A 55,198-nucleotide genomic window follows, 5' to 3' on the forward strand; every position below is an offset into this window, starting at 1 on the left:
GAAACACCCGTCCCATTAGCCATGGAATTCTCCCGGAAAATTCGGGTATTCGTCGGTGAAACGATCCTCGGTGATCGGTTCCATCGCGGTCGTCTCCCTTTCAGACGATTGACCGGTTTCACCGGGGCGAACTCGACGAGAATCGAGTTTTAGGCCGTACGAAAAGTGTTTGGATGTTGATAAGATATAAGTAGGTACGGGTCGTACGATGAGCCGTCATGAGCACGCAGAAGGAGACCCGCCAGCGCGCGGGCACCGTCGAGGAGAACGCCCTCAGACTCGAGACCGAGAAGGCCGAACAGATCATCGACGCGCTGAACGCCGACCTCGCGGACGCGTACGTCCTGTACCACCAGCTACACAAACACCACTGGAACGTGGAGGGTGCGGAGTTCCTCGACGTCCACGTCTTCCTTCAGGAAGTGTACGAAGACGTCGAGGACGCGGCCGACGAGCTGGCCGAACGGCTCCAGGCGCTCGGCGGCGTTCCGCACGCCAGCATGACCACGCTCGCGGAGAACGCCACCGTCGAGCCGGAGGACGAGGACGTCTACGACGTCCGGACCTCGCTCGCGAACGACCTCGAGATGATGGGCGACGTCATCGAGAGCTACCGCCAGCACATCGAGCTCGCGGACGGCCTCGGCGACTACGCCACGAGCGAGATGCTCCGCGAGCAGCTCGAGACCATCGAGGAACACGCCCACCACATCGAACACTACCTCGAGGACGACACCCTCGTCACCGACTCCGCGACGCACTGAGGCGACCGCCGGAGCCGACCCGCTCGCCGAACGCCCGAGCCGACCCGCTCGAACCGGCCGGGTGCCGTCACCGGACGTCCGGGGCGGTGTCGTCGGTCCGTCCGGGCAGCTCCACCTCTATCTCCAGGGCCGGCTCGCCGGTCCCCTCGAAGTCGACCTCGAGCTCGACCGGCTCGCCGAACGCGAAGGGGAGTTCCCACTCGTCGGTCGCGAGCCGGAGCTCGTCGCCGTCCCTGAGCTTCTCGCCCAGCTCGATCAGGAACGCTCCCGCCTCGCTCGCGTCGAGACGGTACTCGCGCTCGAAGTTCCGACCCGATCGGATGAGCGTCGGCTCCTCCGCCGTCTCCGAGGAGTCGTCCCCGTCGGCGGATCCCGACCCGACCGCGTCGTCCGGCGCGTCCGCCGGCGGGTCGTCGATCGCGGGCGATCCGTCGGTCTCGGGGGAGTCGTCGGTCCCGGACGGGTCGTCGGCTCCGGAGGTGTCGGCGGGATCGGTCATCGCACCACGTCGACCGGGTCGTCGACCGCGATCCATCCGTCCGTGTTGCCGGACTCGATGAACACGGACCGGCCCGGACGCCCCTCACAGACGTTCAGATCGGGCGTTCCGTCCGGTTCGGGTTCGTGATCGGCTCCGGAGCGGGGCTCGCTGCGGGGGTGAGCTCCTGTTGGCATCGACTCTGTTTAGGGAGACCTAAAACAAAAAGGGTCCGGTCGACGGCGCTCCCTGCGGCGCGACCGGAGTCACTCCCGCGACGGCGGGATGGTCGGCACGTCGGCGGGGCCCTCCACGTCGCCGGCGTCGTCGACGAGGAGCGTGACCAGCCGGTCGGCGACGTCGGGGCTCAACAGGCCGGCCATCTCCATCGCCTCGCGCTCGTGTGCGTCGAGATCGAGGACGTCCCGGAAGAACCACGAGAGCGCGACGTACGTCTCGTGGAGGTCGCTCGCGCGCTCGCGGCCCGATTCGGTCAGCGTCGCGCCACGGTACGGCTCCAGCTCGACGAGGCCGTCGTCCTCGAGCCGCTGGAGCATCTCCGTCGCCGCGGCCGGCGAGCGGTCGACCAGCTCCGCGACTCGGCCGGAGGACACCGGCGGCGCCGACCGGTGTTCGGCGATGTACAGCGCGAGGAGGTACCGCGCGGCCCGCCTCACGGCCGCTCGCCTCCGCTGTGGCACCGGATCGGACGACGGGCGTCGGTCCCGAGCGGCGTCGGATCCCTCGACACACGCTTTAGGCTACCCTAAACATACAAAACGATTGCGGTCTTTAGGCCGGCCAAAAGATCGGTCGCGGAACCGACCCGGTTCCGACGTCGCTCGCACCGCGGTACCGACTCTCAACGGGGATTTTTGCCGACTCGGGCCGTGTCGTTCGTCATGAACGACGCCGAGTCCCGCTCGGATCCGGACGCCGACGAGTCGGCGGCCCCCGACGCCTTCGGTCGGGCGATCCGGGACCACCACCGCGGCGAACGGACCGAACCCCTCCTCCACTCGGACGGCGCGGAGACGACGGAACACCCCATCGAGTCGTTCTACTTCACCCCGTTCGACCCCGAGGTGGGAACGAACGGCTGGCTCGGGTCCCACCTCCAGGGACCGCTGCTCGACGTGGGCGCCGGGACCGGCCGACACGCCCTGTACTTCCAGGAACGGTTCGAGACCGTCGCCATCGAGCCGAGTCCCGCGCTCGTGGAGACGATGCGCGAACGCGGCGTCGCCGACGCCCGCCGGGGGAGCATGTTCGACCTCGCCGAGGACTTCGACCGCGACCGGTTCGGCTCCGCGCTGTTGAACGGGACCCACCTCGGACTCGTCGGCTCGATGCGGGGTCTCTCCGCGTTCCTCGACGACCTCGCGTTCGTGATCCGGCCGGACGGAACCGCCGTCGTGGACTGTTACGACCCGGACCACCCCGCCACGAGCGAGGTGATCGGGTACCGCGAGGACCCGACGCCCGGACTCGCCCACCGCGTGATGTTCTTCGAGTACGAGGGCGAGCGGGACCCGATCCTCCAGCTCCGCCTGTTCAGTCCCGATCGGCTCCGGGAGGCCGCCGTCGGAACCGGCTGGGAGGTCGTCGACGTCGCCCGCGGCGAGGACGGGTACCACTACCGGGCGGCGCTCTCGAGGCGGTAGCCGCCCCTCCCGTCCGTACCGGCGCCTCAGTAGTCGACGTACACGAGCGCGAACGCCACGACGACGGCGCTCACCGCCGCGATCCCGAGGAACCCCTCGTCGAAGTAGCCGCGGTCGGCGACCGCCCCGAAGGCGACGGGGCTCACCGCTCCGACCATGATGTACACCGTGCGCAGCGCGCCGAGCTTGCTTCCGCGCGAGCCGTCCGGGAGCCGGTCGGTCAGGTTGGAGATGACGACGGTCTCGTAGCCGAGGATGGCGCTCGCGAGCACGGTGAGCCCGACGAACGACGGGAGCCCGGTCGCGAACGGGAGCGCGGCGAGCGTCAGGGCGGTTATCCCCATCATGACCGCCAGGGGATAGCGGACGCCGACGCGGTCGTACGCCCGTCCCGCGACCGGCTTGATCAGGCTCCCGAGCGCGAAGAAGAAGCCGAACAGGACGGTCGCGGTCGTCGAGGAGAACCCCTTCGCGTCGATCAGGTACGTCGGGTAGAAGCCGATGAACGCCTGGACGACCGTCGCCCACAGCATGAGCAGGACCATCGAGTGGCGGACGACCGGCCGCCGGAACAGCGGCGCGAGGTCGTCGACCGAGAACGCCTCGCGGATCGGGACGGTCTCGGAGGCGTCGGTCGGGACCGTGAGCCAGAGCGCGCCCGCCGCGACGACGAAGAGCGGGATCACGACGCCGAAGCCGTACTGCCAGGCGATCGCGCCCGCGAGCACGCCCGCCGCCGGCGGCATCACCGCGTTGCCCACGTCGCCCGCGGCCATCGTCACCCCGGTCGCCGTGCCGAGCCGGTCCGGGTAGATGTCCTTGAGGACGGTGAAACGCGAGACGCCGTACGTCGCCGTGCCGAGCCCGAAGAGCGCGGTCCCGGCGAACAGCACCGGCGGCGAGTCGGCGAGCACGACGAGCGCGAGCATCGCGGCCGCCAGCAGCGAACTGGCGACGAGCAGGGTCCGCTCGCCCGCCCAGTCGGCGAGCATCCCGCCGGGGAGCTGTCCGACCCCGTAGGCGACCCACAGCACGGTCAACAGCAGGCCCGCGGTGGTGAGCGTGAGCCCGTACGTCGACCGGATCGAGGGGAGCAACGCCGGGTAGATCATCCGCGTGCTGATCGAGAGGAACCAGCCGAACGCGACGGCGGAGAGCGCCTTTCCCCGACCGCCGCCCTGGAGGTCCGCGATCACCCGCCGCGGCACGGAAACGTACCGTTCGAGGGAGCTCACTACCCGACACACCGGCGTTCGGGGCTTCAATCTTCCACTCCCTGAAAGGATCGCCGGAGAACGTGGCCGACCGTCCATCGCCGGCTTCGCGCCGCGTCGGGCGTGACCTCGCCACGTGGCCGGCGTGGGCTCGCCGCTCGTCCCTGACGGGCTCGTCGTCGGCGCGGGCTCACCACGTCGTCAGCGCGGCCCGGCCGTGGTCGCGGACCAACAGCGCGAGGAACGCGAGGACGCCCGTGATCGCGAACGCGCCGCCGACGTGGAACACCGAGGCCATGCTCACCTCGACCATCAGCCACCCGGCGAGGAGCGGCCCCGCGACCGATCCGGGCCGCCAGACGAGCTCGCGGATGCCGAAGCTGGAGGCGACGCCGCCCTCGTCGGTCCCCTCGTCCGCGAACAGCGCCATGCTCGCGGGCTCGCGGAAGGAGTCGGCGACGCCGAGCAGCCCGGAGAACGCGACGAGCGGGAGGTACGCCGGCGGGAGCGCGCCGAGGAACGGGAGCGTCACGTCGGCTCCGAGGGCGGTCCCGATCGCGGGGGCGAAGGGGATACAGACCGCGACGAGTCCGTAGGCACCGCCGCCCGCGAAGACGAACAGCGACCGGCCGTAGCCGTCCGAGAGCCGGCCGGTGAACAGCTGGCCGACCATGTTGGTCGCCTTCTCCATCGTGACGGTGACCGCGACCGCGGTCGCGCCGACGGCGAGCCCGCCGGAGGCCATCGCGGTCCCGGCGTAGATCGGCACCCACGTCCGGACCATCGTCACGGCGAAGGCGTACTGCGCGCGGAACGCCGTGATCGAGACGATCTTGCGGTTGACCGCGAGATCGGTGAACGGGAACCCCTCGGTGCGGGTGGGATCGGGGTCGAGAACGCCCCAGATCACCGCCCACGCGAGGACCATGAGCGCGGTGATCACGGTGAAGATGGGGCCGAAGCCGACGGCGTCGTAGATCACGCCCGCCGACAGCGCCCCGACGATCGAGGCCGCAAAGGAGGCCGCGTTCGCCTTCCCGATCTTGTCGGCGCGGGTGCCCGTCTCGGCGACCTGGCCGACGAGCGAGAGCGTCATCAGCGACGCGCCGGTGACGGCGACCCCCTGGAGTCCGCGGATCAGGACGAACGACGCGGAGGAGTCGACGACCGGGAACAGCGCGTAGACGGCCGCCCCGACCGCGAGGACGGCGAGGAGAACGCGCCGCTTGTCGAACCGGTCGCCCGCCCACGCGAGCGGCACCACCGCGACCGTCTGCGCCAGCGTGAACCCGGTGGTGTACATCCCGATGATGAACCCCGCCGAGACGGTCACGCCGAGCACGGTCGTCGCCTGCGGGTCCAGCGTGTTGATGTACGTCGGGAGCAGCGTCAAGAGCGTGATGAACCCGAACCCTTCGGCGAACCGCGTGAGGTAGAGCGCCCGGAACTGTGACCGGCTGTCGGCGTTGCTCACACCGACACGGAGATCACGGCTTCAAAAGGGGTTACGGTTCGCGGCCGGACGCGCCGGGATTTTTGTCGCTCGGCGGTCTCGGACCGGACATGGGTGATCCAGCCTGCGACCGCCGGTTCTGTCCGGCGTGCGACCTCGCGGTCGCACGCGAGGACGACGTCTGTCCCGACTGTGGCGCGGCGATCGGTCCAACCGACCGGTGAACTCCACCGACCGGTGACCCCCGTCGGCCCGACTCGACGGGGCCGGGAGCGGATCGCGGCGGCCGCGGCGAGTCCCGCGCTCGCGGGGACGCTTGCGTGCGCCGCCATATTCAAACCGCCACCCGCCGACGTGTCCGTATGGAAGCCGAGCGCGAGGTACTCGACGTGTTGGCGCGGAACGCTCGCGAGGACATCGCGGACATCGCGGCCCAGACGGGCCTCGACGCGGAACGGGTCGAGGAGGCCGTCGCGTCGCTGGAGGCGGACGGCGTGGTCCACGGCTACCAGGCCGTCGTCGACTGGGACCGCACGGAGGAGGGGAAGATCCGCGCGATAGTCGAGATCAACGTGGAGCTCGACCGCGAGACCGGCTACGAGCAGGTCGCGGACCGGATCGCGAGGTTCCCCGCGGTCGACGCGCTACACCTCGTCTCCGGCGACTACGACTTCGCGGTCGAGGTCCTCGGCGGCTCGATGCAGGACGTCTCCCGGTTCATCTCCGAACAGGTCGCGCCGATGCCGGAGGTCACCCAGACGGTCACCCACTACATCATGGAGACGTACAAGGACGGCGGGGTCCGCTTCGCCGACGGCGACGACGACGACCGGCTCTCCGTCTCGCCATGAGGACGGCCGACCGCGCCCGCGAGCTCCCCGAGTCGGGGATCCGGAAGTTCTTCGAGCTGGCGGAGGCCCGCGACGACGTCATCTCGCTCGGCGTCGGCGAGCCCGACTTCTCCGCGCCGTGGGCCGCGCGCAACGCCGCGATCGGCGGACTCGAGCGGGGCCGGACCTCCTACACCGCCAACCGCGGCACCGCCGAGCTCCGCGAGGCGATCGCCGCCCACCACGAGCGATACGACCAGCCGTACGACCCCGGCGAGGAGGTCCTCGTCACCACGGGCGCGAGCGAGGCGGTCGACTTAGCCTTCCGGACGCTCGTCGACTCCGGCGACGTCGTGGCGATCCACGAGCCCTCCTACATCTCGTACGCGCCGGGCGTCGAGCTCGCCGGCGGCGAGCCGCTGTCGGTGCCGACGCGCGCCGCGGACGACTTCGCGCTCACGCCCGAGCGGCTCGAGGCGGCCGGCGCGGGCGAGGCCGACCTCCTCGTCCTCTGTTACCCGAACAACCCGACCGGCGCGACGATGACCGACGCCCAGTTGGCCGAGGTGGCGGCGTTCTGTCGCGAGAACGACCTCCGCGTCGTCGCCGACGAGATCTATTCGGCGCTCACGTATCGCGGGGACCACGCGTCGATCGCCACCCAGCCCGGAATGCGCGAGCGTACCGTCGTCGTCAACGGCTTCTCGAAGGCGTACGCGATGACCGGGCTCAGGCTCGGCTACGCGCTCGGCCCGGCCGACGCCATCGACGCGATGAACCGGATCCACCAGTACACCATGCTCTCCGCGCCGACGACCGCCCAGATCGCCGCCCTGGAGGCGCTCCGGAGCTGCGACGACGAGGTGACGGAGATGGTCGAGGAGTACAACCGCCGCCGCCGGCTCGTCGTCTCCCGGTTCAACGAGATGGGCCTCGACACGTTCGAGCCCGGCGGGGCGTTCTACGCCTTCCCGGAGTGCGGCGGCGACGACGAGGCGTTCGCCGAGGCGCTCCTTGAGGCGGAGGGCGTCGCGGTCGTCCCCGGCTCCGTCTTCGGCGCGGGCGGCGAGGGGCACCTCCGCGTCTCGTATGCCACCTCGATGCGCGAGTTGAAGGAGGCGACGGACCGGATCGCGCGGTTCCTCGCGGAGCGGGACTGAGGGCGATCCCGCGGGAAAGAACCCGGAGACCCCGGCGTCTCAGACCCGCTTCCGTCGGAGCGCGACCGCGGCGACGACGCCGGCGACCGCGACCCATGCGAGCAGGGACGCGAGGAGGAGCCCGGTCGAGAGGCCGCTGCCGTCGAGCGCGGCCGCGAGGCCGGCGCTCGCGGCGTCGGTGGGCGCGAGCGCGAGCAGGCGGTACGTCGCGACCGGGTTCGAGACGATCATGGCGGCGACGAACTCGCCCGCTCCCTCGAACGCCGAGAGCACGCCGAGCGCGAGCAGGTCGTGGACGAGCGAGGTCCACACCCAGACGAGCAGCGCCCCCGCCAGCGCGAACGTCGACGTCGGCGCGAGCGCGGAGATCGCCACGCCCACGCCGAGGAGCGCGACCGCGACCGCGACGGTCGCGAGCAGGAACCCCGCGAACGTCGGCCACCCCGCCAGCCCGAACTCGCGCAACAGCAACAGGCCGGGGCCGCCGAAGCCGAGGACGACGGCGCTCGCGAGGACGGCCGCCCGCCCGGCGAGGATCCCGATCGCCGTCTCCGCCCGCGAGACCGGCAGCGTCAGGAGCACGCCGAGCCGCCCACGCTCGGCCGCGCCGACGACCGCGCCGTGGCCGAACGCCAGGGCGGCGAGCGGCACGAGGTACGTCGCCAGCTCGACGTAGCTCGCGACCACGGGGTCGTACCCGCTCGGCGCGACGCTCGACCCGCTGAACGTCGCCAGGAGGAGCGCGAACGCCGCGAACAGGAGCGTCAGCTCGAGCGCCCACCCGCGCCGGACCGTCAGGCGGGCCTCCCGCCGCGCGAGGCGGGCGACGATCCCCGGACGCGGGAGCCCGGCGGCGAGGCGCGCGGGGAGCGACGCGGCCGCGGACGTCTCGGCCGGGGCGGTCCGCGCGTCGTCGACGGCGACGCCGCCGTCGGGGATCCCCTCGTCGCCGCCCGCGCTCCCCTCGCGGCGCTCAGGCATCGCGACCACCCCCGGTGAGCGAGACGAACGCCCCCTCGAGCCCGTCCTCGTGGCCGTCGGCGAGGTCGGCGGGCGTCCCCTCCGCCACGAGCCGCCCGCCGTCGACGACGCCGACGCGGTCGCAGACGCGCTCGACCTCCCGGAGGGCGTGCGACGCGAGCAGAACCGTCGCGTTCGTCCCGTCGCGGACGCGGGTCAGGACCTCCCGCAGGGCGGCCACGCCGTTCGGGTCGAGCCCCGCGGTCGGCTCGTCGAGGAGCAGCACCGACGGGTTCGCCAACAGGGCGGCCGCGAGCCCGAGCCGCCGGCGCATCCCCTTCGAGTAGCCGCCGATCGGGCGGTCGATCGCGCCCGCCAGCCCGACCGTCTCGGCCGCGCCCTCGATCCGGGCCGCCGCGTCGTCGGGGCCGGAGCCGATCCCGCGGACGTCCGCGTGGAAGGCGAGCGTCTCCCGGCCCGTCTCGCCGGGCGGGAAGCCGGGGTCCTCCGGGAGGAAGCCGATCTCCTCGCGGACCCGCCAGCCCGCCGCCGCGGCGTCGCGGCCGCCGACCTCGACGCGGCCCGCGTCGGGCCGCTCGTGGCCGGCGACGAGCCGGAACAGGGTGGACTTGCCCGCGCCGTTGGTGCCGACGAGGCCGTACGCGTCGCCGGGCTCGACCGTGAAGTCGACCCCGGCGAGGGCCTCGAGGTCGCCGTACCGTCTGTGGACGTCGGTGATGTCGATGCGCATTGTCAGTGGTGTCGGTCTCCGGGGTCGTCGTCGTACTCCACGGCCGGGTCGACCGCCGCGGCGTACGGGCGATACGGCTCCAGGTCGTGGGAGGGGCTCGCGAGCGGGCGGTGGTCGACCACGCCCGCGGTCTCGACCACCGGGAACCGGCTCTCGACGAGCCGGATCGCGTCGAAGGCGGGGCCGTTCGCGAAGACCGCGGCGCTCGGGTGTTCCTGGACGAGCCGCTCGGCCGCGCCCGCCGGCCGGTGTCTGGCCTCGCCGATCCCGTCGCCGTCGCTGTCGGCCACGCGGGCGTCCGACCAGTAGTTGCCGCGGGCGCTCCCGTTCCACGCCAGCAGCTCGCGGGTCGTCGTCAACACCTGTTCCCCGTTGCCGACGAAGTCGTTGCCGACGACGACGGTTCCCTGGGTGTCGGCGCTGTGGTGGACGCCGACCCCGTTCGCGTACACGAGGTTCCCGCGGACCTCGTTGTGCTGGGCGTTGTAGAGGAAGAGCCCCCGGTCGTTGGCGACGAGGTCGTTGCCGCGGACGACGCTGTCCTCGATCTCCTTGAGCAGGATCCCGTGGCCGCTCCGCCCGCGGTTCGCGACCGCGGTGTTGTTGGTGGCCTCGACGCCCTCGCTCACCATCAGCGCGTAGCCCACGTCGTTGCCGACGGCGACGTTGTCCGCGAGGCGGTTGTCGTCGGAGTACATGTAGTGGACGCCGTACCGCAGGTCCCACAGCGCGTTCCCCGTCGTCTCGACGTCCGAGGCCCACGAGAAGTAGATCCCGTCGCGGACCCCGGTGATCTCGTTGTTCCGGATCGCGGAGCCCGTCGTCTCCCAGAGGTTGATCCCGTTGCCGCGGTCGACGAACCGCGGGTTCTCGGTCCCCTCGATCCGCGAGTCGCGGACGACGATCCGGTCCGCGCCGTTCACCCAGACGCCGAAGGCGACGTCGGAGAGGTACAGGTCCGCGAGCACCGCCCCGTCCGCGTTCTCGGCGAGGAAGACGCCCGCGTCCTCGGACTCGAGGTCCTCGCCGGAGTCGTGGATCCGGATCCCCTCGACCGTGACGTTCGCCGCGCGGACCGCGAGGACGGTGTCCTCGCCGCCGCCGTCGATCAGCGCGGCCTCGGCCCCCGCGCCGCGGACCGTCACGTTCGGCTCGTCGAGGACGACGGTCTCGGCCGGCTCGAAGACGCCGGACACCTCGACGACCGCGCCCGGCCCCGCGGCGTCGACGGCGGCGGCGAGGTCGTCGTACGTCTCGCTCTCGCCCGCGGCGGAATCCGCCGACGCGTCGGTGGAACCGGGGACCACCCTGGCGGCGCCCGGTTCGGTCGGCCGGTCCGGCTCGTCCGCGTCGACGTCGACGAGCGCGTCCGTGACGTTCGTCGCGTCGGCCGGGTCGCTCCCGATCGCCTCGCCTTCGACGGCCTCGCCGCCGACGGCCTCGCTCCCGCCCTCGAGCCCGGCGCTCGCTCCCCCACCCGTCCCGACGGCGGCGGCGGTGCCGCCGAGCACGACCACGAGGACGAGGAGGGTCGCGAGCGCCACCGCGCGCGTCGAAACGACCCCGCCGAGCGACCGGAGGCGGCTCATCGGGTCACACCCCCGTCCCCGCGTCGCCGCGGTCGTCGTCCTCCGGAGAGTCCCTCGAGACGCGCCGGCGGAGCGCGGCGGCCGCCTCGCCGGCCGTGAGTCGCGAGCCGCGCAACAGGTACGCGACCACGAGCAGGAGGAAGCCCGCCCCGGCGAGGTAGCCGCCGGGCCCGAACCACGCCACCCCGCTGATGTTGGCGATCCGATAGCCGCCCAAAAGCGGCGGGGTGAACTCCGCGACGCCGACGACGGGGGCGTCCTCCCCGAGCGCGTGCCCGGCCTGGTGGAGCCGGTACTGGACGATCGCGAACGTGCCGACGAACGCGACCGTGGCCCCGACCAGCTGGCCGAGGAGGCCGAGCCGGAGCTTCCGCTCCGTCGGCGCGAGCGCGACGAACACGCCCGCGGCCGCCACCGCGAGGAACACCACCGGCCCCAGGATCCACTCCGGGGCGGCGATCGCGTCCGGGTGGACCGTGTAGTTCGGGTCGACGAACACCGGGTCGGGATAGTAGAACCCGACGTAGTGGTTGAGTGCCTGTACCTCCGCGAAGTCGCCGCCGAGCCGCGGGTACGCGTACAGCGTGACGAGCAACCCGTCGGGGTACTGGGGCGCTTCGAAGGCGATCCGCCAGACGGGAACCGTCAGCGCGACGACGAACATCGCCGCCGCCGTCACTGGCAGGGCCCGTCTGAGTTCCGTCAGTCGCCGGAGTGGGGTGGTCATGGTGTGTGGGGTGGTGTCGGGGTGGCGGTCGGAGCGGGCGACGGCCGCGTCCGGCGCCTCGGCGGTTCGTCGTTCGATGCCTCAGCCGTCCCGCGGCTCCACGAGGATCCGCGAGCGCATCTCGAGGTGGAGTGCGCTACAGAAGTACGCGCAGTACGCCCAGAACACGCCGGGGTGGTCGGCGGTGAACGTCACCTCGCGCGTGTCCTGGGGCGCCAACGCGAGGTTGACGTCGTACTCCGGGATCGCCAGCGAGTGGATCACGTCGCTCGTGGTCTCGACGTTGGAGATCCGGATCGTCACCTCGTCGCCCTCCCGGACCGTCACCTCGGGGAACGCGTACTCGTTGCGGCGCGCCCACATCTCGATCTCGACGGTGCTCTCGTCGACCCGCTCGAAGGACTCCTCGCCCTCGGGGACGAACTCGAGGTCGTAGTCGTCGCGGTCCCACGTCTTCGCCGGCTCGATCTTGTCCCTGTGGACGACGCTCGCGTCGTGCGGTTCCGGGTACGACGGCTTGTCCTTCACCAGCTCCATTCCGGCCTGGTCGTCGCCGATGTAGAACAGCTGGTCGTTCTCGGGGTGGATCGGACCCACCGGGAGGAACCGGTCCTTCGAGAGCTTGTTCAGCGACACGAGGTAGTCGCCCTGCGGCGACGCCGTGTACGACTCCGAGGCGATGAGGTGGCCGGGGTTGTAGTGGACGTCGTGTTTCTCGAGTATCGGCTCCTCGGAGCCGGCCTCCGCCTCCACCGCCGCCTCGTAGTCCCACTTGGCGACCTGCGAGTCGATGAACAGCGTCGTGTACGCGTGGCCGCGGTCGTCGTAGGCGGTGTGGAGCGGCCCCATTCCGACCCGCGGCTGCCCGAGGATCGCGTCCTGCGGGTCGTCGACCTCCGCGATCTCCTCGATCCCGATGACCGTACAGGTCGGGTCGAGCTTGCCGGAGGCGATCGCGTACTTCCCGTCGGGGGTGACGCTGACCCCGTGGGGACTCTTCGGCGTCGGGACGTAGCGGACGACGGGGCGGTCGCCCTCGTTGAGCGGGCTGTCCATCGTCCCGTCGACGACCGGCACGCCGCTTATCTCCTCGTACTCGCCCGCCTCGACGGCGTCCCAGATCGCGGGGATGTCGAACGCCTTCACGTAGTCGCGGTCCGACCGGGCCATCTCGCCCTGGGTGACGCCCTCCTCGCTGTTGTAGCCGGTCGCGAAGAACCAGCGACCCTCCTTGCCGCCGTCCCCGTTGTCCATGTTGCCGTCGACCTCGACCTGCCACTCCACGTCCATCGTTTCGGGGTCGATGGCGGTGAGGACGGAGCCGTACGCGTCGAGGTCGTCCACGTCGCGGCCGTCGTTGGGCATCGGCACGCGGAACTCGCCGACGCCGAAGACGAGCTGGGTGTCCGGCAGCTGCATACACGCGCCGTGAACGGCCTGGCTGTTGGGGACGTTCGTGATCGCGTCCGTCTCGAAGTACTCGAGGTCGACGCGGGCCATCCGCCCGTTCGCCTTGTCGTTGACGAACAGCCAGCGGCCGTCGTAGTCGTTGTCGGTCTGGGAGACCCGCGGGTGGTGGGTGTCACCCCACGTGTAGCCGCCGCCCTCCTCCAGAACCTCGCTCGACTTCGCGTCGTGGCCGAAGCCGCGCGCGCTCTCGGTCTGGAACACCGGGATCCGCATGAGCTCGCGCATCGACGGGATCCCGACGACCCGGATCTCGCCGGTGTGACCCCCGCTGAGGAAGCCGTAGTACTCGTCGTGTTCGCCCGGCGCGACGGCGTGCTCGCCGCTTCCCCCGGAGGAACCGCCTCCGCCGTTCCCCTCGTCTGAGAGGACGCTCGTACAGCCCGCGAGGCCGGTCATCGCGCCCACCGCGGCCCCGGCCTTCATGAAGTCGCGTCGGCCGACCTCCAGCCGTGGGAGGTCGAGGTTCGGCCGCCGGGCGGCGGTCGCGTCGGTCCCCTCGGCCGTCTCGGCGATGTCCCGCTCGTGGTCGGTGATCAGGTGCTCGACGGTGCGCCCGTCAACGATCTCGGGACCGTCGTCGGCCGGTTCGTCGTCGGTCGCGCCCCCGTCGATCGCGGACGCGGCTCCCGCCGCGTCGTCGCGCTGGTCGTCGCTCCGTTCCTCCCGGTCGTCGGTCGGATTCGGGTCAGTAGTCATCGTGTCGTGGTCGGGCGTCGACGACGGCGGCGTCTCCGCCGTCGTCGCCGTCTCGTTCCGTTCGGACCGCTCGCGCGAGCCGCTCCGCCGCCGCCTCGCCGAGTACCTCCCGTAGCTCGTCGGCGAACGCCGGGAGGAGCCGGTCTCGAGCCGCCTCGGCGTCGAACCGGTATCGGTGCCGGGTCGTCCCGCAGTGCGTCTCCGCGTCGCGGTCGACGAGCCCCTTCTCGACCAGCCGGTCCGCCGTTCGCTTGACGGTCGCGTACGCGACCTCGTCGCCGCGGCGGCGAACCGCGTCGAGCAGATCGCGGGCCGTGAGCGGCGCGTCGGCGCGCCGCAGGACGGCGAGGATCTCGCGTTCACGTGGTCCGAGCTGTGTCCACCGGGTCATGGTTCCCGGAGCCGAACGCGCCCGTTCGACCCCGCTGGTGATCACTACCGTCTACCCGTCCGCATGCCTGCCGGCGAACTGTTCGGGGGTTTAAGTATCCCGTCCCTCGGCGAAGACCTGCGAGAAGAGCGACGCCGTCACGAGCCGGAGGTGTTCGGAGACGGTGGACTTCGCGATGCCGAGCTCGTCGGCGAGGTCGGCCGCGGACGCGCCGTCGGACTCGAAGTAACCGCGTTCGGCGGCGACGGCCGCGACCTCGGCCTGTCGGTCGGTCACGCCGGTGAGATCGACGGGGACGACGTCACACCGACCGTCGTCCGGACACCGGTCGACGAGGAGTCGGCGAAGCTCGACGTCGAGCCCCGCGTCCTCGAACCCGTCGACGACCGCCTCGAGCTCCTCGTGGCCGCTCAGAACGAACGAGACGAGCAGCTCGCCGTCGTCCATCCGCGTCTCGCGCGGCGACACGGGGAAGTCCGCGAACGCCGCCGAGAGCCCGCCACACGAGCAGCCGGCACAGACGCCGTCGCCGGACGACCCGTCGTCGATCCCGTCGTTTTCGGCGCCGTCGGCGGCGGGCGGAACGGCCGCGTCGCCGGCGCGGAGGCCCGTGCTTCCGGTCGATCCGCCGACGGCGAGCCCCCCGTCGGTCGCGGGACGCGTGCGGCCGTCCCCGTTCCGACCGACGTCGTCCCGATCGGCCTCGTCGTGGGCGGCCTCGTCGCGGGCGGCATCGTCCCGGTCGCTTTCTCCGCGTGCGATCTCGTAGCGGCCGTGGGCGCGGCCGCCGAACTCGACGAACTCCAGCGCGGACGGCGGGTCGTCCGGCGGCTCGGGGGCGACGAACTCGACCGTGTCGTCGACGGGGTCGACGCGCACGTCCTCGACCGTCGTCGCCGCGGAGAGCGTCGCCACGGGACAGGCGTCGCAGGCCGACACCGCGAGTTGAACGTGGATCCCGTCGGTCATGACGGTCGGGAGTACGCCACCCCCACTCAAATAACGAGGACGGGGTTCCTACCGCGTGAAAACACGATGGAACCGTCGTCCCGTCGACGGAGCCCCCTCGTTTCCGGCTGCCGTGGGCTTTTCACCCGGCGGGGAAACGTGTGGGTATGCCGCCGATCGACCTCGGACTCGGGCTCGGCACGTCCGGACTCGACGACCCCGCGGAGTGTACGGAGAGCGTGGTGACCGCCCTCGAGGCCGGCTACCGCCACGTCGACACCGCACAGATGTACGACAACGAGGCCGCGGTCGGCGAGGGGATCGCGGCCGCCGACGTCGACCGCGAGGAGATCGTCGTCGCCACCAAGGTCCACCCGACGAACCTCGCGCCCGCGGACGCCCGCGAGACGGCCTACGAGAGCCTCGACCGGCTCGGCCTCGACCGCGTCGACCTCCTGTACGTCCACTGGCCCACGAAGGCGTACGACCCCGAGACGACGCTTCCGGTCTTCGACGAACTCCGGGAGGAGGAAGTCACCGACCACGTCGCCGTCTCCAACTTCACGCCCGACCTGCTCCGGGAAGCTCGCGAGATCCTCGAGTCGCCGATCGCGGCCCACCAGGTCGAGTGTCACCCGCGCTTCCAGCAGCCCGAGATCCGGGAACTGGCCGCCGAGTTCGACCACCACCTGGTGGGATACTCCCCGCTCGCGAGGGGCGACCTGCTCGACGACCCGACGCTCGCGGCCGTCGCCGAGCGCAACGGGACCTCCACGGCGGTCGTCGCGCTCGCGTGGGCGCTCGCCCGCGACGTGGTCCCCATCCCGAAGGCGACCGGCGACCACGTGACGGAGAACCTCGCGGCGCTGGAGGTCGACCTCCCCGCGGACGACCTCGCCGAGATCGACGGGCTGGCCGACGGCGATCGGACGATCGACCCGGACGACGCGGCCTGGAACCGAGGGTAGCGCCGGGGAGCGGTCGCGAGGGGTTCGCGAGAAGTCAGACCGCCGCGAGCCGCGCGTCGAGTTCCGCGTCGATCCGGTCGACGAGGCCGTCCATCGGCTCGTCGAGGTAACTCACCCACTGGTCGAGAAAGCCAGACCGGCCGAGAACCCGAACCACTCGGTAGATCGCTCGTCGCTCCGCGAACCCCTCGGGGAGGTCCCCGGCCCGCTCGCGGTACCCCTCGTACACCGCCTCGCCGAACCGCTCCGGCCCCTCGTAGTCGAAGCCGTTACACAGCTGGTCGCGGGCGCGGACCAGGTCGCGGGCGGGGTCGCCGACGTGAGCGAGCTCCCAGTCGAGCAGTCCCACGCGCGGGGCGTCTCTCTCCTCCTCTCTCCCGCTCCCGTCCCCGTCCGCTTCCCCGTTTCCCTCCGCCGCGAGGAACGCGTTCGGCGGCGCGACGTCGCCGTGGAGCAGCGCCGCGGGCGCGCGATCGAGGCGTTCCCGGTTCGACTCGACGCAGTCGATGACGGCGTCGAAGTGGCGCGCGAGCCGGTCGGTCGTGCCGATCTCGCGGGTGCGCTCGATCGTCGAGCGCAGCGTGTCGGTCCACGAGGCGGCCGCGACCGCGAGGCCGGGCGCGTCGGGGTCGTCGGCGCGGTCGCTCGCGGGCGAGTCACCGTCGCGACCGCCCGCGACCTCGCGTCTCGCCTCCCCGATTCCCTCGATCCCGCCGCGGCCGACGATCTCCCCGTGACGCTCGAACCGCACCGCGTGGAGCGTCGCGAGCGCCCCGCCGACGCGCCGCAACAGCGCCTCCCGCCGATCGTCGTCCGTCCCCTCGAGGACTGCGTGGAGGTCTCGTCCCGGCGCGGGCGCGGTCGCGAGGTAGGGCGGGTTCGCGTCGGGGTCGGCGGCGACGACCGCCGGAACCGGGATCTCGCGTCGCGCGGAGACGTACTCCAGGACCGCCCGTTCGCGCGCGATCCGGCTCCCGTCCCCGTCGAGCGCGACCTTGAGGTACGCGCGGCCGCCGTCGGCGAAGTCGACGCCGACGGTCTCGTTGCCGCCGTTCCAGGAGGGGCCGACGTCGGCGAGCCCCCCGACCGGCCGGTCCGGGAAGGCGTCGGCGAGCGCCGTCTCGAGGGGCGAGTCCATGCCACCGCTGGCCGTCGGGCGGGAAAAAGCGTTCCGCCCGGATCCCGATACGAAGCCGACCGCCGCGTTCCCGCCTCCCCGGATCGACCGACACCGTCATACGCGTCGCGGGAGTCTCGCGTTCGATGACTGGATCGGACGACGGTCGTCGCGTGACCTTCGAGACGGCGGGCGAGACGCTGTACGTCCGCGACGCGCTCGAGGAGACGCGACTCGCGCTCCGGTTCGACCGGGAGCCGGACCCGCGACCCGCGCTCGTCGACCTGTTCGCGCTCCCCGTCGACCGGGCGGTGAGCCTCGAGGCCGGGTCGGTGTCGATCCCGAAGTACGCGACGGTGAGCGTCCGCGAGTCGGGCGGGGAGTTCGTCGCCGAGCTCACGGACGACCTCACGCTCCCGCGCGGCTCCTACTGTCTCGACGTCGTCGGGGTGACGAAGGCGTTCGTCCGCGCGGTCGACGTCGAGGTCTCCGCGACCGGGATGGCCGACGGCGGGGCCGTCGAGGTCGCGTTCGACCGGCCGACGACCGTGACCGTCGGCGGACGGTCGCTCCACACCCGCCCGGAGGCGACGATGACGGTGCCCGACGACCCGGAGGCGCTCGCGGCCGCGGTGTCGACGCTCGGCTCGTCGATCGCCGAGGCGTCGCCGGAGCGCTCCTGGCCGACGCTCCGCGGGTACCCGCCGCGGATCGCGCGCGGAGACGAACTCGAGATACCCGCGTCCCTCGCGACGCCGGACGCCGGGGTCGAGATCGCGGTCCCGGCGACGTACGCGGACGTCTATCGGGTCGCGCCGCTGGCGTACTACCTCGGCGCGACCGTCGTCGCCGGCGCGGATCCGGAGCTCCGGCTGGAGACGGGATTCGTCGAGCCGCTGCCGAGCGAGGGGGCCGCGCTCGAGCGCCGAGCGGCGGACCTCCTCGGGACGACGCTGTTCCTGGACTCGCTGGCCCGGACCGAGGGGTACGTCCCCTCCGAGCGATACGAGTACGATCGTATCGGCGGGGAGCTCCCCTTCTACCCGCCGAACCTGGCCGACCGCTCGACGAGCGACCGGCTGATGGAGTACCTCGAGGTCGACCGCGAGACCGTCGAGCCGTACCTCCCCGACCGGGCGACGACCGCGGTCCTCCGGCCCGGTCCCGCGGGGATGGAGCTCCTCGGCCACCTCGCGCACCTGCTCGCGCCGATCCGGGTTCGCGGGTCGTCGACGGCGGACGGCCGTGACCGCGCAGACTTCCAGGACCGCGCTCGCTCTCGCGAGGGGGGCGCGTCGGCCGGGTCGGGCGCGCCGATCGCGGCCGCGATCGCGTCCGACCTCCCGCTCGAGAGCGGGACGCCGAGCCCGGACGACGCGCCGTTGGCCTCGGGCGCGGCCGCCCTGAGCGTCGCCGCCTACGAGAACGCGCTCGCCCGGCCCCGGCCGACGAAGGGCGACCTCCGCGTCGCGTTCCTCGCGGACTCGGACGACCGGGCTCGGGCCGTCGAGCGCGCCATGACGGAGCCGGAGCCGCCCGACGGGATCGACGCGTGGGAGGTCCTCGACCGTCCGACCCGCGAGGCGGCCCGCGATCCCCTCGCCGACCCCGGCGTCGGGCTGTGTCTGTGTTCGCTCCCGACCGACGGGAGCCGGATCGCCTGCTCCGACGGCGTCCTGGATCTCGCCGACCTCGACCGCGTCCCGACGATGACGGCGTTCGAGCACGCCCGGCGCGTCGCGCCCGCGGCGTCGGCCGTGGCGGCCGGATCGCACGGGGCGATCGCCGTCGACGGCGTGCTCGGTCCCGAGCGGGTCCGGACGCTCGTCGGCCTGCTCGCGACCGCGACGCCGCTCGCGTCGAGCGTCGCGCTCGCGCGGGTTCGCGAGGTCGCGGACGTCCGTCTCGCCGGCGATCCCTCGACCGTCGCGGTCACGCCGGAGCAGGGGGGAACGCCGGGGCTGGTTCGGGTGCGCTCGCTCTCGGAGACGGCCCACGCCGTCGCGTGGCGGTCGCTGCCGTCGGTCGAGGCGCGACCCGGATCGGAGTACCACCCGTTCTTCGAGTGGGCCGACACGCTCCCGGAGCTCGTCGGGGCGGAACGCGAGGGATCCCGCCCGATATCGACCGCGGAGGTGCTCGATCTCGTCCCCGAGCCCGACAGCGTCGTCGACCTCAACGGCGCGATCGTCTTCGAGCGCGACGGGATCACCGCGGACGACGTGCGACGGTCGGCCCGTCGGGCGCTCGCGGAGGGGTCGTCCGGAGGGGGGATCTCCGTCCGGTCCGGCGAGGAGCTTCGGTGAACGCGGAGAGGGAGGCGGTCGACGGTCGTGTCCCCGGCGTCCGCGAACCCGACCGTGCGTTTTTGCCTTCCGGCGACGAACCCCCACCTATGCCGCAGATACACCTCGACGAGAGCACCGTCGAACGCCTCGACGCGCTCCGGCGGGACGGCGAGGAGTACGACGAGATCGTGACCGAGCTCATCAACATCTACGAGGCCGAGGAGTTGGCGCTGTTCCGCGGCAGCGACGTGGAGTAACCGGCCGGCGTCGACCGGTTCGCCTCGCCGCCGACCCGATCGGGCTCGAGCGTCCCCGACGATTCGAGCCTCCTCGACGGCTCGACCGTCGAACGCGCGGTTTAACCGTCCAGACCCACGATCCGATCGACATGAGCGGGTCCACGGAGGGCGACCTCACCAAGACGGGGATGTCGCTGAAACACGACCGAGAGTGGGATTACGAGCTCGACCGGATCGTCGAGGCCATCGAGGAGCGGGACGCGAGCAAGGTCGGCCTCCAGTTCCCGGAGGGACTCAAGCGCCGCGGCCCCCAGGTCGCCGACGACCTCCGGGAGGTCGCCCCCGACGACGTGACGTTCATGCTGTCGGGCCAGCCGTGTTACGGGGCCTGTGACCTCGACACCTACCTGATGCGCCGGACGGACGTCTTCGTCCACTTCGGCCACACGCCGATGAAGGAGTCGGACAGCATCGTCTACGTCCCCCTCTTTTCGAACGTCGACCCGTTCCCGATCATGGAGGAGTCGCTCGCGGAGCTTCCGGACCCCGAGGCGGACCCCGACGTGGGGCTCGTGACGACCGCCCAGCACATGAACCGCTTCGAGGAGATGACCGACTGGCTCGAGGAGCGCGGCTACGAGGTCCACACCCGCCGGGGCGACGACCGGCTCACGAAGGAGGGGCAAGTCCTGGGCTGTAACTACGCCTCCGCGGACATCCCCGCCGACCAGGTGTTGTACGTCGGCGGCGGGAAGTTCCACCCGGTCGGGCTCGCGATGGAACACCCCGAGAAGACCGTCGTCATCGCCGATCCCGTCAACAACGCGGTGTCGATCGCCGAACACGACCAGTTCCTCAAACAGCGCTACGCCTCGGTCCACAAGGCGATGGACGCCGAGAAGTGGGGCGTCATCTTCTGTACGAAGATCGGCCAGGGTCGCTGGGAGACGGCACAGGAGATCGTCGAGAACAACGACGACGCCTACCTCATCACGATGGACGAGGTGACGCCGGACCGGCTCCGTAACTTCGACATGGACGCGTTCGTCAACACCGGCTGTCCCCGGATCACCACCGACGACGGCCCCCGGTTCCACAAGCCCATGTTGACGCCCGGCGAGTACGAGGCCGCGATCGGCGAACGCCCCCTCGATCAGATCGAGTTCGACACGTTCCACGACACCTGGTGAGCCGCCGCCGGACTCCCGCCTTCCCGACGCCGGACGGCCCCGATTCCCCGTTCGGCGGGTCGTGGTCGTCCCGGACGAAGTAGCCGTCCGCGTCGGGGTCGAAGCACGCCTGGAGCGTCCGTATCGACCGACGAACGCGGCGACCGAGACCGGTCCGACCCCGACGACGCCGTAGAGGAGGACGGTCGCGAGCGACGTCGGGTCGGACTTCCGGCCCGTCGACCTCTCCCTTCGGCCGCCCGCCGACCCGGATCCGGTTACGGCCCGGATCCCACCGCTCCTTCGACGTACTCCACCGCGGCGGCCGGCGATCCGACCGCCTCGACGCCCTCCACGTCGTGGGTGTCGAGGCCCGCGACCGCCCGGTCGTGCGCGAGCGCGAGCCCGATCTCCGAGAGCGTTCCCGGCCCGCCGTTCACCGCGATCGCGGCGTCGCCGTTCACGACCACCAGGGCGTTGCGGGCGTGCCCGAGCCCCGTCGCGATGGGCGTCGTGACGTAGCGGTTCGCGTCGCTCGGGCGGTCGGTCGGGAGGATCCCGATCGTCTCCGCCTCGGCGTCCGCCGCGTGTGCTCCCCGGCACGCCGCCTCCATCACGCCGCCCAGGCCGCCACAGACGATCGTGTGGCCGCGGTCGGCGAGTTCGGCTCCCAGCTCCTCCGCGACCGCCGCGGTGTCCGGCCGGACGGAACTCCCGCCGATGACGCTGACGCGCATGCGGCACGTTCGCGTGCGTGCGGGCATAAATCGGCCACCTTCCGGTATCGGGATCGATAGCCGAGGTGAAACGCTTTTACCCGTCGGGCGAGGACGAACCGTATGAGATACGATACCGTCGTATTCGACAACGACGGTGTTCTCGTCGGCCGTACGCGCTTCAACGTGCTCCAGGAGGCGACCCGGAGCGCGTTCGAGGAGTGCGGCGTCGACGACCCCGACCCCGACGACGTGGAACGGATGACGATCGGCGCGACCCCCGGCAGCGTGGGGACCGTCTGTCAGACCTACGACCTCGATCCGGGGTCGTTCTGGCGGACGCGCGACGACGTGGTCTCGAGAGCCCAACAGCAGGAGGCCCGCGCGGGCCGCAAGACCCCCTACGACGACCTCGACACCCTCGAGGACCTCGACGTGAAGATGGGGATCGTCTCCTCGAACCAGCAGGCGACCGTCGACTTCCTCGTCGACCACTTCGACGGCTTCGAGGAGTTCGGCGCGGCCTACGGCCGCGAGCCCACGATCCACAGTCTCCAGCTCCGCAAGCCGAACCCGCACTACCTCGAGCAGGCGCTCGGCGACCTGGACGCCGACTCGGCGCTGTTCGTCGGCGACAACGAGTCCGACGTGAAGGCCGCACAGAACGCGGGCGTCGACTCCGCGTTCATCCGCCGCCCGCATCGCCGTGACTGGGACCTCAACGTCTGGCCCACCTGGGAGATAGAGACGTTGGACGACCTCTTCGACGTCTGTGGCGTGTAACGGCCGGAAGGTCGTTCCGCCGGCGCTGCCCGGTCCGCTCGGCCGCGGAACCCGCCGACCCCGACCGGCATGACCCGCCGAGCCTTCGGCACGCTCTGTGGGCTCGTCTTCCTCATCAACCTCGGGCGCGTCGCGTTCGCGCCGCTCGTCCCGACGATCGGATCGGAGTTCGGGGCGAGCCCCGCGGTCGTCGGCTCCGTCACGACCCTGGTGTGGCTGGGCTCCGCGCTCCCGCGGATCCCGGTCGGCTACCTCCTCACGCGGGTTCCACGACACTACGTCGTCCTCGGGTCGGGCCTCTGGCTCGCCGGAGCCGCGATGTTCACCGGCAGCGCCGGGTCGATCCCGGCGCTCCGGGTCGGCGCGCTCTCCATCGGGCTCGCCTCCGGCGCGTACTTCGTCGCCGCGATACCGCTCGTCGCCGAGCTGTTCCCGAGCGGGCGCGGCCGAGCGATCGGGATCCACGGGGCGGCGAGCCAGCTGGCGGCCGTCGTCGCGCCCGGCGTCGTGGTCGGGATCCTCGTCGTCGCCGGCTGGAGCGACGTCTTCCGGCTGCTCGCCGTCGCCGCGCTCGCGGTGACCGCGGTCCTCCTCGTGGTCCTCCGCCGACATCCGCTTCCGGAGAGCGCGGGCGCGGACCGCGACTTCCGGTCGGTGCTCGGCCACTGGCGGATCATCCTCCTCGTGATCGTCATCGTCGCGGCGCCGGGGTTCGTCTGGCAGGGCGTGTTCAACTTCTACGTCACGTACCTGACCGGCACGAAGGGGGTATCCGGCGCGTTCGCGAACACCCTTCTCACGGTCGTGTTCGCGGCCGGCCTGCCGGGGTTCTGGTACGGCGGCCGGCTCGCCGACCGGCTCCCCCAGATCCCGTATCTCCTCGGGATCCTCGTCGCCTTCGCGACCGCGCTCGGGATCCTCGTGGCCGCCCAGTCGGCCGTCGCGCTCCTCGTCGCCACCGTCCTGCTCGGGTTCGTGATCCACACGACGTTCCCCGCGGCCGACACGTTCCTGCTCGACTCCCTGCCGCCCGACGTCCGCGCCAGCGCCTACGCCGTCTTCAGCGGGACCGCCCTGCTCGTGGAGTCGACCGGCAGCGGCGTGTTCGGCGTCGCGGCCGAGCGGGCCGGGTTCGACGCCGCGTTCGCCGCCGGCGCGGCCGGGGTCCTCGTGCTCGCGGCCGTCCTCGCCGCGGCGCACGCCGTTCGCGGGCTTCCCGACGGTCCCGAGGACGTCGAGTAGGGGGGGCTCTGCAGACGCGCCTCTGAAGGTTTAACCCGGATGGGGCGTAACTCCGGCGTAGTGACCGATGACCCACCGTGGGCCGACGTCTTCGGCCACGAGGAGCCGTACCCCGAGCAGGCGGACGGCATCGACGCCGCCATCGAGGCGGCTCGCGACGGCGGTTTCCTCGCGCTCGAGGGCGCGTGTGGCACCGGCAAGACCATGCTCGCGTTGACCGCCGGGATCGACCGCGTCCGCGACCCCGACTCCGACTTCGAGCGCGTGTTCGTGCTCACCAGCGTCAAACAGCAGCTCCGGCAGTTCGAGACGGACCTGGACACGATCAACGCGACCCTGCCCGACGACTCCGATCCCGTCTCCGGGCTGACGCTCGTCGGCAAGGCGGACGTCTGTCCGTACGCCCGCGAGAACCGCGGCGGGATCGACCGCGAGAACGTCTACGAGCGCTGTGAGGGGCTCCGCGAGCGCACCCGGAACCTCGTCGGCGAGGGCGGCGAGACGACCGCCGGCGCCCTCGCGAGCGAGGCGCGGAGCCAGCAGGTCGGGCTGCTGGACTCGGGAACCGCCAGCGGCTCCGACGGCGGATCGACCGGCGGCGGAGCCGCCGCCGACTACCTGACCGTCGACGGCGAGCCGACGCCGTACCCGCCCGACACCGAGACGGTCGGCGAGACGGAGTTCTGTCCGTTCTACGCGGGCTTCCTCGACGACGTACCCGACGACGGCGGCGACCCGGCGGCGGCCGTCCCGTTCGACGTCACCGAACTCGGCCACGTCGACGCCGAGGAGCTCGTCCGACTCTCGGCTGGCCACGGCTCGTGTCCCCACTCGGTGATGGGCGCGCTCGTCCCCGAGGTCGAGGTCGTCATCGGCAACTACTACCACGCGTTCGACCCGACGACGACCGCGACGTTCACCGGCGCGCTCCTCGACGACGCGACGTTCCTCGTCTGTGACGAGGCGCACATGCTCGAGCCGCGCGTGCGGGACCTCGTCAGCGACGCGGTCGCCGACGCGAGTCTCCGGGACGCGGTCTCCGAGATCACCCGCGTCGTCCAGCCGCTCTCGTTCGAACGCGAGGGCGCGGAGTCCGCGGACGCCGACCTCGTCCGCGGGGAGCTCGAGGAGAGCGACGTGACGGTCGAGGAGCTGGAGGCGGTACGGGAGTTCTACGCGGCCCTCCGCGAGGAGCTCGACCGTCGGGTCACCGCACATCTCGACCGCGAGCGGCCGGACTGGCGCGCGTCGATGCGCGAGCTCGACGACGACGAGATCCCGCTTCGCGACCCCGAGGAGCCGGGCGAGGACGCGATCACGGCGTGGGCGGCCGAGGCGGGCTACGGCGACCGCGTCTGGTCGCGCGCGCCCGCCGTCGGCGCGACCGTCAAGCGCGTGCTCGACTCGCTCGAGGACGAGGACAAACGGCGCGCCGCTCCGGGCGTCGGCCGCACCGTCAACGCGTGGTACCGCGAGGGGCACACCGAGTTCTTCCGCGCCGTCGACCTCGAGCGCACGTTCGACGAGACGGAGCCGCCGGACTCGTGGCGTCGCGCGTACAACGCGAGCCTCGCGCTGTACAACTGTCTCCCGAGCGGGCCGATCGGCGAGCGCCTCGGCGAGTTCGGCGGCGGCGTCGTGATGAGCGCGACGCTCGAGCCGATGGACGTGTTCCGGGAGGTGACGGGCCTCGACCAGCTCGCGGAGCGGGGTCGACCCGTCGTCGAGCGGACGTACGGGCTCTCGTTCCCGCCGGAGAACCGCGCGAGCTTCGCGGTCGACGCGCCGAAGTTCACCCACGCCAACCGCGGCGCGCCGGGCGAGCGGACCGACGCCCGGCTCGCGCACCTCGACGCGGTCGCGACGGTCGCGCGCCGCGAGGGGAACGTACTGGTCGGCGCGCCGAACTACGCCGAGGCGGCGTGGTTCGCCGACGAGCTCGACGAGCGCCTCGAGAAACCCGTCCTCCTCGACGAGTCCTCCGGCGACCGCGAGACCGAGTCGCTCAAGGACGCCTTCTTCGCCGGCCAGGGGAAGGTGCTCGTCACCAGCCTCCGGGGCACGCTCACGGAGGGGGTCGACTACCGTGGCGACCGGCTCGCCGCGGCGGTCGTCTGCGGGGTCCCCATCATCAACACCGCCCGCCCCCGGACGCGGGCGGTCGTCGCGGCGTACGACCGACGCTTCGCGTCGGGGTTCGAGACCGCGCTCACCGTTCCCGCCGTTCGGAAGGCGCGGCAGGCAGTCGGCCGGGTCATCCGCGGGGCCGACGAGCGTGGGGTTCGCGTCCTCCTCGACGCGCGGTACGCCCGCGAGTCATGGAACGGCGTCCGCGAGTACCTCCCCGAACACGAACGCGAGGAGTTCCAGCCGGTCAGCACGGACATGCTCTCGGTCGCGCTCGACGGGTTCGGGACGGCCGAATAGGGTGAGACTACCGCTCGACAACGGGTGCTTAACTAACCGGCTCGGACGCGGAGGGGGTCGTATGGCTCCACGGAAACGTCCACGACTGTACCACGCCGTCTGTCGCGAGTGCGCCCTCGAACGCGTCTTCGACTCCGAGGACGCGGCGGACGCGTTCGTCGCCCGCCACGTCGAGGAGACCACCCACACGGCGCTCGCCGAACGCGTCGACTGACTCGGTACGCGTCGGCCGCGGGCGCCGCGAGCGGGGGAGGGTGCTCAGTTCTCCCGGCGGGCGAACGCGAGGTTGCCCGAGACGTTCTTGATGTACGCCCGGACGGTGTCGCCCTCCTGTGCGCCGGGGACGAAGACGGTGTACTCCCCGCGCTCGGCGACGCCGTCGCCCTTGCGGCCCGTGCCGACGATCTCGAGCTCGTAGGTGTTGCCCTCCTCGATGGCCTCCTCCTGGCGCTGGGTGTTCGACGACGTCTGTTTCGCGACCGGGCGGAACGCCCCGCAGGCCTCACAGCGGAGCATGGGCGTCCGGTTCTCCGTCTCCAGCCGCGTGTCGGGGAGGCCACACTCGGAGCAGGTGACGAACGACTCGATGTACGAGTCGATCGCCGCCTGGAAGTCGCGCTCGCGGAAGTTCCCGCTGTATCGCGCGCGGCCGTCCTCGTACTGGCCGGCCGTCCCAAGCTCCTGTTGGATCTTCGAGTGGACGTGTTCGGGATCGCGGCTCAACGCGTCCGCGATGGCCGAGAGGTTCGTCAGTCGGGTGAACGCGCCGTCCTTCTGCGCCTCCGGGTCGGGGACCGACAGCCGCTCGTCGGACCCGTCGAAGTCCGGGACCGCGTCCATCGCGCGGTCGAGGCTCGATTCGTATTCCATACCCGGACGGTGGACTGGCCGACGGAAATCGCTTCCGGGTTGGATCCGAACGGCGTTTCCGACCGTCGTCGGTCGGCGCGTCGAAGAGAAGTAGCGGGAGGTAGATTTGAACTACCGATCTCCGGGTTATGAGCCCGGCGGAATCTCCTGGCTATCCCATCCCGCTATCGTGATCAAACCGCGGTGAACTGTTAAGGGTTCTGATCCCGTCGCCGGTGTGCGGTTCGCTCCCGTACGAGTTATAAGCGAACCGGGCCGGTTTCGACCCCGAACGCCGACTACTCCTCGCCGAGCAGGCTGTCGACGAGCGCCTCCGGATCGAACCGCGCCAGGTCGTCGTAGCCTTGGCCGGTCCCCAGAAAGAGGATCGGCTTGCCGGTGACGTACGCGACGGAGATCGCCGCGCCCCCGGAGGAGTCGGCGTCCGCCTTCGTCAACACCGCGCCGTCGATCTCGGCGGCCTCGTTGAACTCCTTCGCCCGGTTGACGGCGTCCTGTCCCGCGACCGCCTCGTCGACGAACAGCGTCATGTCGGGGTCGACGACGCGGTCGATCTTCTCCAGTTGCGCCATCAGGTCGTCGCTCGTGTGGAGCCGGCCGGCGGTGTCGCCGAGGACGACGTCGACGTCGTTGGCCGCGGCGTACTCGACGCCGTCGTAGATCACGGCCGCCGGGTCGCCGCCCTGGTCGTGGGAGATCAGCTCGCGGTCGAGCCGCTCGGCGTGCTCGGCGATCTGCTCGTTCGCGCCCGCCCGGTAGGTGTCGCCGTTCGCCAGCACCGACGAGTAGCCGCGCTCCGCGAGCCACTCGGAGAGCTTGGCGATGGTCGTCGTCTTCCCGACGCCGTTGACGCCGGTGAAGACGATCGTCAGCGGCTTCTCCGCCTCGGCGACCCGCTCCTCGAAGTCGAACTGCCCGACCGCGATCACGTCGAGGAGCGCGTCGTGAAGCGCCTGCTCGACCAGCTCGCCGGTCGTCTCGACCTGCTTTCGCGACTCGCCGAGCATCGTCTCGCGAACCGTCTCGAGGATCCGCTCGGCGACGCTCATCTCCACGTCGCTCTCCAAGAGCGCCATCTCGAGGTCCCAGAGCGGCTCCTCGAGGTCCTCCTCCTCGATGATGATCCGCCCGGTCGCGAACGCCTTCGCACGCTGGAAGGTGCTCGGTTCCGCCGAGCCGTCCGCGTCCGCCTCCTCGTCGGGCGCGTCCGCCGCGGGCGCCGGGTCGTCGGCGTCGACCGTCCCGGTCCCGGACTCCGGCTCCGCGTCGGCTTCGGCCTCGCTCTCGGCCGGCTCCTCGGCGTCCGTGGACTCCTCTACGTCCTCACGGAAGCTGCTCAGCTTGTCCTTCAGTCCGTCGAACACGGTCCGTTACCTCACTCGTCGTCGGCCTGGCCCTGCATCTGCTGCATCTGCTGTTGTTGCATCTGCTGTTGCATCTGCTGGGCCTGCTGTTCGAGCTCCTGGCTCTCGTCCTCCAGCTCGTCGATCTCCGCTTCGGTCTCCGCGATGCGGTCGTCGAGCGCCTCCTGTTTGCGCCGGAGCACGTCGATGGCGTCGTCCTGATCCTGCTCGGCCGAGTAGTTGCCGCCGAGCGAGACGACGATCTCGTCGATGTCCTGGACCTCCGCGCGGACGTACGCGCCGCCGCCGAGCGGCACCTGAACCGTCGCGCCGGTGTCGAGCGTCTCGATCGCCTCGACGGCGTCGTCGATGTCGGCCTTCTCCTGGCGGTACTCCTCGACTTCCGTCTCGAGCACCTCGATCTCCTCGTCGAGCGCCTGAAGCTCCTGGGAGAGCTGCTGGAGCTGCTGTTGTCCGCCACCCATCATGCCGCGGACACCTCCTCGATCTCGATCTGGGTGCGCTTTCGGCCGTGCTGGCTGCCGACCTGCGTGTAGATCCGCTCGCGTGCGAGGTCCTCGTTCTCCGCCTCGACGTCCTTGGTGAACGGCTGGAAGCCGTCTCTACTCTGGAACCGCCCGCTCACGGTGTAAGTACTCATGTTCCGACTTCCGGCAGGGACAGGGAAGTATCTTCCTAAAAGCGGACGACGCGACGGAACCGAACGGATCGGCAAAAACGGGCGCGAGAGCGACGCTAACGCCGATCAGTCGATGAACCCGAGCGTCTCCTCGATGCGTCCGAGCTCGGGGCCGGTCGTGTCGTCGCCGACGACGTAGCCGTCGTCGCTCGCGACGAGGCCGGAGCCGACGAGCGGCGCGCCGTAGTTGACCGTTCCGAGGTCCGCCCGGACATCGAGCGCCTCCTCGACGGCCTGAAGCTCCGACTCGCGCGACTTCGGGTGGCAGAGCACGCCGGTGTCGTTCGCGACCGCGGCGGTGCCGACGGTCCGCACGTCCGCGAGGTCGCCGCGCTCGACCGGGACCGAGAGCGTCTCCCGGATCGTCGTGATCGCCTCGCGCGACAGGTCCGGGTGGACGTACGCGCCGTAGTCGTTGGCCAGGACGACGTTGCCGGCGGCGTTGATCCGGCCGGGGAGCTCCGTGACCTCGCGGTCCGCGGCCTCGGCGATGCGCTCCCGCTCCCGGTCGGTCGCGCGCTCGGAGACGAGCACGCCGTTCTCGTTGCCGGCCGCGAGCGACCCGACGGTGTTGGAGCCGCCGACGGTGGTCGCGAGCACGTCCGCGCCGAGCTCCGCGCCGAGCTCGTCGGCGAGGTCGTCGTCGACGTCCGGCCTGACCAGAAGGAGGTCGTCGACGACGCGGGCGAAGACCCCCACGTACGACGAGCCGGTGAAGGTCGCCCGTAACACGTTACTCGGCGTGCTCGGCTTCGACGACCGGCTCGCCGTCCTCGACGAACCGGGCCGCGCGGACGCGGAGCTTGCTCGGCGGGTTCTGCCGACCGTTCGCCCAGACGGCCTCGTTGACGGAGGCGTCGAGGATCACGTCCTCGCCGTCGACCGAGAAGTGCTTCGCGAGGTGCTCGCGGACGATCTTCACGGCGTAGTCGGCGCGCTGCTGGACCGGCTTCTCCTTGGCGTCGCGGAGCGGGACGGTGACGACGCGCTCCTCGAAATCACTCGTGCTCATTTACTCGTCGAGGTCGTTCCGGCGCCAGTTGCGCCGCTTGGGGTTTCGCGTGACGTTCATGTCGGTCTTCATCATGACCCACGCGGGGACGCGGGTGTTCTGGCGCTCCGCCTTCGCCAGACGCTTCTTTTTGGCCTTCGATTTGTCTCCCATAGTGGGCCTCACTTCCGCCGGACCGCATAAAACCCCTTCCATACGACCCCGACGAGCGGGCCGTCACGGCGGCGGCTCGACCGGCGCGTCACGGCGACGCCCGGTCGCTCGTCGCGGTCGCCGCCCGGTCACCACTCGCGTTCCGCGAGCGCCGCGTAGACCTCCCGACACCGCTCCAGCACGTCGATCGAGACGCTCTCCGTCTCCGTGTGCGCCTCGCCGGGTTCGGAGGGGCCGCAGACGAGACACTCCGTGCCGGCCTCCGAGAGCCACCCCGCGTCCGTGGCGTGCGGCTTGGTGACGTGTTCGGGGCGGTCGAGCCCGCGGGCCTCGTGGACCCCGCGTGCGGCCGCGAGCGCCGCGTCCGCGAACGCGTCGTCGCCACACCCCATCGGCGGGAGGTCCTGCTCGACGACCCACTCGACGCCCGGAACCTCCTCCGTGCGCGCGAGGTCCGCCCGCTCGCCGGGGACGGTGCGCTCGTCGATCGTGACCTCACACCGGTCGGGGATCACGTTCCAGGTGTCGCCGCCGTGGAACTCCGTGACGACGACCGACCCCGTCACGTCCTCGCCGAACACCGTCGTCGCCGGTGCGTCGAGCCCGCGGACGACGTCGACCGCGTCGCAGGCCCGGTAGATCGCGTTCTCGCCCGCCTCGGGTTCGGAGGCGTGTGCCGACGACCCCTCGGCGACCAGCGTCGACGCCCGCCGGCCCTTGTGCGCGACGACGACGTCGGTCACGCCCGGCTTCGAGTAGTTCGTCGACCCCTCCGCGACGAGCGCGTGGTCGGGGCGGAACCCCTCCTCTATCGCGTGCCGTGCGCCCTCGCCGCCGGTCTCCTCGCCGACGAAGGAGGCGACCGCGAGTTCGCGGCCCGACGGCGGCGTCGCGTCCCGGAACGCGAGCAGGCAGGCCGCGACCGCGCCCTTCATGTCGGCCGTCCCGCGCCCGAAGATCCGGCCGTCGCGGCGTTCGACCACGTACTCGCCCTCGCCCGTCGTCTGTCGCTCCGCCGGCGGGACCACGTCGTGATGGCCGACGAGCGCGACCGTCTCCGCGTCGGGGTCGGTTCCGGGCCCGCTCCCGTCGCTCCCGTCGGTCCGCCTGTACGCGATCACGTTGCCGACGGCGTCGCGCTCGACGTCGGCGTCGGTCTCCGCCCGGAGCCACTCCTCGATGGCGTCGCCGGCGGCGGTCTCGTCCTCGTGAGAGGGGATCGAGACCAGCCGTTCGGTCAGGTCCGCGAGTTCGCTCATACGGATTCGTCGGGAGTCGAGTACTTAAATACGGTCGGGAGGATTCGGCGAACCGTTCACGGATCGATGAGTTCCGTTCCGGTGCGGTCGGTGCGGGCCACTCATGTCGTAACGCTACTGAACGCCTCGTCCAGAATCGGAGTAATAACTACGAATCCGATGAAGATCGCGATAACGTAGGCGATGAACTCGACACCGATCGTGACTGGGTCCGCAATACCGCCAGTATAGGCGTTATAGAGCGTGAATATGACCGCAGCAACTACGGCGTTCGGAAGGTGATCGTGAATCAACGTTCGTAGATTCATAAACGAGATCGTTCAGCGAATCTTCAAATCCGTATCGGTTAGGACGTGGTCGTCCGAGACGGCTCACGCCGGTACGATCCGGTCACGTCGTGAACAGTTCGGTGTCCTCGGGGACCGCGAACAGTCCCATCCTGACGCCGGCGTCGAGCCAGCCGTAGCCGTACGAGTAGGACGCGAGCGCGTTGACCGGGTCGTCGTCCGCGCGGAAGTGCCGGCCGTCCGCCAGATACGACTCCGCCATCTCGACGATCTCCGCGGCCGCGACGCCGAGCGGGGTCTCCGCCGGCGGCCGCGGCTCCGCGACGTCGAGCGCGTCGGCGAGCATTCGCTCGTATCGGTCCGTCTTCTCCGCGAGGTCGGCGGGCATACCCTCCCGTCCGCGGGGACGACCAAAAGTCATCGTCACTCGTCGCGGTCGTCGAGTCGGACACGGTCGTTCGTCGAGCCGGGCACGACCGCGGTCGTCGGTCGGGCGGCGGAGCCACGCGAGCGACGCGAGGGTATAGGGATCTCCGGCGAGTAGCCGCTCGCATGTCGGAACCCGACGGCGTCAGGTGGGAGTACGAGACGCTCCGCCCGCCCCGCGACGACACGCGAAAGGAGGCGACGGACCCGGAGGCGGAGCTGAACGAGCTGGGGGCCGAGGGATGGGAGCTCGTGACGACGATCGACTACGAGGGCGGCGGGAGCAAGTTCCTCGTGTTCAAACGGCCGGTCGGGTCGGGCGACGGGGCATGACCGGCGGACCCTCCCGCCCGGCGCGCTGGTTCCTGGTGGACGCGAACCGGCTGCTCGTCGCCGGCGTCTCGACGCTCGCCGTGTTCGTCGCGTTCGTGGCGGTCGCCTCCGGGGTCTCGCCGTCGTTCGTCACGCAGGTCGAGTCGGGCGACCCGATCGAGACGATGTTCGGGACGATGATCACGGTCGTCGTGACCGGCACGACCCTCGTCGTCACGATCGGCCAGCTCGTGCTCACCCAGGAGAACGGGCCGCTCGGCGACCAGCGCGACCGCATGAGCAACTCGATGGACGTCCGGGAGTTCACCGCGGAGCTGACCGGCTCGCCGGCCGCGACCGACCCGGCAGCCTTCCTCGACGACCTCGTCCGGACCGCCGCCGACCGGGCGGAACGGCTGCGGGAGTCCGTCTCCGAGGGCGGGGACGCGTCGCTCGCGTCCGACGTCGAGGGGCTCGCCGAGGACGTCGGCCGGAACGCCGACGCCGTGAGCCAGCGGCTCGACGGGGCGCGGTTCGGGTCCTTTTCGGTCGTCTCCGCCGCGCTCGGGTTCGAGTACGGCCGGCTGCTCGGCCGGGCCGAGGGCGTGTCGTCGACGCACGCGACGGCGCTCTCCGAGTCCGACCGGGAACTCCTCGAGGAGCTCCGGGGGGCGCTGTCGCTCTTCGGGCCCGCCCGCGAGCACGTGAAGACGCTCTACTTCCAGTGGGCGCTCATCGAGCTCTCCCAGCTGATCCTCTACGCGGCGGTGCCCGCGCTGGTCGTCGCGGGCGTCACGCTCGCGGTCGTCGACGCCGCCGCGGTGTCCGGATCGACGCTCGGGATCACCCACCTCGTGCTCGTCGTCGGTGCGGCGTTCGCGGTGACGGTCCTGCCGTTCATGCTGTTCGTCTCCTACGTCCTCCGGATCCTGACGGTCGCGAAGCGGACGCTCGCCATCGAGCCGCTGGTGTTGCGGGGGGAGTGATCCGGGGGTCGCCGCCCGCTCCGGCCGATCGTCCGTCCGTTGCCGACGTGAAAGCCGACGTTTTATGTTCCGGCTTATCGATTCCTCTCGCATGAGCATCGGGAAGATCCTCAGCGGGGAAGAACTCACCATGCGACGCGCGGGGATCATCATGGTCGGCTGGATCGCGTTCGTCTGTATCGTCTCGGTTCTGCTCCTCCTCTTTACGGCCTTCCGGATCTGAAACGCGGCGCCATCCGCGTCCGACCCCGTACCGACGGGACCGTCTCCGTGGGCGGCGAGTCGCCCGAGTCGCCCCTGGTCGCGTTCCGCATCGACCCCGATGCGCCAGTCACCCGCCGGAGAGACATCGGTCGGTAACGCCACGGAGCGGTACGGTTTTATCGATCCGCCGGTTCGACCGACCATGGATACGGGCGCCATCCGTTCCGTCCTCACGGGGTCGAAGCTCAGGGTCGCGCTCCTCGGGGTACTGGTCGTCGTCGGGAGCGTCGGCGGGGCGTTCGCGCTCGGGATCCTCGGAACGCCGAGCGTCGCGGCCGTCGACAACTCCTTCGGCGAGGTGACCGAGGAGACGACGACCGTCGAGACGGACCTCGTCGTCTCCAACCCGAACCCGATCGGGATCGGACTGGACGGCGTGGCCGTGACCTACACCGTCTCGATGAACGCGATCGAGATGGCACGCGGCGGGCGCGAGGGGCTCCGGATCGGAACCGGAAACACCACGCTCGGGCTCGACACGCGAATGCGAAACGACGCGATCCCGCCGTGGTGGACCAGCCACGTCCGCAACGGCGAGCGAACGACGGTCGCCATCGACGCGACCGTCACCTCGGACCGCCTCGGGCGGGGCGTCGGGTTCACCCGAACGCGCGAGATCGAGACGGACCTCCTCTCCGCGTTCAACTCCGAGGAGACGCGGCCGGTGAACGCCGACAGCGTCCTCGTCGACGACCCGGCGTTGTACGTCAACGAGACGCGCGGGCAGTGGGGAGCGGTCTCCGAGGCCGAGACGCCGATCGAGATGGCGTTCGTGGTCTACAACCCCAACCTCCAGCCGTACGCGGTCTCCGAGATCGGTTACGACGTCACGATGAACGGCGTCGAGATGGCGTCGGGCCGGACGGACGAGGGGTACGTGATCCCCTCGCGGAGCTCCGAGACCGTCGAGTTCACGACGGGGCTCGACAACGAGCGGCTCGACGAGTGGTGGGTCACCCACCTCGACCCGGCAGTCAACGGACACCAGGTCAGCGACCTCCGGATCGAGTTCTACGCCGTGATCGAGTTCCCCTCCGGCGAGGAGGTCACCGTCCCGCTGGACCGGTTCACCTACGAGGAGACGATCGAGACCGACGTCTTCGGCGAGGGCGAGGACGTCCGCGACTCCGCGAACGGAACCGACGGGGAGGCCGGACCCGACGGCGACGACGCCGGCTCTACCGACGGGTCTCCGGACGGCGGCAGCCAGACCGACGACTCCACCGACGACACCACGGGCGGCACGACCGACGACACCACGGGCGGCGGGGCTGACGGCAGCACGACCGACGGATCAGCCGACGACGGAAACGAGACGGGATCCGACGACGGCGTTCTCCCGCTCTGAGCATCGGCGCGGGGTCGGCTCACGCGTCGTCGTTCCCGCGTACCAGGAGGGTCGCGACGCCGAAGGCGAGCCCGCCGAACGTCCCCGTGACGACCGCGTCAGTCGGCCGTCCGCCGGCGACCGTGAACTCGACGACGCCCGCGACGACGATCCAGACGGCGACCGTCGAGAGGAGGTACCACGCCGGGGTCGTCCGGCCGGGATCGATCGAGGGCCTCATCCGGAGAACTCCGCTTCGCTCACTCGGACGACCAGCGTCTCCTCGACGTCGCGGAGGTCGTACTCGGGGGTCTCGCCCTGCGTCCGCCGGACGAAGAGCGGCTCGACCGGTTCCTCGTCGACGAGCCCGAACACCTTCAGCCGCTGGTCGGTCTCCTCGGGCGGGACCTCGCCGTCGCGCACCTCGCGTGCGAGGTCACGGGAGAGCCACTCGGTCCGGGAGACGGACGGCTCCAGGACGATCGCCTCGGCGACGAACCGGACCAGGTACCAGTCGAGGTCGTTCAGAAGCGACACCGCCGCGCCGAGACTCACGGTGTCGACGGCGACGCTGTTCGCGAACGGCTCGGCGATCTCGTAGGTCGCGAGCGCCTCCCGTGCGGTCTCCCGTGAGAGGAGTTCGTAGCTCAGGTTCACGTCGGATCCGCCGAGGAGACACACCCGCGTCACGTCCGTGAACTCGGGAGCGGGTCCCAAATCGGTTGTGGTCGGCGGGGGAAACGATTTAGGCCTCTCCGCGGATTCCTGGATCGTGGTCTCCCCATCCAGTCGGGCCCGACCGCAACACGCCGTCTACGCCCTCGGGGCGTCCTGTCTCGGGCTCGGGCTCGTTCACCTCCTCACCGAAGGCGAGGGGTTCGGGACGGTCCTCGAGAGCTTCGTGATCGGGTCGATCGCCGCGTTCGTTCTGCTCACCGCCCACCGGTTTCCGGACCGACAGATCTCCGAGGCCGGTCGGTGGCGGGCGGTGCGGTTGGGGTTCGGCGTGACCGCGGCGTTCACGCTGTTGGCGTTCGCGATCTGGACGATCTGGGCCATCGAGGGAGATCCGACCGAACTCTCGTTTCTGGTCTCGTTCGCGGCCACCCTCGGGGCGATGGTCGGCGTTCGCGGCGGCCTCTACGCGGTCGAGGCCGAAGAGCGGCTCGCGGAGGCGCGGGACCTGAGCAAGCTCCTGACGATCAATCAGCGCGTCCTCCGACACAACCTCCGCAACGAGCTCTCCGTCGCGCTGGGATACCTGGACAACGTCGCGTCCGCCGACCGCTCGGCGGACACGAGCGAGGACGTCCGGGTCATCCGGGAACACCTCGAACGGCTGCTCGAGACCACCGACCGAACGCGGGAGGTCGTGGCGATCTGGAACGCCGACGGAACGACCGACCACCGGCTCACGTCGGTGGTCGACGACCGGATCGATCGGGTTCGCGGGACGCGTCCCGACGCCGAGATCGCGACGCGGTTCGAGGCCGACCCTCGCGTTCGGGCGCACCCGGCCCTCCCGACGGCCGTCGAGGAGGCGCTGTCGAACGCGGTCGAGCACACGCCGCCCGACGCGTCGATCACCGTCACCGTCCGGACGACTCCGGACGAGGAGGCGATCCTGGAGGTCGCCGATACCGGGGAGGGCATCCCGAAGTACGACGTCGACGCGATCGAGGGCCCGGCCGAGACGCCGCTCGTTCACACCCAGGGGCTCGGCCTCTGGATCCTCTACTGGACGCTCGAGACGTCGAACGGGACGCTCGAACTGGCCGAGAACGAGCCGCAGGGGACGGTCGTCAGAATGCGGTTCCCGACGGCGCGGTAGGAGCGGACGGGCGACGAGAGCGCGCGGTCCGCGACCGCAGAACGCGCGGTCCGCGGCCTCAGAACGTGGAGACGTCGCCGTCGATGACCCGGCGGGTGACGCCGGTCACGTCCGCCAGCTCGTCGTCGACGATGGCGACAACCTCCTCCTCGATCGCCGACAGCTCGACGCCCTCCTCCGTGACGATCTGCGCGTCGGCGACGTGCGGCTCGTCGATCGGGCGACCGATCTGCGAGAGCAGCCGGACCTGGAGGTCGCGGATCCCGTCGACCTCGTCGGTGACCGTCTCCGCGACGTGCGTCGACAGCAGGTTGTAGATCTTCCCGATGTGGTTGACGGGGTTCTTCCCGGAGGTGGCCTCCATCGACATCGGGCGGTTGGGCGTGATGAGGCCGTTGGCGCGGTTCCCGCGACCGACGGAGCCGTCGTCGCCCTGCTCCGCCGACGTGCCCGTGACGGTGAGGTAGATGGAGCCCTCCTCGTAGTCGTCGGCCGTGTTGACGTCGACGTGGACCTCCCGGTCCGTGTGGGACTCGGCGAGGTCGGTCACGAACTCGCGGACGCCGTTCACGGCGTCGTCGTACTCCTCGAGGTCCGCGACGTGGGCGTCGACCATCGCGGCCGCGACCGTGATGTCGATTCGGTCGCCCTCGCGTTTGCCCATCACCTTCACGTCGGGGCCGAGCTCGGGGTGGTCGGCGTAGTAGGTCGTGTTGAGCTCGCGTTCGGTCTCGTGGACGATCGTCTCCGTCTCGGTCAGCGGCGCGTGGCCGACGCCGAAGGAGGTGTCGTTGGCCATCGGGACCTCCTGGGTCTCCTCGCCGAAGACGTCCTGGAGGTCGCCGGAGCCCTCGCCGAGCCTGACGTCGACGATCACGTCCGTCCCGTACTCGAGCTCCGGGAGGGCCTCCTCGAGGTACTCGCGGGCGGCCGCGAGCGCGGTGGAGTCGACCGGGAGCTGCCGGCCCTCGTACTCCTTCGTGGCGCGGCCGACGATGAGGACGTAGATCGGCTCGATCACCTCGCCGCCGCCGAACGCCGGGGCGGCGCGACCCGCGACGAGCTGGGTCTCGTCGGTGTTGTAGTGGAGGACCTTGCCGACGCGGTCGAGGTAGAGCTGCGAGAGCGCGCGAGAGACCGACTCCGCGAGCCCGTCACAGATCGAGTCGGGGTGTCCGATACCCTTCCGCTCGACGATCTCGACCTCCTGATCCTCGACCGCCCGTCGGTCGAGGCGGCTGACTTGGATGTTCCGGCTCATGCTGGTACCGTCGTCTCCCGGCGGCAGTATAACTTGCGGAAACCACTTCAGATAGAATAATGCCCGATGGTAATCGATGCCGCACCGGGTCCCGGCGATCCGTTATCGGACCGCCTCGTAGGCGTCCGCCATGACCCCGATCGCCTCGCGGAGGTCCTCCTCGTCGGTCGCATAGGAGATGCGCGCGTGGCCCCGTCCGCCCTCCCCGAACGCCTCGCCGGGGACGACGATCACGTCGCGCTCGAGACACGCCTCGACGAACCCCTCGGGCACCTCCGGCATCGCGTAGAACGCGCCCTGCGGGGTCGAGCACTCGATGCCGGCGTCGGCGAAGCCGTCGAGGAGAATATCTCGGCGGCGCTCGAAGGAGTCCGTCATCTCCGCGACCACGTCGCGGTCGCCGCGCAGCGCCGCCTCCGCGGCGTACTGGGCGGGGGCCGACGCGCACGCCTGCGCGTACTGGTGGACGCGGAGCATGCGGTCGATCCGGTCCGCGGAGGCGTACACCCACCCGAGCCGCCAGCCGGTCATCGAGAACAGCTTCGAGGCGGAGTTCACGACGACGACGCTGTCGGTCTCGGCGAACTCCATCGGCGAGACGTGTTCGCCGTCGAAGACGGTGTACTCGTACACCTCGTCGGAGAGACAGCACACGTCGTGTTCGTCGGCGATCCGTGCGAACTCCCGGACGTCGGCCTCCGAGGAGACCGCCCCCGTCGGGTTGCCGGGCGAGTTGACGACGAACGCCGCGGTGTCGTCCGTGATCGCGGCCTCGATCGCGGCGGGGTCGATGGTGAGGTCCTCGCGGAGCGGGACCGGGACGGGCTCGCCGCCCGCCAGCTTCGTCAACGCGTCGTAGGAGACGAAGCCGGGGTCGGGGATTATCACCTCGTCGCCGGCGCTCACGTGTGCCTCGAGGGCGACGTGGAGCGCCTCGCTGCCGCCCGCGGTGGCGATCACGTTCGCCGGGTCGAGGTCGATCCCCTGGTCGGCGCGGTGTTTCTCGGCTATCGCCTCTCGGAGCGGGGCGATCCCCTTGTTCCCGGTGTAGGCGTCGGCCCTCCCCGCCTCGATGGCGTCGACGGCCGCCTGCCGGGCGTGTTCCGGCGTCGGGAAGTCCGGCTGGCCGATCCCGAGGTTGATCGCGTCCTCGCCGGCCGCCTCGAACACCTCGCGGATCCCGCTCACCGCGATCCGCTCGACCCTGTCGGAGAATGTCGGCATGGCGTATCGAGGTCCCCGCCCGGAGTTAGTTCTTGCCACGTCGCCCGCGGCGGTCGGTCGAGTCCCGTCGGAGCCGCCCCCATCCGCCACCGACCGTCCGTCACCGACCACCGACAGTTCCTTGCCGTCCGGTCGTGATGGCGTCCCATGGACACGCTCGTCACCGACACGCTGCTCGTCACCATGGACCCGGACGTCCCCGGCGCGACGGGCGACCTCGGGATCGTCGACGACGGCGCGGTCGGCTGGACCGACGGCGAACTGACCTACGTGGGCCCCGCCGACGGCGTCGACACCGGGGACGCGGACCGAACCCTCGACGGGGACGGCTGTCTCACGCTTCCGGGGCTCGTGAACGCCCACGTCCACGGCCACCACACCGTGTTGCGGGGGGCCGCCCAGGACGTCCCGGAGATCGAGTGGATGACCCGCTCGTTGGGGCCGATATCCGCGCACGCGACGCCCGAGGACGGGATCGTCGGCGCGAAGCTCACCGCGATCGAGGCGCTCGCCTCCGGCACGACGACGGTCGGCGAGTACGCCAGCGACGTCGGGGAGCTCGTGAGCGAGGTGTACCGCCCCCTGGGGCTCCGGGTCGTCGCCACCGAGATGATAAACGAGGTTCCCGAGGACCGCTCCGACGTCGGCCCGGACGAGCCGTACCCCTTCGACCGCGACGGCGGCGAGGCCGGCCTCGCGCGCGCCGAAGCCCTCGTCGCCGAGTTCGACGACGACCCGCTCGTCGAGCCGGCGTACGGCCCGCAGGCGCTGGACATGATCTCGCTCGACCTCCTCGAGACGATCACCGGGCGGGCCCGCGAGGAGGACCGAACCGTCCACATGCACGTCGCGCAGGGCGACCGGGAGCGCAGACAGATCGCCGCCCGCTACGGCGAGGGCGAGACCACCGTCGGCGTCCTCGACCGCGAGGGCCTGCTCGGCGACCACCTGCTCGCGGCGCACCTCCACGGCGCGACGCCGGCGGAACGCGCCCGGCTCGCCGACGCCGACGTCCGGATGGTGGGGTGTCCCTCCTCCATCACCGCGATCGACGGGGTCGTCCCGCCGGTGGTCGAGTACCTCGACCACGGCGGCGTCGTGGGGATCGGCACCGACCAGGCGCCCGGCCCCGGCGGCCACGACGCGCTCCGCGAGGCGCGCACGACGGCGATGCTCGCGAAGGCCGACCGGACCGATCCCACCGCGCTCGACGCCAGCGGCGTCCTCGAGCTGCTGACGGTCGGCGGCGCCCGCGCGCTCGGCATCGCCGACCGTGCGGGGTCGCTCTCGCCCGGCAAGCGCGCGGACGTGGTGGTCTGTGACCTGGAACGGCCCGCCATCGCGCCGACCGTCTCGGAGCCGTTCCACACCGCGATCCCGAACCTCGTGTACGGCGGCGGGAGCGACGTCGTCCGGGACGTGTTCGTGGACGGCGTCCAGCTCGTCTCCGCGGGCGGGATCGTGGGCGTCGACGTCGACGCGGTCGTCACGGAGGCGGCCGAGCGCGCCGAACGGGTCTTCGCCGACGCCGAGGACGACTGGCGCGCGGCCGGCTCCGCGCTCGTCGACGCCGTCGACGAGGGGCGGCTCTAGGGCTCGAGGCGTCCGGGGTCTCCGGGCGTCGCCGGCTACCGCCGCCTGTCCCACACCGGCCGGTCGTCGATCCGTCTCCCCCCGACGCCGGCGCGACCGGGGTCGGCCGCCTCGAACAGTTCGCGGAGGGCCGGCAGGAAGCGCCCGGCGTCGACGCGATAGAGCGTCTCGTCGACGGCACGGAGCCGGTAGTTCGGCCTGCCGACCCCCATCGGAACCTTGATCGACTCGACCAGCCCGCGCTCCTCGAGCGCGCGCCGCGCCGCCGAGAAGGTCTGTTTCGGCGCGATCCCGACGTCGTCGGCCCACTCGCGCACGTCGGCGAAGAGGTGGTCGTGCCGGGCCGCCAGCGCGACGAGCAGCGTTCGGTCGTCGAACGCCCCGGACCGGTCGAGCGGCGCCGGACCCGTGCCGAGCGTCGAGAGGACGGTCGCCAGGTCGTCGGCGAACCGGTCGTCGAGCGTCCCGCGGGCCGCGGAGAGCAGCCGCGTTCGCGAGGGCATCCGGATCGTCGCCGTATCGGCCGCCTCGAACCGCGCGTCGACGGCCTCCGCCGCGGCGGGGGCGCGGTCCGGGTCCGCGTCGGTCAGGAGCGTCCGGTCGTCCGCCGGCCCCACGACGGCGTCGACCCGGCCGTCGCTCGCGAACAGCGTCCGGCTCGACCGGCCACCGGTGCCGGCACGCAGCGCGACCGTTCCCTGCGCGCGGGCCTCGGCCGCGGCGCTCCCGAGCACGAACGCGCGGCCGAGGTCGTCGACGACCGTCGGCGGGCACGCCGCCCGCCAGCGGCCGCCCCCGCGAGCGCGACGCGTCGAGAGCAGCGCGGCGAGGAGGTCGGTACCGACGCCGACGGCGACCACGTCGTCCCGCCCGGCGAGCGCCGCCTCGACGTCGGCAGCGAGGGACATACCCGTTCTGACGGTCGCGGCGGAAAGAAGGTTCCCCCGGCCGCGGGGTCGACGCGCACGAGCCGGGAGCGGCAGCCGATCAGGGCGCTCTGGCGATCACGAGGTAGCCGGTGTGGCCGACGCCGCGGGTGGAGGGTCTGGAGCCGCGGTCGGAGAAGTCCATCTCGCGCTGGATCGTCTCCAGCGTCTCGATCCCCGCGAGCCCGGCCTCGCGCGCGGCCGTCACGGCCTCGCGGGTCCCCTCGACGAACGGCGAGTAGACGGCGAGGAAGCCGCCGGAGACGAGCAGGTCGGGAGCGCGGGAGACGATCGCCGGCGCGTCGCCGGTGTCGAGGGTGATCACGTCGAAGGGGTCGACGGGTCGGGGATCCTCGTCGCCGTCCCCGTCCTCGTCGCCTCCGCCGACGAGCGCGTCGACCTCCTCGGCGAGGTCGCCGGTCCGGACCTCGACGCGGTCCTCGACGCCCGCGACGCGCATGTTCTCGCGCGCCACGTCTGCGAACGCCGGATCGACCTCGTAGGTGGTCACGTCGGCGCCGACCCGGCCGAGATGCGCCGCGAGGATGCCGGTCCCGGTGCCGGCGTCGAGGACGCGGTCGCCCGCGGCGACGCCGGTCAGCCCCAGCACGAGCCCCACGTCGCGGGGCATCATCGGCGCGCCGGTGCGCTCGAGGTGGTCGAACAGGTCGGGGCCGCGAAGCTCGCGAACCTCGAAGGGGGTGCCGAGGTGGCTCTCGACCGTGTCGCCGGCGGCGACGTCCTCGGGAACCTCGAGGACGCCGAGGTCGGTGCCGAACTCCTCGCCGGGCTCGAGGAGGTACTCACGGTCCTCGTGAACCAGGAGGTACGCGGCGTCGGTCACTCGAGCTCGGCGATCGCGGCGGCGAGGTCGCCGTCGTGTGCCTCCAGGCTCTCGCGGGCGAGCGACTCGGGGACGCCCGCGCGCTCCGCGACGAGCGCCACGTCGTCGGCGGGGATCCCGCCGGTTTCGGCCTCCTCGTCGGCGTCGGCGGCCTCGACCGCTCCCGCGCTGCCCGCCCCCGCGTCGGCGACCTCGTCCGGATCGCCGACGATCTGGTAGGTCTGCTGGCCCTGCGCGTCCATGCGGGTGACCTGCGGGTCCTCGAAGACGAGGTCGCCGTCGGCCGTCTCCACGACGACCCGCTCGGCGTCGAGCTCCTCGACGTCGATCCCCATCTGTTTCATCATCTGTTTCATCTTTCGCGGGTTCATGCCGCCTCCTCCGAACATGTCGCGGAGTTCGGCCGGGCGGCACAAAAAGGGTGACGAAGGGTTGCGGGACCGTGGTCGTCCCGCTCCCCCCGCTCGCCTGCCTCGTCACGGAGTTTGATACGCCTCCGGGTACAGGGAGTCGTATGTACCTCGCGGACCACACCTGGCCGGAACTTGGCGATCGACTCGAGGACGCCTCCACCGCGATCGTGCCGCTCGGATCGACCGAACAGCACGGGCCGCACCTCCCCCTGGCGACCGACCACCTGATCGCCGAAGGGCTCGCGCGCGCCGCCGCCGAGGAGACCGGCCTCCCTCGAACGCCCACCGTCGACGTCGGCGTCAGCCCGCACCACCGCCAGTTCCCCGGCACGCTCTGGGTCGACCCTCCGGAGTTCCGCGACTACGTGGAGAGTCTCACCCGCAACCTCGCGTACCACGGGATCGACCGCGTCGTCTACGTCAACGCCCACGGCGGCAACGTCGACCACCTCCGGGAGGTCGGCCGCCGGCTCCACCAGGACGGGGCGATGTACGCGATCGAGTGGATGTGGGACGAGTCGATCCCGGAGCTCGTCGACGACCTGTTCGCGCAGAACGGTCCCCACGCCGGCCCCAAGGAGACCGCGATGATCACCCACCTCGCGCCCGACCTCGTCCATCCCGAGGAGTTCGAGGCCGCCCGCGACGGCGGTCTCACGGACATCGAGGACTCGGAGACGATGGTCCACGGCGCGCGAACCTTCTACGACGCGGTCGACAACTCCGCGAACGGCGCGTTCGGCGACCCGACCGACGTCACGCCGGAGAAGGCCGAGCGGCTGTTCGAGGCCGCCGCCGACCAGTTGGTCCAACTCCTGGAGTGGCTCGACGCCCGCGAACTCGAGACGCTGATGCCCGAGCCGCGGGTGAAGTGAGCGGTCGAGGACGCGTTTGGTCAGTACAGCCACCATTTTCATCGTCGGGTGCCCTCGCTCACTGCGTTCGCTTCGGGAACCGCTCCTCGAAAAACCTGGAGGGAAAAAGCCGACTCCGCCGTCTTCGACGGCTCCGTCGGTGAACCGCTCGCTTCGCTCGCGGATGCTCACTCCAGCCGAAGGAGTGAGCGATCGCCGGAGCGGTGGCGCGCCTCCGAGCGAGCCATCGGCTCGCGAGGAGCCCGCGAGGGACGCGGCGAGTGGTGAAACCACGAGCCGCGAGGCCGGGGAGGTGTGAGGTGCGGTTGTGGGACGGTTGGGCGGGACTCAAAGGGGCAGCCGCGAGGACGAAGCACGGCGACGCAAGGACCGCAAGGAGTGAGCAGAGCGAACGACTGAGGACCACAGCGAGCCGCGCGAGTCCTCGCGGCTGGGGCTTTGGAAATCGTCACCGCGCCAGCAACGATCGCGTTTCTATCAGAGTAAGATTACATGTAACATCCGTTCTGTTAGCACTCGAAATATAACGGCGATTTCAGCCGACTACACGCCTAAAAATCGGGCGAAACGAACGAAGAGAAGTGAAACCCGCATATCACCGCGAGAGCGGCATCGAGAGCCGATAGGCCGCCCACAGCTGGGCGACGGTCACGACCGCGAACGCCGCGAGCGCGCCGCTCGTCCACAGCAGGGGATCGACCGCGCCGACGACCGGCGCGCCGAGCTGGGCCGCGAGTACGACACACAGCGTCACGATCCCGAGCAGCTGGTACAGCTCCGTCCAGGTGAACCCGTAGCCGGTCACGACGGTCATGTACCGTTCCACGTCGCGTGCGCCCCGGCACGCGCGCACCTCCTTGCGCGTGCGGTCGTACTCGACGACGCCGAGCTCGTGGAGTCGCGGCAGGTGCGTCTGGTGGAGGGAGGCGTACACGCTCTCGCGCACGCAGCGCGGCGCGGGCGACTCGCCCGTCTCGTCGGCGGCGATCGCCTCCGAGAGATCCCTCACCGAGACGGCCCCGCCGCGCGTCCGAAGCTCCCGCAGCGCGTTCTTTCGGCGGCTGTTCGAGAGCACGTCGTGAATGACGTTCTCCGGGAGCGAGTCGGATCGGATCTGGAGTGGAATGGGAAACACCTCGTCTGCGTACGTGGAGGGCGGATGGGGGCATATGTATGCGCACCGTACTGCCGTGACGCTCGTTAGCATTCGAAGCCCGATCGCGGGGCGAACCCACGGTAGGCGGTGCCACGGGATCCGGTAGGGAGTCACAGACAGGGCGGTAGGGAGCCACGTGGGGGGCGGTAGGCACCGCCACGCGGCCGGTATGGCCCGCCATCCGCCCTTTCCGGGCGACCCTTCGAGATCGCCCGAAACCGCCGAATTCGGTCGAACGAGCGGTTAGTTCGGTCGATGACGTGGTTCGTCGCGCCGATGGGACCGTTAGGATCCGACGTGTCGAGTCGTAACTATGCCCCCTTCCGCTAAGGGAGGGGTACTGGCCGAAGACGCCAGGGATGATCACATGGACGACACCAACAACTTCGGACTCTCGCGGCGACAGATGCTCGGCGGACTCGGCATGATCGGCGTGGCCTCCGCGGGTGCGGGACTCGGAACGACGGCGTACTTCAGCGACGAGGAGGGATTCACCGGCAACCGGCTCGAGGCCGGGACGCTCGACCTCCTGGTGGACTACGAGGCCTCCTACGACAGCGACGGCGCGGTCGAGAACATGGCCGACGTGGCGATGGGGACGCAGGACGGCGAGCCCGCGGGCATGTTCTATGACCTCGACGACGTGAAGCCCGGCGACTCCGGCCACGTGGAGTTCTGCTTCCGGATCGTGGACAACCCCTCCTACATGTGGGCGTGTGCCGACCTCTCACAGACCGAGAACGGCATGAACGAACCCGAGATGGCCGTCGACGACACGTCCGACCTGGGCGAGCTCGGCGACGCCATCGACGCGCGGCTCGTCTACTGCGAGCGCGACGACGGCGAACTGATCGAGGGCGCGGAGATCGTCTCCGGCTCGCTGGTGGACGTCATCGCGGCCGTCACCGGCGGCGTACCCCTCGACGGCGAGGGCATGCCCGGCATGGCGCCCGGCGACCAGGCGGAGTACGCCGACGTCGTCGAGCCCGACGAGGGCGAGGCGTACATCACCGGCCCGTGCGTGTGCCTGTTCTGGAACGTGCCGATCGAGGTGGGCAACGAGATCCAGTCCGACACGCTGACGATGGACTTCGAGTTCCACGCCATCCAGTCGCGCCACAACGACGGGATGTACAACCCGTGCGTTCCCAGCGTCACGACCCGGACCGGCGACGGCTTCGCCAAGCAGCAGGAGTTCGCCACCCAGCAGGAGACCTCCTTCGCCCGCGGCCGCTTCGGCGACAACAACGGCACCGCCGGCGCCTGGGAGGTCGCGGTCGGCCCCGACGTCGGGAGCGCCGACACCGCGAACTACGCGTGGACGCCCGGAAACACGGTTCCGTTCAGCTACGCCTACGACGGGAGCGGCACCGCCTCGTTCACGCTCGACGGCGTGACCGTCTCCAGCGCGATCCCCGCCCCCAGCGGGAAGCTCGCGATCACGACGAAGGCCGACGAGGCGACCGTCTCCGTCGCGAACCTCATGCTCGACCTGGACGGCACTGCCGTGACCCTCAGCGGTCCCGACGCCGTCTCCGCGACGAACGACGGCCCCGACCGCGAGGTCACCTACCTCGTGTTCGACACCGACGCCGCGGACGTCGCGAACGCGTTCACCGTCAGCGGCGACGTGACCGTCGACGTACAGGGCGACTACTCCGGCTCCGACGAGGGCGTCGCGTTCGACGTCAGCGTCGAATAAGCCCCGGATCGGCCGCGCGGCGTTCGTCCGGATGTCCGGGCGTTCGACCGCGACCACGACAGCCGACGGCCGGCTGTCCACCCACGTGGCGTACGACGGTTCGACTCCGTCGGTGGGAGTTTCCCTACGGGGAATGATACACAATGGACGACAAAACGATCGGACTCTCGCGACGCAAGATGCTCGTCGGCCTCGGGGCGATGGGCGTCGCCTCGGCGGGCGCGGGGCTCGGCACGACGGCGTACTTCAGCGACGAGGAGGGCTTCACCGGCAACCGGCTCGAGGCCGGGACCCTCGACCTCAAGCTCGACTACAAATCGACGTACCTCGGCGGCGCCGGCCGTCTGGACGACGTCAAGGCGATGGGCTACCCGGACGCCCAGGATCTCGGCGACGGGCGGTACCTGCTCGACCAGGCTCCCAGCCCCGCCGACATGCAGGAGTGGGAGGACCTCGTCCAGAGCGAGGAGTTCGACTTCTGTTCGCCCGAGGCGGACCAGTACCTCGTCAACGGCGACGGGATCCCGATCTTCACGCTCGACGACGTGAAGCCCGGCGACTCCGGCGAGGTGACGATCAGCATCCACATCTGTGACAACCCCGCATACCTCTACTTCTCGGGCGAACTCACCGAGAACGCGGAGAACGGCCAGACCGAGCCCGAGATGGAGGACGAGGGCGAGGACACCGACGGGATCGGCGAACTCGCCGACGCCATCGAGGTGTGCGTCTGGTACGACGAGGACTGTGACAACGTGTACGAGCCCACCGGCACGGGCCAGCAGAACGAACTGGAGGTCGCCCTCGTCAGCGACGTCTCCGGCTCGATGGGCGGCGCGCCGCTCTCGGCGCTGAAGACGGCCGCGACGAGCTTCGTGGACAACCTCTCCTCGCCGGACGAGGCCGCCGCGATCTCGTTCAGCGGCAGCGCGTCGACCGACCAGGAGCTGACCACGAACTACCAGCTCGTCCAGAACGCGATCAACAACTACACCGCGGGCGGCAGCACCTCGATCGCGGCCGGCATCAACGAGGGCGCGGACGAGCTCCTCAACGGCACCAACGCCACGCCCGGCGCGTCCAAGGTCATGATCCTGCTGAGCGACGGCAACTCCAGCGCGAGTGCCGCGACCAGCGCGGCGAACGCCGCGAAGAACGCGGGCATCCGCGTCTTCACGATCGCGCTCGGCAGCGCGAACACCTCGCTGCTCGAGAGCCTCGCCTCCAGCCCGGACGACGCCTTCATCGCGCCGGACCCGGCCGACCTCGACACCGTCTATGCCGAGATCGCCCAGATCGTCCTCGCGGGCGAACAGAAGATCATCTCCGGTTCGATGACCGAGGTCTTCGAGGCGCTCTCCGAGGGCGTCGCCCTCGACGGCAACCGCCAGGAGGCGGGTCGGCAGCCGTACCCCGGCGCGACGACCCAGTGTATCGGCTTCGAGTGGACGCTCCCCGCGGAGGTCGAAAACGAGATCCAGGGCGACTCGGTCTCCTTCGACATCGGCCTCTACGCCGAGCAGTTCCGCCACAACGACAGCCCGGACGTCTCGATCGACGGGACGAACGTGACCAGCAACAGCACCAACGCGTCGAATTAACCTCTTCGACACGCGCGAGCGGGGCGCCCGCTCATTCCCCGAACGACCCGCTCGTTCGGTTCCCGGTCCGGCACCCTTCGGGGCGGCCGACACGGTGGTTCGCGACCGCCGACGGGAGTTCCCCACCGGGGATACGATACCAATGAACGACGATACCATCGGACTGTCGCGGCGCAAGATGCTGTTCGGACTCGGCGCGGTCGGCGTGGCCTCCGCGGGCGCGGGGCTGGGAACGACGGCGTACTTCAGCGACGAGGAGGGCTTCACCGGCAACCGGCTCGAGGCCGGGACCCTCGACCTCCTCGTCCACGTGGACTACTCGGAGGACCAGGGAAGCTACGCGCAGTACTCCACGCCGTCCGGAACCTTCATCGACGGCAACGTCGTCGGCGGCGGCGACGGCGACCCCCTCAGCATTCAGGTCTCCGACCTGAAGCCCGGCGACTCCGGCGAGGGCGAGTTCTGCTTCTCGATCGTCGACAACCCCGCCTACATGTGGATGTGCGGCGAATTGACGGCGAACGACGAGAACGGCCGGAACGAGCCCGAGACGGACGCGGACGCGACCGGCGGCGACCCCGGCGCGGGCATGGGCGAGCTCGCCGACGCGATGCGGGTGACGGTCTCGTACTGTACCGACGACGAGGAGGGCGAGTCCGTCATCGGCGACGAGATCGTCTCCGGCTCGCTGGCTGACGTGATGCTGGCGCTTCAGGCCGGCGTCCCGCTCTCCGGCGACGGCGACGCGGGCGCGCCCCTCGACGGACGCGACCCGTTCGAGGGCGTCACCGAGGCGTTCCTCGACGACGAACCGAACGTCGCGGAGCAGTGCGTCTGCTTCGAGTGGGAGGTCCCGACGGACGTCGGCAACGAGATCCAGAGCGACTCCGTCACCTTCGACTTCGAGTTCTACGCGGAACAGTCGCGGCACAACGACGGCACGAACAACCCCTGCGTCGACGAGGTCGTCGTCACGGCGTACGACAACGACTGGAAGGGCCAGACGCTGGCGAACCCGACCGACGGGAACGTCTACACCAGCGTCGCCTACGGCCAGAACCAGGTCGTCCTCGGTTTCACCTTCGTCGACGACGGCGACGGCGTGGACTTCCTCGACACCGCGGACTACTCCAGCACGAACCTCCCGGTCGCGGTCGACGCGGACGCCGACGGCACGCACGACTGGCAGCTCATCTGGCAGCCGAACGCGGGCTTCCCGGACGCCCCCTTCGGCTACGTGGAGAACGCAGGCGGCAGCTACGGCTCGGCTCAGTCGCTCCCGGCCGGCTTCTCCGCGCAGAAGGCCGGAAACACGATCCTGTTCGGCATCCCGCGCAGCGAGATCGCCTCGACCTTCCGCGTGCTCGCGTACGGCAGCACCGGCGGCGAGGGACCGATCGCGAAGGTCAACGCCGACCCCGCGCTCGGGCCGGACTTCTACGACAGCAGCAACGCGGCCGAGTTCAGCGAGTGACGCCGCCGGGGCGACGCGCCCCGTGGCGGTTCGTGTGACGCGCTGACGACCTCCCACGTCGGACCCACAAGGGCGGCCGACGACGACGGTTCGACTCCGTCAGTGGGACTTCCCTTCGGGGAATCACACTCATGTCAGACGAAAACAAAATCGACACCATCGGATTATCGCGGCGCAAGATGCTGGCGGGCCTCGGCGCGGTCGGCATCGCCTCCGCGGGCGCGGGCCTGGGAACGACGGCGTACTTCAGCGACGAGGAGGGGTTCGAGGGCAACACGCTCACCGCCGGGAACCTCGACCTGCTCGTCGACTGGCAACAGACGTACGACTTCGGCGAGGGCCACCAGTTCGTCAGCGCCCACCCCGACCACGACGGCGACGGCGAACAGTCCGTCGAGATCGACGGGGAAGTCCTCAGATACAGCGACTTCCCGGACGAGGAGGACGAGGACAGCAACGGCGCGAACATCCCGGACCTCGACTGTGCGGCCATCCCGCCGCTCTCGGAGGCGAACTTCAACGTCGACCCCGTCACGGGCGAGGAGATGGAGACGCTGGTCCAGCTCACCGACGTGAAGCCCGGCGACTCCGGCGAGATCACCTTCTCGCTCCACCTCTGTGACAACCCCGGCTACATCTGGATACAGGCGGACAACGTCAGCGACGAGGGCGGCGCCGGCACCGAGCCGGAACTCATCGTCGACCCGGACAACATGGGCGACCTCGGCGACGCCATCCGGGCGACGCTCTGGTACGACGAGGACTGCGACAACGTGTACGACGGCGCCGAGCCGGTCGACATCATGCTGACGCTGGACTTCTCCGGCTCCATGCTGTACAACCAGTACGGCGGCGTGGTCAGCAACGACACGATCCAGATCAACGGGGCCACCTACGGCGAGACGACGAAGATCGACCTCGTCGAGCTCGGGACCCGACAGTTCGTCGACTACCTCCAGTCGCAGGGGTCGGACGTTCAGGTCGGCGTGGCCTACTTCGACGGCGAAGGAAGCAACGACACCGAGCCGCGGACCGGCGTCCTCCAGCCGCTGACCGCCGACCTTTCGGTCGTCGACGGCGCGCTCTCGGGGCTCCGCCAGAAGCTCGCGAACCTCGTGACCGGCGGTCCCGGATCGACGCCGTTCGACGGCGACGGGAACCCGAACCCGTTCTCGAACGCGAGCGGCATCGCGACGGGTACCTACATCGGCGAGGGCGTCGACGACGCCCAGGACGAACTCGCCGCGAACGGACGCCCGAACGCCGAGAAGCGTAACATCGTCCTCTCGGACGGCGAGTCGTTCAACGGCACGGGAAGCACGCAGTTCTCCTCGCCGACCGCGGCCGCGGACGACGCGCGGGCGGCCTCGCCGGCCCCCGCCACGGACGTCTACACGATCAACGTCGACGGCAGCGCCAGCACGCTCCAGGCGATGGCCGGGCCGGCCGGCGGATCGGGCGGCGACTCGGCGTACTTCAACGACGTCGACGACCCGCTGAACATCCCCACGGTGTTCGGCAACCTCGCGGCCCAGACCGGCCAGGAGAAGATCATCATGGAGGACTCGCTCGGGAACGTCCTGGACGCGCTGGCCGACGGGAACGGCGTTCCCCTCGACGGCAACCGCGCGACGCCGTACGACGAGCTCGGCGACCCGGCCGACGACTCGAACCGGGACGCGTTCCGCGGCGACGGCGTGATGCACTGTGTCGCGCTCTCGTGGGAGCTGCCGTTCGAGGTCGGAAACGAGGTCCAGGGCGACACGCTCGGCTTCGATCTCGGGTTCTACACCGAACAGGAGCGACACAACGACGGCTCCGGGCCGACGCCCGCCTGAGCCGCCGACCTCCGCCGTTCGACCGACGCCGGGACGGCGGCGTACGCCGACGACCGCGGCCACGGTCCGACGTCGAACCGGGCCGCCGGAGGCCGGATAGGCACACCCTGCCGGTCGTTCAACGGCTCAATCAACGCGGTTCGGTGTCCGAACCGCTTGGGTAGGAGGCGCATACATACGTACCGAGACGGCGTTGAGACCACCGACGAACCGGCCGTCCGGAGCCGACCACGGGACACGAATGACGAAACGAGACACACACCTGACTCGGCGGCAAGCACTCGCGGGCATCGGAGCCGTGGGCTTCGCGGCCGCCGGGATGGCCGTCGGAACCCGGTCGACGGGCAGTTGGAACCAGTACACGAGCTACACGTACGCGCAGTCGAACGTTCCGACCAACCTGCTGGTCGGCTGGCGGAGCAGATACAACGGCGGGCTCGTCCGGGAGAGCCCGACGGACGAGGTCGCGGACGTCGACGAGATCGGCGCGCCGGTCCGCCTCATCGACCAGCGGAACGTCCTCCCGATGGACACGGGCTCGACGAGCGTCGGCCTCCGGATCGACGATCCGGGCGAGAACGTCCCGGACGGCGTCCGGGTGTGGATGAAGATCGATCCGGATATCGGAACCGATCCGGCGAGCCGGGCGCTCGCGGAACGGATCGAGGTCTCCGTCCACTACGACACCGGGTTCCTCGGCGTCGGCGGCTGTGCCGGCGCGGAGACCGTCGGGGAGAACCCGCCGCTCGGGAGCGGGATCTTCTCGGGGACCCTCGCGGAGCTCGACGGCGACGACCTGACCGAGGGGATCGAGGTCGATCCGGGGATCCTCGACAACGGCTGTCTGACCCCCGAGGAGACCCGCTGTCTCGCGTTCAACTGGGCGTTCCCGATCGGCGAGGGCGGCAACGCCGGAAAGGGCGGCTCCGTCGACTTCGACGTGTCGTTTTACGCAGTCGACTGCGCGTGGGACGGCAACCCCTTCGCGGCGCCGGTGCCGGACCGCGAGGACTCGGAGGGATCGGCTGACTCCACGACCTCGACGGGCTCGGAGGTGGCGGAATGACTGCCGACGGGAGCGGACGGCGGACCGACGCCCTCGCCGACCTCAGCCGCCGCCGGCTTCTCGCCGGACTCGGTGGACTGGGCGCGATCGGGGCCGCGAGCGGCGCGGGGACGTTCGCGTACCTCACGGACGACGAGCGGCTGCCGCGAAACCGGATCGGCGCCGGCGAGGTCGCACTCGACGTGTCGTGTTCCGACTCGAGCGGGAACGGCGGCTGTACCGTCTCGAACGGGCTCGTGAGCTACACGCCCGAGAACCCGATCGACCGCGGCGACTGGGGCGACGTCACGTTCGACGTCTCGGTCCGGACGAACCCGGCGCGCCTCTGGTTCGCGACGACCTGCCCGCCGACGCGGGACCCGCTCGGCGAGGAACTCGACGTGTCGCTCAGGGTCGGCGACGAGTGGGTGTTCCCGTCGGGATCGCTCTCGGAGCTCCGCCGCGAGTTCGCGGACGGGCTCCGGGTCGACGACCGCGACGGCGGCGCCTGTCTCGATCCCGAGGGAGACGCGCTCGAGATCGAGCTCGCCTGGGAGCTTCCGGCGGACGCGCCCGCCGATGCGGGCGGCGAGACGACCGCGTTCGAGTTCCGGCTCTACACCGAGCAGTGCCGGCACGTCTCCGAGGGCGACGCCGCGGGGTCGAACCCCTACGCGGGGATCGACTGTGACGAGCCGCGGGACGGGTGTCCGAACTGCGATTACGCCGGCAAGGTCGACGTCGACGAGCGGATAGTCCGCAGCGACGCCGGGGACGCGTCCACCTGGCTGGCGATCGACGAGGGTCCCCTCGCCGGCGACGCGTACCTCTTGGTCACCGACGTCGAGTACAAGGACGACGACGAGGAGGCCGTCGGCGTCCGCTTCGACCTCGTGGACGCGAACGGCGATCCGGCCGGGGAGCTCTGTGAGGTCCGGATCAAGGGCGGAAACGACACGGCGACGTACCCGATCGAACCGCCGAGCACCGACACGGGTGAGACGCTGTACGCGCCCGAGAACGACGGTGGAAACCCCGCCGGGATCAGCAACGTCCAGATTGACGTCTGCGTGGACGACGACGGCGGAAACGGCGATGACGACGATCCGGTCGACTGCGAGTGCGGCGGCAACGTCCGCTACCGCGACCTGACGTTCCGATACGACGGCGGATCCGACGCCGCGATCCGGGTCACCACCCAGCGGACGGGCGGCGGCGACGAGGTCGTGTTCGAGGAGGCGACGATCGCGTCCGGTGGAACGTTCACCGCCGACGGGAGCGACGTCTCGCAGACGTGGGCCAACGTCGGGACGAGCCTCGGACAGAACACGACGATCGAGATCGTCTCCGGCGGCGATTCCGGTGCCTCGGAGCGCGTCGAGGTCCACACCAGCTGCTCGGAGGTGCTCGCGATCGGGGATACGTTCGGCTCCGACGGATCGGGAGGAACGCTCTATGAACTCGTCGGCGGGACGTTCACCGACGAAAACGCGCTCTGCGGCTCGGAGGACCTACGATGAACTCACCTATCACACTCAAACGATCTGCCAACCTGCTCGGGATCGTCCTGCTGATCGCGGTCGTCGCGCCCTTCGTGGTGTACGCGGTGCCGGCGGTCGTCGGGGCGGAGTACAGCTTCGTCGTCCTGACGGCGAGCATGACGCCCGCGATCGCTCCCGGCGACGTGGTCGTCGTCGACGAACGCGATCCGGCGGCGATCGGCGAGGGCGACGTGATCACGTTCGTCCGCGGCGACAGCGAGGTCCCGGTGACCCACCGCGTGATCGACGTGACGGAATCGGGCGGGGAGGTGGCCTTCGAGACGAAGGGTGACGCCAACGAGGATCCGGACTCCGCGCTGGTGCCCGGATCGAACGTCCTCGGCGCGGTGGCGTTCTCGATCCCGTACATCGGGTACGTGATCCAGTTCACCGACTCCGCGACGGGCTTCACCCTGCTCGTCGTCCTGCCGTTCGCCCTGCTCGCGCTTTCGGAGATCTGGAGCCTCTACCGCTCACGAACCGGAGGCGGCGGGGCATCGACGGCGGTCGAGGCGGACGCGGCCGACGCCGACGCCGGAGCGACGGACGCGGAGACGGCGGCATCGACCGCCGCGGCCGCGACCGGATCCGTCGAGACCGAAGCCGTCGAAACCGAGTCCGATGCGGCCGACGAGCCGGGGTTCGTCGTGACGAATCGCACGGTGGAGGGGGCCGTCGGCGTCCTCCTGGCGTTCGTCCCGTACGCGGCGTACACGGCGTACACGCTCCAGACCGCCCTGGCCATCGCGGTCGCGGTCGGCACCGGCATGACGCTCCTGATGGCGGTCGTCCTCCTCGTCACGGCCGGCGGGGACGACGGATCGGCCGACGCCGCGTCCCGATCCGCGGACGACGGGGACGACGGGAGCAACGACCGCGCTCCCGACGCCG

At 70.7% G+C, this 55,198-nt stretch carries 58 protein-coding genes and 1 tRNA gene (1 of these 59 cut by a window edge); 26 read left to right on the forward strand and 33 right to left on the reverse strand.

Annotated features, from left to right (window positions below; all coding sequences use genetic code 11):
* Nucleotides 1-218 precede the first annotated feature (218 nt).
* Nucleotides 219-764, forward strand: a complete 546-nt coding sequence (dpsA, locus tag DJ70_RS00560) for a DNA starvation/stationary phase protection protein DpsA (protein WP_094529099.1) — start codon at nt 219-221, stop codon at nt 762-764.
* Between the two features lie 67 nt (nt 765-831).
* Here the strand turns inward: dpsA and DJ70_RS17675 are convergent, their stop codons facing one another.
* The 3 genes from DJ70_RS17675 to DJ70_RS00575 all read right to left on the reverse strand — a co-directional run bounded on the left by DJ70_RS17675 (nt 832) and on the right by DJ70_RS00575 (nt 1,919).
* Nucleotides 832-1,086, reverse strand: coding sequence for an amphi-Trp domain-containing protein (locus DJ70_RS17675; RefSeq protein ID WP_094529241.1), 255 nt, complete (start codon nt 1,084-1,086; stop codon nt 832-834).
* Between the two features lie 173 nt (nt 1,087-1,259).
* On the reverse strand, nt 1,260-1,439 hold the full coding sequence (locus DJ70_RS00570; protein WP_094529102.1) for a hypothetical protein: 180 nt from the start codon (nt 1,437-1,439) through the stop codon (nt 1,260-1,262).
* Nucleotides 1,440-1,508: 69 nt separating this feature from the next.
* Nucleotides 1,509-1,919 carry a metal-dependent transcriptional regulator gene (locus tag DJ70_RS00575; RefSeq protein WP_094529105.1) on the reverse strand — a complete coding sequence of 137 codons (411 nt, stop codon included), beginning with the start codon at nt 1,917-1,919 and terminating at the stop codon, nt 1,509-1,511.
* A 225-nt stretch (nt 1,920-2,144) separates the two neighbouring features.
* Here DJ70_RS00575 and DJ70_RS00580 point away from each other — a divergent pair, with 225 nt between their 5' ends.
* A complete protein-coding gene (locus DJ70_RS00580) occupies nt 2,145-2,906 on the forward strand; it encodes a class I SAM-dependent methyltransferase (RefSeq protein ID WP_094529108.1) in 762 nt (253 codons plus the stop codon).
* 26 nt (nt 2,907-2,932) lie between these two features.
* Here DJ70_RS00580 and DJ70_RS00585 read toward each other — a convergent pair whose 3' ends face one another.
* Together DJ70_RS00585 and DJ70_RS00590 are read right to left on the reverse strand one after the other, a co-directional pair.
* A complete protein-coding gene (locus tag DJ70_RS00585; protein ID WP_218827776.1) occupies nt 2,933-4,141 on the reverse strand; it encodes an MFS transporter in 1,209 nt (402 codons plus the stop codon).
* Nucleotides 4,142-4,310: 169 nt separating this feature from the next.
* On the reverse strand, nt 4,311-5,594 hold the full coding sequence (locus DJ70_RS00590) for an MFS transporter (RefSeq protein WP_094529113.1): 1,284 nt from the start codon (nt 5,592-5,594) through the stop codon (nt 4,311-4,313).
* Nucleotides 5,595-5,935: 341 nt separating this feature from the next.
* On the opposite strand from DJ70_RS00590, the gene DJ70_RS00595 reads away from it, so the two are divergent.
* The gene (locus tag DJ70_RS00595) at nt 5,936-6,424 is read left to right on the forward strand and encodes an Lrp/AsnC family transcriptional regulator (protein WP_094529116.1); all 489 of its coding nucleotides are present in this window, start codon (nt 5,936-5,938) and stop codon (nt 6,422-6,424) included.
* Entirely contained in the window at nt 6,421-7,563 is a 1,143-nt protein-coding gene (locus tag DJ70_RS00600) for a pyridoxal phosphate-dependent aminotransferase (RefSeq protein WP_094529119.1), read from the forward strand. Before DJ70_RS00595 ends, DJ70_RS00600 begins: the two co-directional genes overlap by 4 nt.
* 39 nt (nt 7,564-7,602) lie before the next feature.
* On the opposite strand, the gene DJ70_RS00605 is transcribed toward DJ70_RS00600, so the two are convergent.
* The 7 genes from DJ70_RS00605 to DJ70_RS00635 form a co-directional block, all read right to left on the reverse strand.
* On the reverse strand, nt 7,603-8,544 hold the full coding sequence (locus DJ70_RS00605; protein ID WP_094529122.1) for an ABC transporter permease: 942 nt from the start codon (nt 8,542-8,544) through the stop codon (nt 7,603-7,605).
* Entirely contained in the window at nt 8,537-9,274 is a 738-nt protein-coding gene (locus DJ70_RS00610; protein WP_094529125.1) for an ABC transporter ATP-binding protein, read from the reverse strand. Before DJ70_RS00610 ends, DJ70_RS00605 begins: the two co-directional genes overlap by 8 nt.
* 2 nt (nt 9,275-9,276) lie before the next feature.
* Complete coding sequence (gene nosD, locus DJ70_RS00615; protein WP_094529128.1) at nt 9,277-10,863, reverse strand: nitrous oxide reductase family maturation protein NosD; 1,587 nt, start codon at nt 10,861-10,863, stop codon at nt 9,277-9,279.
* A 4-nt stretch (nt 10,864-10,867) separates the two neighbouring features.
* Nucleotides 10,868-11,590, reverse strand: a complete 723-nt coding sequence (locus tag DJ70_RS00620; RefSeq protein WP_094529130.1) for a hypothetical protein — start codon at nt 11,588-11,590, stop codon at nt 10,868-10,870.
* 81 nt (nt 11,591-11,671) lie between these two features.
* Nucleotides 11,672-13,756 (reverse strand): TAT-dependent nitrous-oxide reductase, encoded by a 2,085-nt coding sequence (gene nosZ, locus DJ70_RS00625; RefSeq protein ID WP_094529133.1) that lies wholly within the window; start codon nt 13,754-13,756, stop codon nt 11,672-11,674.
* Entirely contained in the window at nt 13,746-14,147 is a 402-nt protein-coding gene (locus tag DJ70_RS00630) for a BlaI/MecI/CopY family transcriptional regulator (RefSeq protein WP_094529136.1), read from the reverse strand. Before DJ70_RS00630 ends, nosZ begins: the two co-directional genes overlap by 11 nt.
* A 90-nt stretch (nt 14,148-14,237) precedes the next feature.
* Complete coding sequence (locus DJ70_RS00635) at nt 14,238-15,116, reverse strand: helix-turn-helix domain-containing protein (protein ID WP_094529139.1); 879 nt, start codon at nt 15,114-15,116, stop codon at nt 14,238-14,240.
* 146 nt (nt 15,117-15,262) lie between these two features.
* On the opposite strand from DJ70_RS00635, the gene DJ70_RS00640 reads away from it, so the two are divergent.
* Nucleotides 15,263-16,063, forward strand: a complete 801-nt coding sequence (locus DJ70_RS00640) for an aldo/keto reductase (protein WP_094529142.1) — start codon at nt 15,263-15,265, stop codon at nt 16,061-16,063.
* Nucleotides 16,064-16,097: 34 nt separating this feature from the next.
* On the opposite strand, the gene DJ70_RS00645 is transcribed toward DJ70_RS00640, so the two are convergent.
* Nucleotides 16,098-17,201: a phosphotransferase family protein gene (locus DJ70_RS00645; protein WP_094529144.1), complete on the reverse strand. Its 1,104-nt coding sequence runs from the start codon at nt 17,199-17,201 to the stop codon at nt 16,098-16,100.
* 125 nt (nt 17,202-17,326) lie between these two features.
* Between DJ70_RS00645 and DJ70_RS00650 the strand changes: the two genes are divergently transcribed.
* The 3 genes from DJ70_RS00650 (at nt 17,327) to dph2 (ending at nt 20,897) form a co-directional block, all read left to right on the forward strand.
* Nucleotides 17,327-19,486, forward strand: coding sequence for a hypothetical protein (locus DJ70_RS00650; RefSeq protein ID WP_094529148.1), 2,160 nt, complete (start codon nt 17,327-17,329; stop codon nt 19,484-19,486).
* A gap of 89 nt (nt 19,487-19,575) precedes the next feature.
* Complete coding sequence (locus tag DJ70_RS17115) at nt 19,576-19,725, forward strand: DUF7557 family protein (protein WP_179233915.1); 150 nt, start codon at nt 19,576-19,578, stop codon at nt 19,723-19,725.
* A gap of 131 nt (nt 19,726-19,856) precedes the next feature.
* Nucleotides 19,857-20,897, forward strand: a complete 1,041-nt coding sequence (gene dph2 / locus DJ70_RS00655; RefSeq protein WP_094529151.1) for a diphthamide biosynthesis enzyme Dph2 — start codon at nt 19,857-19,859, stop codon at nt 20,895-20,897.
* A 257-nt stretch (nt 20,898-21,154) separates the two neighbouring features.
* Here the strand turns inward: dph2 and DJ70_RS00660 are convergent, their stop codons facing one another.
* Nucleotides 21,155-21,613, reverse strand: a complete 459-nt coding sequence (locus DJ70_RS00660; RefSeq protein ID WP_094529154.1) for an SLOG cluster 4 domain-containing protein — start codon at nt 21,611-21,613, stop codon at nt 21,155-21,157.
* 102 nt (nt 21,614-21,715) lie between these two features.
* Between DJ70_RS00660 and DJ70_RS00665 the strand changes: the two genes are divergently transcribed.
* The 4 genes from DJ70_RS00665 (at nt 21,716) to DJ70_RS17120 (ending at nt 26,258) form a co-directional block, all read left to right on the forward strand.
* Nucleotides 21,716-22,375: an HAD family hydrolase gene (locus tag DJ70_RS00665; RefSeq protein ID WP_094529157.1), complete on the forward strand. Its 660-nt coding sequence runs from the start codon at nt 21,716-21,718 to the stop codon at nt 22,373-22,375.
* 69 nt (nt 22,376-22,444) lie between these two features.
* Nucleotides 22,445-23,617 (forward strand): MFS transporter, encoded by a 1,173-nt coding sequence (locus DJ70_RS00670; protein ID WP_094529159.1) that lies wholly within the window; start codon nt 22,445-22,447, stop codon nt 23,615-23,617.
* Between the two features lie 60 nt (nt 23,618-23,677).
* Nucleotides 23,678-26,044, forward strand: coding sequence for an ATP-dependent DNA helicase (locus DJ70_RS00675; RefSeq protein WP_094529162.1), 2,367 nt, complete (start codon nt 23,678-23,680; stop codon nt 26,042-26,044).
* Nucleotides 26,045-26,105: 61 nt separating this feature from the next.
* Entirely contained in the window at nt 26,106-26,258 is a 153-nt protein-coding gene (locus DJ70_RS17120) for a hypothetical protein (RefSeq protein ID WP_179233916.1), read from the forward strand.
* Between the two features lie 44 nt (nt 26,259-26,302).
* On the opposite strand, the gene DJ70_RS00680 is transcribed toward DJ70_RS17120, so the two are convergent.
* The 11 genes from DJ70_RS00680 to DJ70_RS00730 form a co-directional block, all read right to left on the reverse strand.
* Nucleotides 26,303-26,914 carry a translation initiation factor IF-2 subunit beta gene (locus DJ70_RS00680; protein WP_094529165.1) on the reverse strand — a complete coding sequence of 204 codons (612 nt, stop codon included), beginning with the start codon at nt 26,912-26,914 and terminating at the stop codon, nt 26,303-26,305.
* 91 nt (nt 26,915-27,005) lie between these two features.
* Nucleotides 27,006-27,080: transfer RNA gene (locus DJ70_RS00685), tRNA-Met, on the reverse strand.
* 112 nt (nt 27,081-27,192) lie between these two features.
* The gene (ftsY, locus tag DJ70_RS00690; protein ID WP_094529167.1) at nt 27,193-28,278 is read right to left on the reverse strand and encodes a signal recognition particle-docking protein FtsY; all 1,086 of its coding nucleotides are present in this window, start codon (nt 28,276-28,278) and stop codon (nt 27,193-27,195) included.
* An 11-nt stretch (nt 28,279-28,289) separates the two neighbouring features.
* Nucleotides 28,290-28,742: a prefoldin subunit alpha gene (gene pfdA, locus DJ70_RS00695; RefSeq protein ID WP_094529170.1), complete on the reverse strand. Its 453-nt coding sequence runs from the start codon at nt 28,740-28,742 to the stop codon at nt 28,290-28,292.
* Entirely contained in the window at nt 28,742-28,918 is a 177-nt protein-coding gene (rpl18a, locus tag DJ70_RS00700) for a 50S ribosomal protein L18Ae (RefSeq protein WP_094529173.1), read from the reverse strand. Before rpl18a ends, pfdA begins: the two co-directional genes overlap by 1 nt.
* 105 nt (nt 28,919-29,023) lie before the next feature.
* Nucleotides 29,024-29,689, reverse strand: a complete 666-nt coding sequence (locus DJ70_RS00705; RefSeq protein ID WP_094529176.1) for a translation initiation factor IF-6 — start codon at nt 29,687-29,689, stop codon at nt 29,024-29,026.
* Nucleotide 29,690: 1 nt separating this feature from the next.
* Nucleotides 29,691-29,969, reverse strand: coding sequence for a 50S ribosomal protein L31e (locus DJ70_RS00710; protein ID WP_066415670.1), 279 nt, complete (start codon nt 29,967-29,969; stop codon nt 29,691-29,693).
* Nucleotides 29,970-30,122, reverse strand: a complete 153-nt coding sequence (locus tag DJ70_RS00715) for a 50S ribosomal protein L39e (RefSeq protein ID WP_023498294.1) — start codon at nt 30,120-30,122, stop codon at nt 29,970-29,972. It abuts the gene before it with no gap.
* Nucleotides 30,123-30,250: 128 nt separating this feature from the next.
* Nucleotides 30,251-31,381, reverse strand: a complete 1,131-nt coding sequence (locus tag DJ70_RS00720; RefSeq protein ID WP_094529179.1) for a M20 family metallopeptidase — start codon at nt 31,379-31,381, stop codon at nt 30,251-30,253.
* Nucleotides 31,382-31,482: 101 nt separating this feature from the next.
* The gene (locus DJ70_RS00725) at nt 31,483-31,689 is read right to left on the reverse strand and encodes a hypothetical protein (protein WP_094529181.1); all 207 of its coding nucleotides are present in this window, start codon (nt 31,687-31,689) and stop codon (nt 31,483-31,485) included.
* Between the two features lie 82 nt (nt 31,690-31,771).
* Nucleotides 31,772-32,056, reverse strand: a complete 285-nt coding sequence (locus DJ70_RS00730; protein ID WP_094529184.1) for a DUF357 domain-containing protein — start codon at nt 32,054-32,056, stop codon at nt 31,772-31,774.
* Nucleotides 32,057-32,220: 164 nt separating this feature from the next.
* Here DJ70_RS00730 and DJ70_RS00735 point away from each other — a divergent pair, with 164 nt between their 5' ends.
* The 4 genes from DJ70_RS00735 to DJ70_RS00745 all read left to right on the forward strand — a co-directional run bounded on the left by DJ70_RS00735 (nt 32,221) and on the right by DJ70_RS00745 (nt 35,004).
* Complete coding sequence (locus tag DJ70_RS00735; RefSeq protein ID WP_094529187.1) at nt 32,221-32,427, forward strand: DUF4177 domain-containing protein; 207 nt, start codon at nt 32,221-32,223, stop codon at nt 32,425-32,427.
* Nucleotides 32,424-33,392: a hypothetical protein gene (locus DJ70_RS00740; protein WP_094529190.1), complete on the forward strand. Its 969-nt coding sequence runs from the start codon at nt 32,424-32,426 to the stop codon at nt 33,390-33,392. Before DJ70_RS00735 ends, DJ70_RS00740 begins: the two co-directional genes overlap by 4 nt.
* A 91-nt stretch (nt 33,393-33,483) precedes the next feature.
* Complete coding sequence (locus DJ70_RS17900) at nt 33,484-33,615, forward strand: hypothetical protein (RefSeq protein WP_275542341.1); 132 nt, start codon at nt 33,484-33,486, stop codon at nt 33,613-33,615.
* Between the two features lie 183 nt (nt 33,616-33,798).
* Nucleotides 33,799-35,004, forward strand: a complete 1,206-nt coding sequence (locus DJ70_RS00745; protein WP_094529193.1) for an LEA type 2 family protein — start codon at nt 33,799-33,801, stop codon at nt 35,002-35,004.
* 19 nt (nt 35,005-35,023) lie between these two features.
* Here the strand turns inward: DJ70_RS00745 and DJ70_RS00750 are convergent, their stop codons facing one another.
* Both DJ70_RS00750 and DJ70_RS00755 read right to left on the reverse strand, forming a co-directional pair.
* On the reverse strand, nt 35,024-35,224 hold the full coding sequence (locus DJ70_RS00750) for a hypothetical protein (protein ID WP_094529195.1): 201 nt from the start codon (nt 35,222-35,224) through the stop codon (nt 35,024-35,026).
* On the reverse strand, nt 35,221-35,673 hold the full coding sequence (locus DJ70_RS00755) for a DUF5804 family protein (protein WP_094529198.1): 453 nt from the start codon (nt 35,671-35,673) through the stop codon (nt 35,221-35,223). Before DJ70_RS00755 ends, DJ70_RS00750 begins: the two co-directional genes overlap by 4 nt.
* A gap of 82 nt (nt 35,674-35,755) precedes the next feature.
* Between DJ70_RS00755 and DJ70_RS00760 the strand changes: the two genes are divergently transcribed.
* Complete coding sequence (locus tag DJ70_RS00760) at nt 35,756-36,814, forward strand: sensor histidine kinase (protein ID WP_094529201.1); 1,059 nt, start codon at nt 35,756-35,758, stop codon at nt 36,812-36,814.
* Between the two features lie 58 nt (nt 36,815-36,872).
* Here DJ70_RS00760 and DJ70_RS00765 read toward each other — a convergent pair whose 3' ends face one another.
* Nucleotides 36,873-38,075, reverse strand: coding sequence for a methionine adenosyltransferase (locus DJ70_RS00765; RefSeq protein WP_094529204.1), 1,203 nt, complete (start codon nt 38,073-38,075; stop codon nt 36,873-36,875).
* Nucleotides 38,076-38,177: 102 nt separating this feature from the next.
* Nucleotides 38,178-39,299 (reverse strand): pyridoxal phosphate-dependent aminotransferase, encoded by a 1,122-nt coding sequence (locus tag DJ70_RS00770; protein WP_094529207.1) that lies wholly within the window; start codon nt 39,297-39,299, stop codon nt 38,178-38,180.
* 147 nt (nt 39,300-39,446) lie between these two features.
* Here DJ70_RS00770 and DJ70_RS00775 point away from each other — a divergent pair, with 147 nt between their 5' ends.
* Complete coding sequence (locus DJ70_RS00775; RefSeq protein ID WP_094529210.1) at nt 39,447-40,892, forward strand: amidohydrolase family protein; 1,446 nt, start codon at nt 39,447-39,449, stop codon at nt 40,890-40,892.
* Nucleotides 40,893-40,927: 35 nt separating this feature from the next.
* Here DJ70_RS00775 and DJ70_RS00780 read toward each other — a convergent pair whose 3' ends face one another.
* The 3 genes from DJ70_RS00780 to DJ70_RS00790 all read right to left on the reverse strand — a co-directional run bounded on the left by DJ70_RS00780 (nt 40,928) and on the right by DJ70_RS00790 (nt 43,051).
* Nucleotides 40,928-41,800 carry a transcriptional regulator TbsP domain-containing protein gene (locus DJ70_RS00780; RefSeq protein WP_094529213.1) on the reverse strand — a complete coding sequence of 291 codons (873 nt, stop codon included), beginning with the start codon at nt 41,798-41,800 and terminating at the stop codon, nt 40,928-40,930.
* A gap of 79 nt (nt 41,801-41,879) precedes the next feature.
* Nucleotides 41,880-42,662, reverse strand: coding sequence for a methyltransferase domain-containing protein (locus DJ70_RS00785; RefSeq protein WP_094529216.1), 783 nt, complete (start codon nt 42,660-42,662; stop codon nt 41,880-41,882).
* On the reverse strand, nt 42,659-43,051 hold the full coding sequence (locus DJ70_RS00790; RefSeq protein ID WP_094529219.1) for a nascent polypeptide-associated complex protein: 393 nt from the start codon (nt 43,049-43,051) through the stop codon (nt 42,659-42,661). The genes DJ70_RS00785 and DJ70_RS00790 overlap by 4 nt, the downstream gene beginning before the upstream one ends.
* Before the next feature lie 125 nt (nt 43,052-43,176).
* Here DJ70_RS00790 and DJ70_RS00795 point away from each other — a divergent pair, with 125 nt between their 5' ends.
* Entirely contained in the window at nt 43,177-43,950 is a 774-nt protein-coding gene (locus tag DJ70_RS00795; protein ID WP_094529222.1) for a creatininase family protein, read from the forward strand.
* Nucleotides 43,951-44,545: 595 nt separating this feature from the next.
* Here the strand turns inward: DJ70_RS00795 and DJ70_RS00800 are convergent.
* On the reverse strand, nt 44,546-45,085 hold the full coding sequence (locus tag DJ70_RS00800; protein WP_245810626.1) for a DUF7344 domain-containing protein: 540 nt from the start codon (nt 45,083-45,085) through the stop codon (nt 44,546-44,548).
* A gap of 388 nt (nt 45,086-45,473) precedes the next feature.
* Here DJ70_RS00800 and DJ70_RS00805 point away from each other — a divergent pair, with 388 nt between their 5' ends.
* The 7 genes from DJ70_RS00805 to DJ70_RS00835 all read left to right on the forward strand — a co-directional run.
* Nucleotides 45,474-46,808 (forward strand): choice-of-anchor W domain-containing protein, encoded by a 1,335-nt coding sequence (locus tag DJ70_RS00805; RefSeq protein ID WP_094529225.1) that lies wholly within the window; start codon nt 45,474-45,476, stop codon nt 46,806-46,808.
* 143 nt (nt 46,809-46,951) lie between these two features.
* Nucleotides 46,952-48,409 (forward strand): vWA domain-containing protein, encoded by a 1,458-nt coding sequence (locus DJ70_RS00810; RefSeq protein ID WP_245810627.1) that lies wholly within the window; start codon nt 46,952-46,954, stop codon nt 48,407-48,409.
* Nucleotides 48,410-48,551: 142 nt separating this feature from the next.
* The gene (locus DJ70_RS00815; RefSeq protein WP_094529228.1) at nt 48,552-49,883 is read left to right on the forward strand and encodes a SipW-dependent-type signal peptide-containing protein; all 1,332 of its coding nucleotides are present in this window, start codon (nt 48,552-48,554) and stop codon (nt 49,881-49,883) included.
* Between the two features lie 131 nt (nt 49,884-50,014).
* Nucleotides 50,015-51,721 (forward strand): vWA domain-containing protein, encoded by a 1,707-nt coding sequence (locus DJ70_RS00820; protein ID WP_094529231.1) that lies wholly within the window; start codon nt 50,015-50,017, stop codon nt 51,719-51,721.
* A gap of 241 nt (nt 51,722-51,962) precedes the next feature.
* Nucleotides 51,963-52,787 (forward strand): hypothetical protein, encoded by an 825-nt coding sequence (locus DJ70_RS00825; RefSeq protein ID WP_094529234.1) that lies wholly within the window; start codon nt 51,963-51,965, stop codon nt 52,785-52,787.
* The gene (locus DJ70_RS00830; RefSeq protein WP_094529238.1) at nt 52,784-54,286 is read left to right on the forward strand and encodes a DUF7467 domain-containing protein; all 1,503 of its coding nucleotides are present in this window, start codon (nt 52,784-52,786) and stop codon (nt 54,284-54,286) included. The genes DJ70_RS00825 and DJ70_RS00830 overlap by 4 nt, the downstream gene beginning before the upstream one ends.
* Nucleotides 54,283-55,198, forward strand: the 5' portion of a protein-coding gene (locus DJ70_RS00835; protein ID WP_143420884.1) for a signal peptidase I. The gene runs 257 nt beyond the window's last position; 916 of the gene's 1,173 nt are visible here — the first part of the coding sequence; its start codon is at nt 54,283-54,285; its stop codon lies off the right edge, out of view. Before DJ70_RS00830 ends, DJ70_RS00835 begins: the two co-directional genes overlap by 4 nt.

The organism is Halorubrum halodurans (genome assembly GCF_002252985.1).
GTDB classification, from domain to species: Archaea; Halobacteriota; Halobacteria; order Halobacteriales; family Haloferacaceae; genus Halorubrum; species Halorubrum halodurans.

Excerpts from the sequence above, each read along its gene's own strand:
- DJ70_RS00790 (WP_094529219.1), bottom strand. The coding sequence starts at position 43,051 with ATGTTCGGAGGAGGCGGCATGAACCCGCGAAAGATGAAACAGATGATG.
- rpl18a (WP_094529173.1), bottom strand. The coding sequence starts at position 28,918 with ATGAGTACTTACACCGTGAGCGGGCGGTTCCAGAGTAGAGACGGCTTC.
- DJ70_RS00825 (WP_094529234.1), top strand. The coding sequence starts at position 51,963 with ATGACGAAACGAGACACACACCTGACTCGGCGGCAAGCACTCGCGGGC.
- DJ70_RS00820 (WP_094529231.1), top strand. The coding sequence starts at position 50,015 with ATGTCAGACGAAAACAAAATCGACACCATCGGATTATCGCGGCGCAAG.
- DJ70_RS00660 (WP_094529154.1), bottom strand. The coding sequence starts at position 21,613 with ATGCGCGTCAGCGTCATCGGCGGGAGTTCCGTCCGGCCGGACACCGCG.
- nosZ (WP_094529133.1), bottom strand. The coding sequence starts at position 13,756 with ATGACTACTGACCCGAATCCGACCGACGACCGGGAGGAACGGAGCGAC.
- DJ70_RS17120 (WP_179233916.1), top strand. The coding sequence starts at position 26,106 with ATGGCTCCACGGAAACGTCCACGACTGTACCACGCCGTCTGTCGCGAG.
- DJ70_RS00730 (WP_094529184.1), bottom strand. The coding sequence starts at position 32,056 with ATGCCCGCCGACCTCGCGGAGAAGACGGACCGATACGAGCGAATGCTC.
- pfdA (WP_094529170.1), bottom strand. The coding sequence starts at position 28,742 with ATGGGTGGCGGACAACAGCAGCTCCAGCAGCTCTCCCAGGAGCTTCAG.
- DJ70_RS00780 (WP_094529213.1), bottom strand. The coding sequence starts at position 41,800 with ATGTCCCTCGCTGCCGACGTCGAGGCGGCGCTCGCCGGGCGGGACGAC.
- DJ70_RS00635 (WP_094529139.1), bottom strand. The coding sequence starts at position 15,116 with ATGACCGACGGGATCCACGTTCAACTCGCGGTGTCGGCCTGCGACGCC.
- DJ70_RS00610 (WP_094529125.1), bottom strand. The coding sequence starts at position 9,274 with ATGCGCATCGACATCACCGACGTCCACAGACGGTACGGCGACCTCGAG.
- DJ70_RS00570 (WP_094529102.1), bottom strand. The coding sequence starts at position 1,439 with ATGCCAACAGGAGCTCACCCCCGCAGCGAGCCCCGCTCCGGAGCCGAT.
- DJ70_RS17900 (WP_275542341.1), top strand. The coding sequence starts at position 33,484 with ATGAGCATCGGGAAGATCCTCAGCGGGGAAGAACTCACCATGCGACGC.
- DJ70_RS00715 (WP_023498294.1), bottom strand. The coding sequence starts at position 30,122 with ATGGGAGACAAATCGAAGGCCAAAAAGAAGCGTCTGGCGAAGGCGGAG.
- DJ70_RS00805 (WP_094529225.1), top strand. The coding sequence starts at position 45,474 with ATGGACGACACCAACAACTTCGGACTCTCGCGGCGACAGATGCTCGGC.
- DJ70_RS00650 (WP_094529148.1), top strand. The coding sequence starts at position 17,327 with ATGACTGGATCGGACGACGGTCGTCGCGTGACCTTCGAGACGGCGGGC.
- DJ70_RS00680 (WP_094529165.1), bottom strand. The coding sequence starts at position 26,914 with ATGGAATACGAATCGAGCCTCGACCGCGCGATGGACGCGGTCCCGGAC.
- DJ70_RS00795 (WP_094529222.1), top strand. The coding sequence starts at position 43,177 with ATGTACCTCGCGGACCACACCTGGCCGGAACTTGGCGATCGACTCGAG.
- DJ70_RS00645 (WP_094529144.1), bottom strand. The coding sequence starts at position 17,201 with ATGGACTCGCCCCTCGAGACGGCGCTCGCCGACGCCTTCCCGGACCGG.
- DJ70_RS00710 (WP_066415670.1), bottom strand. The coding sequence starts at position 29,969 with ATGAGCACGAGTGATTTCGAGGAGCGCGTCGTCACCGTCCCGCTCCGC.
- DJ70_RS17115 (WP_179233915.1), top strand. The coding sequence starts at position 19,576 with ATGCCGCAGATACACCTCGACGAGAGCACCGTCGAACGCCTCGACGCG.
- DJ70_RS00810 (WP_245810627.1), top strand. The coding sequence starts at position 46,952 with ATGGACGACAAAACGATCGGACTCTCGCGACGCAAGATGCTCGTCGGC.
- DJ70_RS00605 (WP_094529122.1), bottom strand. The coding sequence starts at position 8,544 with ATGCCTGAGCGCCGCGAGGGGAGCGCGGGCGGCGACGAGGGGATCCCC.
- DJ70_RS00670 (WP_094529159.1), top strand. The coding sequence starts at position 22,445 with ATGACCCGCCGAGCCTTCGGCACGCTCTGTGGGCTCGTCTTCCTCATC.
- DJ70_RS00765 (WP_094529204.1), bottom strand. The coding sequence starts at position 38,075 with ATGAGCCGGAACATCCAAGTCAGCCGCCTCGACCGACGGGCGGTCGAG.
- DJ70_RS00665 (WP_094529157.1), top strand. The coding sequence starts at position 21,716 with ATGAGATACGATACCGTCGTATTCGACAACGACGGTGTTCTCGTCGGC.
- DJ70_RS00735 (WP_094529187.1), top strand. The coding sequence starts at position 32,221 with ATGTCGGAACCCGACGGCGTCAGGTGGGAGTACGAGACGCTCCGCCCG.
- dpsA (WP_094529099.1), top strand. The coding sequence starts at position 219 with ATGAGCACGCAGAAGGAGACCCGCCAGCGCGCGGGCACCGTCGAGGAG.
- dph2 (WP_094529151.1), top strand. The coding sequence starts at position 19,857 with ATGAGCGGGTCCACGGAGGGCGACCTCACCAAGACGGGGATGTCGCTG.
- DJ70_RS00770 (WP_094529207.1), bottom strand. The coding sequence starts at position 39,299 with ATGCCGACATTCTCCGACAGGGTCGAGCGGATCGCGGTGAGCGGGATC.
- DJ70_RS00620 (WP_094529130.1), bottom strand. The coding sequence starts at position 11,590 with ATGACCACCCCACTCCGGCGACTGACGGAACTCAGACGGGCCCTGCCA.
- nosD (WP_094529128.1), bottom strand. The coding sequence starts at position 10,863 with ATGAGCCGCCTCCGGTCGCTCGGCGGGGTCGTTTCGACGCGCGCGGTG.
- DJ70_RS00740 (WP_094529190.1), top strand. The coding sequence starts at position 32,424 with ATGACCGGCGGACCCTCCCGCCCGGCGCGCTGGTTCCTGGTGGACGCG.
- DJ70_RS00750 (WP_094529195.1), bottom strand. The coding sequence starts at position 35,224 with ATGAGGCCCTCGATCGATCCCGGCCGGACGACCCCGGCGTGGTACCTC.
- DJ70_RS00580 (WP_094529108.1), top strand. The coding sequence starts at position 2,145 with ATGAACGACGCCGAGTCCCGCTCGGATCCGGACGCCGACGAGTCGGCG.
- DJ70_RS00775 (WP_094529210.1), top strand. The coding sequence starts at position 39,447 with ATGGACACGCTCGTCACCGACACGCTGCTCGTCACCATGGACCCGGAC.
- DJ70_RS00640 (WP_094529142.1), top strand. The coding sequence starts at position 15,263 with ATGCCGCCGATCGACCTCGGACTCGGGCTCGGCACGTCCGGACTCGAC.
- DJ70_RS00595 (WP_094529116.1), top strand. The coding sequence starts at position 5,936 with ATGGAAGCCGAGCGCGAGGTACTCGACGTGTTGGCGCGGAACGCTCGC.
- DJ70_RS00830 (WP_094529238.1), top strand. The coding sequence starts at position 52,784 with ATGACTGCCGACGGGAGCGGACGGCGGACCGACGCCCTCGCCGACCTC.
- DJ70_RS00745 (WP_094529193.1), top strand. The coding sequence starts at position 33,799 with ATGGATACGGGCGCCATCCGTTCCGTCCTCACGGGGTCGAAGCTCAGG.
- DJ70_RS00725 (WP_094529181.1), bottom strand. The coding sequence starts at position 31,689 with ATGAATCTACGAACGTTGATTCACGATCACCTTCCGAACGCCGTAGTT.
- DJ70_RS00630 (WP_094529136.1), bottom strand. The coding sequence starts at position 14,147 with ATGACCCGGTGGACACAGCTCGGACCACGTGAACGCGAGATCCTCGCC.
- DJ70_RS00720 (WP_094529179.1), bottom strand. The coding sequence starts at position 31,381 with ATGAGCGAACTCGCGGACCTGACCGAACGGCTGGTCTCGATCCCCTCT.
- DJ70_RS00815 (WP_094529228.1), top strand. The coding sequence starts at position 48,552 with ATGAACGACGATACCATCGGACTGTCGCGGCGCAAGATGCTGTTCGGA.
- DJ70_RS00600 (WP_094529119.1), top strand. The coding sequence starts at position 6,421 with ATGAGGACGGCCGACCGCGCCCGCGAGCTCCCCGAGTCGGGGATCCGG.